This is a genomic window from Pseudomonas sp. ENNP23 (assembly GCF_001728945.1).
Taxonomy (GTDB): Bacteria; Pseudomonadota; Gammaproteobacteria; order Pseudomonadales; family Pseudomonadaceae; genus Metapseudomonas; species Metapseudomonas otitidis.
This window is the reverse complement of sequence record NZ_LYSP01000002.1, coordinates 113,171-169,544: the sequence shown is the minus strand read 5'-3', so window position 1 is coordinate 169,544 and position 56,374 is coordinate 113,171. Positions and strand designations below refer to the sequence as shown.

48 protein-coding genes and 1 tRNA gene (1 of these 49 only partly in view) are annotated in these 56,374 nt (G+C 67.8%); 23 read left to right on the top strand and 26 right to left on the bottom strand.

All coding sequences use genetic code 11. The annotated features are described in order from the left end of the window. The first annotated feature begins 79 nt into the window (after positions 1-79). Genes moaC through moaE form a run of 3 tightly spaced genes read left to right on the top strand, consistent with a single transcriptional unit; the run spans position 80 to position 1,264 of the window. The gene (gene moaC / locus A9G05_RS01970; RefSeq protein ID WP_044411737.1) at positions 80-550 is read left to right on the top strand and encodes a cyclic pyranopterin monophosphate synthase MoaC; all 471 of its coding nucleotides are present in this window, start codon (positions 80-82) and stop codon (positions 548-550) included. A gap of 2 nt (positions 551-552) precedes the next feature. Continuing rightward, positions 553-801, top strand: a complete 249-nt coding sequence (locus tag A9G05_RS01965) for a MoaD/ThiS family protein (RefSeq protein ID WP_069559379.1) — start codon at positions 553-555, stop codon at positions 799-801. 1 nt (position 802) lies between these two features. Then, entirely contained in the window at positions 803-1,264 is a 462-nt protein-coding gene (moaE, locus tag A9G05_RS01960) for a molybdopterin synthase catalytic subunit MoaE (RefSeq protein ID WP_069559378.1), read from the top strand. A gap of 3 nt (positions 1,265-1,267) precedes the next feature. On the opposite strand, the gene A9G05_RS27580 is transcribed toward moaE, so the two are convergent. Further along, on the bottom strand, positions 1,268-1,432 hold the full coding sequence (locus tag A9G05_RS27580) for a hypothetical protein (RefSeq protein ID WP_165664358.1): 165 nt from the start codon (positions 1,430-1,432) through the stop codon (positions 1,268-1,270). A 299-nt stretch (positions 1,433-1,731) separates the two neighbouring features. On the opposite strand from A9G05_RS27580, the gene A9G05_RS01955 reads away from it, so the two are divergent. Further along, positions 1,732-2,508: an ABC transporter substrate-binding protein gene (locus A9G05_RS01955; RefSeq protein WP_069559377.1), complete on the top strand. Its 777-nt coding sequence runs from the start codon at positions 1,732-1,734 to the stop codon at positions 2,506-2,508. Between the two features lie 105 nt (positions 2,509-2,613). Here A9G05_RS01955 and A9G05_RS01950 read toward each other — a convergent pair whose 3' ends face one another. From A9G05_RS01950 to A9G05_RS01915, 8 genes are all read right to left on the bottom strand, one after another. Further along, positions 2,614-3,255 carry a transcriptional regulator gene (locus A9G05_RS01950; protein WP_044411726.1) on the bottom strand — a complete coding sequence of 214 codons (642 nt, stop codon included), beginning with the start codon at positions 3,253-3,255 and terminating at the stop codon, positions 2,614-2,616. Between the two features lie 76 nt (positions 3,256-3,331). Next, positions 3,332-4,456, bottom strand: a complete 1,125-nt coding sequence (locus tag A9G05_RS01945; protein ID WP_069559376.1) for an FAD-binding oxidoreductase — start codon at positions 4,454-4,456, stop codon at positions 3,332-3,334. Beyond that, positions 4,453-5,409: an ornithine cyclodeaminase family protein gene (locus A9G05_RS01940; protein ID WP_069559375.1), complete on the bottom strand. Its 957-nt coding sequence runs from the start codon at positions 5,407-5,409 to the stop codon at positions 4,453-4,455. Before A9G05_RS01940 ends, A9G05_RS01945 begins: the two co-directional genes overlap by 4 nt. 172 nt (positions 5,410-5,581) lie before the next feature. Then, positions 5,582-7,093, bottom strand: a complete 1,512-nt coding sequence (gene rhlB, locus A9G05_RS01935; RefSeq protein ID WP_069559426.1) for an ATP-dependent RNA helicase RhlB — start codon at positions 7,091-7,093, stop codon at positions 5,582-5,584. A 95-nt stretch (positions 7,094-7,188) separates the two neighbouring features. Beyond that, entirely contained in the window at positions 7,189-8,352 is a 1,164-nt protein-coding gene (locus tag A9G05_RS01930; RefSeq protein ID WP_069559374.1) for a dipeptidase, read from the bottom strand. A 68-nt stretch (positions 8,353-8,420) separates the two neighbouring features. Beyond that, entirely contained in the window at positions 8,421-9,359 is a 939-nt protein-coding gene (locus tag A9G05_RS01925; RefSeq protein ID WP_069559373.1) for a GGDEF domain-containing protein, read from the bottom strand. A 232-nt stretch (positions 9,360-9,591) separates the two neighbouring features. Then, positions 9,592-11,499, bottom strand: a complete 1,908-nt coding sequence (locus A9G05_RS01920; protein WP_069559372.1) for an acyl-CoA synthetase — start codon at positions 11,497-11,499, stop codon at positions 9,592-9,594. A gap of 26 nt (positions 11,500-11,525) precedes the next feature. Then, the gene (locus A9G05_RS01915) at positions 11,526-12,185 is read right to left on the bottom strand and encodes an alpha/beta hydrolase (protein WP_069559371.1); all 660 of its coding nucleotides are present in this window, start codon (positions 12,183-12,185) and stop codon (positions 11,526-11,528) included. A gap of 464 nt (positions 12,186-12,649) precedes the next feature. Between A9G05_RS01915 and A9G05_RS01910 the strand changes: the two genes are divergently transcribed. The 4 genes from A9G05_RS01910 (at position 12,650) to A9G05_RS01895 (ending at position 16,806) form a co-directional block, all read left to right on the top strand. Then, complete coding sequence (locus A9G05_RS01910) at positions 12,650-13,678, top strand: amino acid ABC transporter substrate-binding protein (RefSeq protein ID WP_069559370.1); 1,029 nt, start codon at positions 12,650-12,652, stop codon at positions 13,676-13,678. Between the two features lie 63 nt (positions 13,679-13,741). Continuing rightward, positions 13,742-14,926: an amino acid ABC transporter permease gene (locus A9G05_RS01905; protein ID WP_069559369.1), complete on the top strand. Its 1,185-nt coding sequence runs from the start codon at positions 13,742-13,744 to the stop codon at positions 14,924-14,926. Positions 14,927-14,936: 10 nt separating this feature from the next. Beyond that, the gene (locus A9G05_RS01900) at positions 14,937-16,031 is read left to right on the top strand and encodes an amino acid ABC transporter permease (RefSeq protein WP_069559368.1); all 1,095 of its coding nucleotides are present in this window, start codon (positions 14,937-14,939) and stop codon (positions 16,029-16,031) included. Between the two features lie 13 nt (positions 16,032-16,044). Continuing rightward, positions 16,045-16,806, top strand: coding sequence for an amino acid ABC transporter ATP-binding protein (locus A9G05_RS01895; RefSeq protein WP_069559367.1), 762 nt, complete (start codon positions 16,045-16,047; stop codon positions 16,804-16,806). Positions 16,807-17,754: 948 nt separating this feature from the next. On the opposite strand, the gene A9G05_RS01890 is transcribed toward A9G05_RS01895, so the two are convergent. Continuing rightward, entirely contained in the window at positions 17,755-18,708 is a 954-nt protein-coding gene (locus A9G05_RS01890) for a GlxA family transcriptional regulator (protein WP_069559366.1), read from the bottom strand. Positions 18,709-18,832: 124 nt separating this feature from the next. On the opposite strand from A9G05_RS01890, the gene A9G05_RS01885 reads away from it, so the two are divergent. The 4 genes from A9G05_RS01885 (at position 18,833) to A9G05_RS01870 (ending at position 21,369) form a co-directional block, all read left to right on the top strand. Next, entirely contained in the window at positions 18,833-19,303 is a 471-nt protein-coding gene (locus A9G05_RS01885) for a nuclear transport factor 2 family protein (RefSeq protein WP_069559365.1), read from the top strand. Positions 19,304-19,382: 79 nt separating this feature from the next. Then, the gene (locus A9G05_RS01880) at positions 19,383-20,081 is read left to right on the top strand and encodes a glutathione S-transferase family protein (protein ID WP_069559364.1); all 699 of its coding nucleotides are present in this window, start codon (positions 19,383-19,385) and stop codon (positions 20,079-20,081) included. Beyond that, complete coding sequence (locus A9G05_RS01875; RefSeq protein ID WP_069559363.1) at positions 20,078-20,386, top strand: GIY-YIG nuclease family protein; 309 nt, start codon at positions 20,078-20,080, stop codon at positions 20,384-20,386. Before A9G05_RS01880 ends, A9G05_RS01875 begins: the two co-directional genes overlap by 4 nt. Positions 20,387-20,436: 50 nt before the next feature. Continuing rightward, the gene (locus tag A9G05_RS01870; RefSeq protein ID WP_069559362.1) at positions 20,437-21,369 is read left to right on the top strand and encodes a glutathione S-transferase family protein; all 933 of its coding nucleotides are present in this window, start codon (positions 20,437-20,439) and stop codon (positions 21,367-21,369) included. Positions 21,370-21,853: 484 nt separating this feature from the next. Here the strand turns inward: A9G05_RS01870 and yejK are convergent, their stop codons facing one another. Together yejK and A9G05_RS01860 are read right to left on the bottom strand one after the other, a co-directional pair. Next, positions 21,854-22,858 carry a nucleoid-associated protein YejK gene (yejK, locus tag A9G05_RS01865; RefSeq protein ID WP_069559361.1) on the bottom strand — a complete coding sequence of 335 codons (1,005 nt, stop codon included), beginning with the start codon at positions 22,856-22,858 and terminating at the stop codon, positions 21,854-21,856. 173 nt (positions 22,859-23,031) lie between these two features. Then, positions 23,032-23,415 carry a hypothetical protein gene (locus A9G05_RS01860; RefSeq protein WP_069559360.1) on the bottom strand — a complete coding sequence of 128 codons (384 nt, stop codon included), beginning with the start codon at positions 23,413-23,415 and terminating at the stop codon, positions 23,032-23,034. 216 nt (positions 23,416-23,631) lie between these two features. Between A9G05_RS01860 and A9G05_RS01855 the strand changes: the two genes are divergently transcribed. After that, complete coding sequence (locus tag A9G05_RS01855; protein ID WP_069559359.1) at positions 23,632-28,596, top strand: C39 family peptidase; 4,965 nt, start codon at positions 23,632-23,634, stop codon at positions 28,594-28,596. 48 nt (positions 28,597-28,644) lie between these two features. Here A9G05_RS01855 and A9G05_RS01850 read toward each other — a convergent pair whose 3' ends face one another. Beyond that, positions 28,645-29,985 carry a TAXI family TRAP transporter solute-binding subunit gene (locus A9G05_RS01850; protein WP_069559358.1) on the bottom strand — a complete coding sequence of 447 codons (1,341 nt, stop codon included), beginning with the start codon at positions 29,983-29,985 and terminating at the stop codon, positions 28,645-28,647. 138 nt (positions 29,986-30,123) lie between these two features. Here A9G05_RS01850 and sbcD point away from each other — a divergent pair, with 138 nt between their 5' ends. Next, positions 30,124-31,344: an exonuclease subunit SbcD gene (gene sbcD, locus A9G05_RS01845; RefSeq protein ID WP_069559357.1), complete on the top strand. Its 1,221-nt coding sequence runs from the start codon at positions 30,124-30,126 to the stop codon at positions 31,342-31,344. A 4-nt stretch (positions 31,345-31,348) separates the two neighbouring features. Here the strand turns inward: sbcD and A9G05_RS01840 are convergent, their stop codons facing one another. Continuing rightward, a complete protein-coding gene (locus A9G05_RS01840; RefSeq protein WP_069559356.1) occupies positions 31,349-32,845 on the bottom strand; it encodes a PLP-dependent aminotransferase family protein in 1,497 nt (498 codons plus the stop codon). A gap of 152 nt (positions 32,846-32,997) precedes the next feature. On the opposite strand from A9G05_RS01840, the gene A9G05_RS01835 reads away from it, so the two are divergent. Beyond that, a complete protein-coding gene (locus tag A9G05_RS01835; protein WP_069559355.1) occupies positions 32,998-36,420 on the top strand; it encodes an AAA family ATPase in 3,423 nt (1,140 codons plus the stop codon). Between the two features lie 441 nt (positions 36,421-36,861). On the opposite strand, the gene rlmF is transcribed toward A9G05_RS01835, so the two are convergent. Further along, complete coding sequence (gene rlmF / locus A9G05_RS01830) at positions 36,862-37,881, bottom strand: 23S rRNA (adenine(1618)-N(6))-methyltransferase RlmF (RefSeq protein WP_371850548.1); 1,020 nt, start codon at positions 37,879-37,881, stop codon at positions 36,862-36,864. Between the two features lie 174 nt (positions 37,882-38,055). Between rlmF and A9G05_RS01825 the strand changes: the two genes are divergently transcribed. Continuing rightward, complete coding sequence (locus A9G05_RS01825) at positions 38,056-38,517, top strand: bacteriohemerythrin (RefSeq protein ID WP_069559353.1); 462 nt, start codon at positions 38,056-38,058, stop codon at positions 38,515-38,517. A gap of 12 nt (positions 38,518-38,529) precedes the next feature. Here the strand turns inward: A9G05_RS01825 and A9G05_RS01820 are convergent, their stop codons facing one another. The 8 genes from A9G05_RS01820 to A9G05_RS01785 form a co-directional block, all read right to left on the bottom strand. Beyond that, complete coding sequence (locus A9G05_RS01820) at positions 38,530-40,359, bottom strand: SLC13 family permease (protein ID WP_069559352.1); 1,830 nt, start codon at positions 40,357-40,359, stop codon at positions 38,530-38,532. A gap of 35 nt (positions 40,360-40,394) precedes the next feature. Further along, the gene (locus tag A9G05_RS01815; RefSeq protein WP_069559351.1) at positions 40,395-40,691 is read right to left on the bottom strand and encodes a helix-turn-helix domain-containing protein; all 297 of its coding nucleotides are present in this window, start codon (positions 40,689-40,691) and stop codon (positions 40,395-40,397) included. A gap of 51 nt (positions 40,692-40,742) precedes the next feature. Then, positions 40,743-41,207 (bottom strand): hypothetical protein, encoded by a 465-nt coding sequence (locus A9G05_RS01810; RefSeq protein WP_069559350.1) that lies wholly within the window; start codon positions 41,205-41,207, stop codon positions 40,743-40,745. A gap of 14 nt (positions 41,208-41,221) precedes the next feature. Next, positions 41,222-42,571 (bottom strand): sodium:proton antiporter NhaD, encoded by a 1,350-nt coding sequence (nhaD, locus tag A9G05_RS01805; protein WP_069559349.1) that lies wholly within the window; start codon positions 42,569-42,571, stop codon positions 41,222-41,224. Between the two features lie 79 nt (positions 42,572-42,650). After that, positions 42,651-45,500 carry a valine--tRNA ligase gene (locus A9G05_RS01800; protein ID WP_069559348.1) on the bottom strand — a complete coding sequence of 950 codons (2,850 nt, stop codon included), beginning with the start codon at positions 45,498-45,500 and terminating at the stop codon, positions 42,651-42,653. A 90-nt stretch (positions 45,501-45,590) separates the two neighbouring features. Continuing rightward, positions 45,591-46,085: a DNA polymerase III subunit chi gene (locus A9G05_RS01795; RefSeq protein ID WP_069559347.1), complete on the bottom strand. Its 495-nt coding sequence runs from the start codon at positions 46,083-46,085 to the stop codon at positions 45,591-45,593. A gap of 8 nt (positions 46,086-46,093) precedes the next feature. Then, entirely contained in the window at positions 46,094-46,513 is a 420-nt protein-coding gene (locus A9G05_RS01790) for a DNA polymerase III subunit chi (protein ID WP_069559346.1), read from the bottom strand. A 57-nt stretch (positions 46,514-46,570) separates the two neighbouring features. Further along, complete coding sequence (locus tag A9G05_RS01785) at positions 46,571-48,055, bottom strand: leucyl aminopeptidase (protein ID WP_069559345.1); 1,485 nt, start codon at positions 48,053-48,055, stop codon at positions 46,571-46,573. A 141-nt stretch (positions 48,056-48,196) separates the two neighbouring features. Here A9G05_RS01785 and lptF point away from each other — a divergent pair, with 141 nt between their 5' ends. Together lptF and lptG are read left to right on the top strand one after the other, a co-directional pair. Next, on the top strand, positions 48,197-49,315 hold the full coding sequence (gene lptF / locus A9G05_RS01780; protein WP_069559344.1) for an LPS export ABC transporter permease LptF: 1,119 nt from the start codon (positions 48,197-48,199) through the stop codon (positions 49,313-49,315). Further along, positions 49,308-50,369 (top strand): LPS export ABC transporter permease LptG, encoded by a 1,062-nt coding sequence (gene lptG / locus A9G05_RS01775; protein WP_069559343.1) that lies wholly within the window; start codon positions 49,308-49,310, stop codon positions 50,367-50,369. Before lptF ends, lptG begins: the two co-directional genes overlap by 8 nt. A 49-nt stretch (positions 50,370-50,418) precedes the next feature. Here the strand turns inward: lptG and A9G05_RS01770 are convergent, their stop codons facing one another. The 3 genes from A9G05_RS01770 to A9G05_RS01760 all read right to left on the bottom strand — a co-directional run bounded on the left by A9G05_RS01770 (position 50,419) and on the right by A9G05_RS01760 (position 51,647). After that, entirely contained in the window at positions 50,419-50,916 is a 498-nt protein-coding gene (locus tag A9G05_RS01770; protein ID WP_069559342.1) for an RDD family protein, read from the bottom strand. A 105-nt stretch (positions 50,917-51,021) separates the two neighbouring features. After that, complete coding sequence (locus tag A9G05_RS01765) at positions 51,022-51,234, bottom strand: cold-shock protein (protein ID WP_069559341.1); 213 nt, start codon at positions 51,232-51,234, stop codon at positions 51,022-51,024. Between the two features lie 327 nt (positions 51,235-51,561). Next, positions 51,562-51,647, bottom strand: a tRNA-Leu gene (locus A9G05_RS01760). Positions 51,648-51,753: 106 nt separating this feature from the next. Between A9G05_RS01760 and queA the strand changes: the two genes are divergently transcribed. The 5 genes in view from queA to secF are tightly spaced (at most 60 nt apart) and all read left to right on the top strand, a layout consistent with a single transcriptional unit that may run on beyond the window. Beyond that, positions 51,754-52,803: a tRNA preQ1(34) S-adenosylmethionine ribosyltransferase-isomerase QueA gene (gene queA, locus A9G05_RS01755; protein ID WP_069559340.1), complete on the top strand. Its 1,050-nt coding sequence runs from the start codon at positions 51,754-51,756 to the stop codon at positions 52,801-52,803. Positions 52,804-52,817: 14 nt separating this feature from the next. Next, on the top strand, positions 52,818-53,936 hold the full coding sequence (gene tgt / locus A9G05_RS01750) for a tRNA guanosine(34) transglycosylase Tgt (RefSeq protein ID WP_171902696.1): 1,119 nt from the start codon (positions 52,818-52,820) through the stop codon (positions 53,934-53,936). Between the two features lie 53 nt (positions 53,937-53,989). Continuing rightward, positions 53,990-54,328: a preprotein translocase subunit YajC gene (gene yajC / locus A9G05_RS01745; protein WP_069559338.1), complete on the top strand. Its 339-nt coding sequence runs from the start codon at positions 53,990-53,992 to the stop codon at positions 54,326-54,328. Between the two features lie 60 nt (positions 54,329-54,388). Beyond that, on the top strand, positions 54,389-56,251 hold the full coding sequence (gene secD / locus A9G05_RS01740; protein WP_069559337.1) for a protein translocase subunit SecD: 1,863 nt from the start codon (positions 54,389-54,391) through the stop codon (positions 56,249-56,251). A gap of 7 nt (positions 56,252-56,258) precedes the next feature. Next, positions 56,259-56,374, top strand: partial view of a protein translocase subunit SecF gene (secF, locus tag A9G05_RS01735; protein WP_069559336.1) — the beginning only. The gene runs 799 nt beyond the window's last position; 116 of the gene's 915 nt are visible here — the first part of the coding sequence; the start codon lies at positions 56,259-56,261; its stop codon lies beyond the right edge, outside the window.

Below are 56,374 nucleotides of genomic sequence, written 5' to 3'. Positions count from 1 at the left end.
GCGCGACCGCCGCCGGCTCTTCTGTATACAATTCGCCTCCTGCGGCCCGCTCCCACCGGGTCGCCCGAGGAGACTTGCAGTGCTGACCCATCTCGATTCCCAAGGCCGCGCCAACATGGTCGACGTCACCGAAAAAGCGGTGACCGCCCGTGAGGCGACGGCCGAAGCGCGGGTGCGCATGCGCCCGGAAACCCTGGCGATGATCCAGGCCGGCGGCCATCCCAAGGGCGACGTGTTCGCCGTGGCGCGCATCGCCGGCATCCAGGCGGCGAAGAAGACGTCCGACCTCATCCCCCTCTGCCACCCGCTGATGCTCACCAGCGTCAAGGTGGAGCTGGCTGCCGAAGGCGACGACGTGGTGCACATCGTCGCCCGCTGCAAGCTGGCCGGGCAGACCGGCGTGGAGATGGAGGCCCTCACCGCCGCCAGCGTTGCCGCGCTGACCCTCTACGACATGTGCAAGGCCGTGGACCGGGGCATGACCATCGAGTCCGTGCGGCTGCTGGAAAAGCTCGGTGGCAAGAGCGGCCACTACCAGGCGGAGGCATGACCATGATCCGTGTGCAGTACTTCGCCCGTTACCGCGAGGCTCTCGGCCTGGACGGCGAGCAACTGGCCTGGGACCCGGCCTTCGCCCGCCTCGACGACCTGCGCCAGCACCTCGTGGCACGCGGCGGCGTGTGGGCGGTGCTCGACGAGCAGAACCTCATGTGCGCCCGCAACCAGGAGCTGTGCAGCCTCGACGAGGCGCTGGCCGAAGGCGACGAAGTGGCCTTCTTCCCCACCGTGACCGGAGGCTGACATGGCCATTCGCGTGCAGAGCGCTGCCTTCGACCCGGGTGTTGAACTCAATGCCCTGCACGCCGCCAACGTCGGCGTCGGTGCGGTGGTGGGGTTCGTCGGCTACGTGCGGGACTTCAACGACGGTCAGGACGTGGCCGGGATGTTCCTCGAGCACTACCCGGGCATGACCGAGAAGGCGCTGCAGAAGATCGCCGACGAGGCCTCGGCCCGCTGGCCGCTGCTCAACATCGACATCCTCCACCGCATCGGCCGGCTGGAGCCGGGCGAGCCCATCGTCTTCGTCGGCACCGCCAGCGCCCACCGCCAGGCCGCGTTCGATGCGTGCAACTTCGTCATGGACTTCCTCAAGACCCGCGCGCCGTTCTGGAAGAAGGAGGACACCCCCGACGGCCCCCGCTGGGTCGAGGGCCGCTGCAGCGACCAGGCCGCCGCGAAGCGCTGGGATACCCCCGAGAGCTGAGGCTCAGCCCAGCTCGATGTACATCTTGAAGACGATGGGCATGAACATGGACGCCGTGCCCAGCCCCGTCAGCCACACCCCCCACTCCTTCTCCCGGTTGCTGAAGCCGATGCCCAGCAACAGGAAGCCCGCCACCAGCAGCGCGATCATCAGGTGTACGTGGTCCATGGCCTGCCTCTCCCGTTGGGTTGCCTGTAGGCAGCCTAGACGCCCCGTCGGGTCATGGCATGACCTGGGTCAGCCGTGCCGGCCATTGAGCGGCCGATTGACGATATGTACATAAAAGTCCAGAGTGGACTGAAATTCCAATAACAAGGTGTCGCTGTGCCGCGCGATCCCCTTTTCCTTCTCCACGCCGGGTACCTGCGCCAGCCGCAGGGGCCGGTCACTGCCCTCCTTCAACGCCCACCACGAAACGGCTCGCCCCTGAACGGCCGGGCCCACACATGCACAGCGGGAGTCGCACCATGAAGAAACTCGTCCTCCTTGGCAGCCTTGCCCTCGGCCTCCTGGCCTCCACCGTGTTCGCGGCCGACAAGCCGTTGCGCATCGGCATCGAGGCGGCCTACCCGCCCTTTGCTTACAAAACGCCCGACGGGCAGATCGCCGGCTTCGACTACGACATCGGCAACGCCCTGTGCGCGGAGATGAAGGTGCAATGCCAGTGGGTGGAGCAGGAGTTCGACGGGCTGATCCCCTCGCTGAAGGTGAAGAAGGTGGACGCCATCCTCTCGTCCATGACCATCACCGAGGAACGCCGCAAGTCGGTCGACTTCACCGGCAAGTACTACTACAGCCCCGCACGGCTGGCGATGAAGGCCGGTAGCAGCGTCGACGACGGCTTCGCCAGCCTGGCGGGCAAGACCGTCGGCACCCAGCGCTCCACCACCACCGACCGCTTCGCCACCGAGGTGCTGGAGCCCAAGGGCGTGAAGGTGGTGCGCTACAGCACCCAGAACGAGATCTACCTGGACCTGCTCTCCGGACGCCTGGACGCGGTGCTGGCCGACGTGTTCCCGCTCAACGAGGGGTTCCTCAAGACCGAGAACGGCAAGGGCTACGCCCTCGTCGGCCCGGTGCTGAACGACCCTCGCTACTTCGGCGAAGGCGCCGGCATCGCCGTGCGCAAGGGCGACACCGCACTGCGCGACAAGCTGGACGCCGCCATCAAGGCCCTGCGCGCCAACGGCACCTACCAGACGATCCAGGCGAAGTACTTCGATTTCGATATCTACGGGGATTGATCGGAAGCGAGGGATGCAGCAGACGTAGCCCGGACTTCAGTCCGGGTTTCGCGTGTATGTCCCGGGCTGAAGCCCGGGCTACGGGGCCGGCGCAACGAATGGACCCTACCTATCCGTTTCGGGTTCTTCCTTGAGTTCGCGCAGGTGCTTGTAGACCGTGGCGCGGCCCATGTTGAGGACGTTGGCCACATAGTTGGCGGCGCTCTTGCCCTTGAAGGCGCCCTCGGCATGCAGGGCCAGGACCAGCTCGCGCTTGTGCTCGCGGGTCAGCAGGTTGAGGCCGAGCTGGCGCTGGCGCATCCAGCTGTGGAGGAAGGTGTTGATGCGCTCCTGCCAGTCGTCGCGGAACAGCGCGTCCGGCTGCGGGATCAGCTTGCCGGGGGCGAGGAACAGGTCCAGCGCCGCCTTGGCCGACTCGAACAGGGAGATGTTCAGGTTGATGCACAGCACCGCCACCGGCTTGCCCTCGGCATCGCGCAGCACGGTGCTCACCGAGCGGATCTTCTGGCCGTCCCAGTTGAGCTTCTCGTAGGGGCCGATGTTCCGCTCCTCGACCCCTTCTTCGAGCATGTCTTCCAGGGCCGAATCGTCGCCCACCGAGCGCTTGGACAGGTTGTGGGCGATGTAGTCGATTGCCTGCGTGCGCAGGTCGTGCACGACCACTTCGGCGTGGGGGAAGAACAGCGTGGCGATGGCGTCGGCGATGGCCCGGTAGTTGTCCAGATCGGGGGCAGGGCTTGGCGTCATGCGGGGCTCCAGGGACGGGAAACGGCGCCGGCCCGGTGGCCGGCGCGGGGGAGTGTGGCCCAAAGCGCCGGGGCCGTCATCCCAGGCGGGCGGGGGCCAGCATCGCCTCGCTGAGACCGAAGCGGGCGAGGTGCTCGGGCAACGGCTGGCGGCGGATCAGCGCGGCGCTGGCCTCGCCCATGGCGGCGGAGGTCTGGATGCCGTAGCCACCCTGGCCGGCCACCCAGTAGAAGCCCGGCAGGCGGGGGTCGTAGCCAGAGACCAGGTCGCCGTCGGCGAAGAACGAGCGCAGGCCGGCCCAGGTGCGGGCGGGGCGGCGGATGTTCAGCAGGGTGTGCTCCTCGATCTGGTAGATGCCCAGGGCGATGTCCAGCTCTTCGGGCTGCACGTCCTGGGGCTCCACCGGGTCGGCGTTGGCCGGGGAGCCCAGCAGCATCCCTGCATCGGGCTTGAAGTAGAAGGATTCGTCGAGGCTCACCAGCGCCGGCCAGGCGTGGCAGTCCATGCCTTCCGGCGGGGCGAAGATGAACGCCGCCCGGCGCTTGGGCTGCAGGCCCAGGGGGCGGGCCCCGGCCAGCTCGGCGACGCGGTCGCACCAGGCGCCGGCGGCGTTCACCACCACGGGGGCGCTGAAGCGGCCGGCACGGCTGTCCACCTGCCAGGTGTCGCCATGGCGTTCGAGGGTGGCGACTTCGGCCCCGGTCAGTACCTCGCCGCCGTTGCGGCGGATGCCGCGCAGGTAGCCCTGGTGCAGGCCGTCGGTGTCGATGTCGGCGGCGCTGGGGTCGAGCATGGCGCCGTGGACCTTCTCCCGCCGCAGCACCGGTACCAGGCGGCAGGCTTCGTCGGCGTCCAGCAGGCGCACGTCGGGCACCTGTTCCCGGGCGCTGTCGAACTGGCGCTGGAGTTCGTCACGGTCTCCGGTGAAGTCCACCACCATCTCGCCCCGTGGGGTGAGGATCGGGTGTTCGCAGAAGCCTTCCGGCGGCGCATCGAAGAAGGCCCGGCTGGCTGCCGTGAGGGCACGCACCTGGGGTGTGCCGTAGGCCACGGTGTAGAGCGCGGCGGAGCGCCCGGTGGCGTGGTAGCCGGCGTGCTCTTCGCGCTCCAGCAGCACGACCCGGCCATGGCGCGACAGCCAGTAGCCGGTGGAGGCGCCGGCGATGCCGCCGCCGATGATGATGAAGTCCGCCTGGGTCATGCCGTTTCCTCGTTGCTGAGCCGGTACAGGGCGTGGGCCAGGGCGACGTCTTCCAGACCCAGGCCGATGGAGCGGAAGAATACCGGACGCTGGTAGTCCGGGCGGGGCGCGCGACCGGCCAGCAGCTCGGGCAGGTCGCCACGCAGGGCATCGACGGACCAACCGTGGTGTTCGGCCGCCAGTTGCATCTCCCCAGCGCTGGCGGGGGTGGTGGCGCGGTAGTCGCAGTACACGTCCATCGCGCCCAGGGCCTCGGGCGACACCTCGTGGGCGCGCGGGGCATTGGTGCTGATGGAGGTGACCAGCGGCGCATGGCCGAGGCTGTGCGGGTCCAGCACCGGCCCGGCGGAGGAGGTACAGAGCAGGATCACCCCGGCACCGGCCACGGCGTCGTCCTGCCGGGTGCAGAGGGTCACGCGCGGGTCCAGCGTGCGCAGGGCGTCGGCACGCTCCCCCTCGGCCTGCAGGCGGGGGGAGTGCACGCGGATGCGCTGCCAGGGCCGCAGGGCCAGGCAATGGCGGATGTGCGCGCGGGCCACGGCGCCGCTGCCGATCACGGCCAGCTCGGTGGCATCGGCCGGGGCCAGGGCATCCACCGCCAGCGCCGTGGTGGCGGCGGTGCGCTCGGTGGTGAGGGTGGCGGCGTCACAGAGCAGCAGCGGTTGGCCGTCCTGCATGGACATCAGCAGGGTCCAGGCGGTGACCACCGCACCCTGTGGCTTGGGCAGGTAGGGCGAGGTCTTGACCCCGTAGACCTGCTCGCGGGCCAGTACGCCGAGGTAGTTGATGAAGTCACCGCCTCCGGGGAACGGCACCAGTTGCTGGGGCGGCTGCACGGCCTCTCCGGCGGCGAGGTCGAGGAACATGCCGCGCAGGGCGGCCTGGACGTCGATCAGGGGCAGCAGGCGTTCGGCTTCGTGGGCGGGGATGACCCGGGGCAGGGCGCTGGACATGGTGGGACTCCGCTGTAAACAATTTGTCTATAGTGGAATTTATTGTATTGATCGGCAAGGGCCGGACGATGGAGGGCGAGGAAATGGTGAGGTTTTTACATCGGGCTGCAGGGGCTGAAATGAAAAAGGCGAAGCCCGGGGGCTTCGCCTTTTTCCGTCGCCTGGCGGCGGATCAGTGCTTGTTGCGCGGCACCGGCTTGAGCAGCTCGGCGGGCGGGGTTTCGCAGTTGATCTTGCGGCCCAACAGCTCTTCGATCGGCGGCAGGGCGAAGGCGTCGTCCTCACCGGCGAAGCTGATGGAGGTGCCGCTGGTGCCGGCGCGACCGGTACGGCCGATGCGGTGCACGTAGTCGTCCGGGTCTTCCGGCAGGGTGAAGTTGATCACGTGGCTGATGGCGTCGACGTGGATGCCGCGGCCGGCGACGTCGGTGGCGACGAGGACGCGGATCTTGCCTTCGCGGAAGCCTTCCAGGGTCTTGATGCGCTTGTGCTGGGGCACGTCGCCGGACATCTGGGCGGCACTGATGCCGTCCTTGGTCAGGCGCTCCTCGATGCGGCGCACCTCGTCCTTGCGGTTGGCGAAGACCATCACCCGCTCCCAGTTGTTCTGGGCGACCAGGTTGTAGAGCAGCTTGTACTTGTCGCTGCCGGCGACGGCATAGACGTGCTGCTCGACGGTGTCGCTGGCGACGTTCTCCGGCTCGATCTCGACGATGGCGGGGTCGACGGTCCACTGCTTGGCCAGGTTCATCACGTCTTCGGTGAAGGTGGCGGAGAACAGCAGGGTCTGGCGCTCGCCCTTGGGCGGGGTCTGGCGGATGATCTGGCGGACCTGGGGGATGAAGCCCATGTCGAGCATGCGGTCGGCTTCGTCCAGCACCATCACCTCGACCATGTCCAGGTGCACGTCGCCGCGCTGGTTGAAGTCCAGCAGGCGGCCGGGGGTGGCCACGAGGATGTCGCAGAAGCGCGACTCCAACTGCTTGAGCTGCTTGTCGAAGTCCATGCCGCCGACGAAGCTCATCACGTTCAGGCCGGTGTACTTGGTCAGGGCCTGGGCGTCCTTGGCGATCTGCACCACCAGCTCGCGGGTCGGCGCGATGATCAGCGCACGGGGCTCGCCCATGTAGCGCTCTTTCGGCGGCGGGGTCTGCAGCAGCTGGGTGATGATCGAGATCAGGAAGGCGGCGGTCTTGCCGGTGCCGGTCTGGGCGCGGCCGATGGCGTCCTGGCCCTTGAGGGTGAAGCCCAGTACGCCGGCCTGGATCGGGGTGCAGTAGGGGAAGCCGAGGTCGTGGATGGCGTGCATCAGGCTCGGGGCGAGCTTGAAGTCGTGGAAGCGGGTCTTGCCTTCCATCGGCTCGACCACGAAGTCTTCCAGCTTCCAGGTGTCCACCGGCTTGGGCGCGCGCTCACGGCGCGGCTTCTCGCTGCGTGGCTTCTCGCCGCGGGGCTTGTCGGTCTTGGGCTTGTCGGCGCGGGGGGCGTCGGCGGTCTTCTCGGCGCGCGGTTTGCGCTCGCCACGGGGGGCGTTGTCGCGGGCCGGCTTCTCGGCGCGTGGCGCCTGTTGCGCCGGTACGGGGCTGTTTTCACCTTCGCGGGTGGGGGTGGCCGGTGCGCTGGGTGCGCTCCCGGCAAAGGGCGCTTCGCCCTTGCCGAATATCTTTTTGAGTGCTTTGAGCACGGTCATCTCGTCGATTGGTTAAGGAGTGAACGGGCGCCAGTGTAAAGCAAGAAGCCATCGCGGCGAAGGCCCCGGACTTTCCGGGGCCTGCAGCCTCACTCGGTGGGCAGGCTTGCCAGCAGCAGGCGGCGCACGTTGCCGCCCATGATGGCGGCGATCTCGTCCTGGCTGAAGCCGGCCTTCTGCAGGCCTTCGGTCAGCAGGGCCAGGCCGCTGGTGTCGAACGGGGTGTGCACGGTGCCGTTGAAGTCCGAGCCCAGGGCGACGTGCCGGACGCCCGCCCGGTCGGCAGTGTAGCGGATGGCCTTGACGATGGCGTCCACCGAGGTGTCGCAGACGGCGGCGTCCCAGTAGCCGATGCCGATCACCCCGCCGGTGGCGGCGATCCGTTTGATGTGCTCGTCGCTGAGGTTGCGCGGTCCCTTGCAGGTGCCCTCGACACCGGTGTGGGAGACCAGCACCGGACGCTCGGCGATCTTCAGCACGTCATCGATCAGGGCGCGGGAGGCGTGGGCCAGGTCCACCACCATGTGCTTCTCTTCGAGGCGGGCGATGACCCGGCGGCCGAAGCGGGTCAGGCCGCCCTTTTCCATGCCGTGGGCGGAGCCGCCGACCTCGTTGTCGAAGAAGTGGGTCAGCCCGGTGATGCGAAAGCCCGCGTCATACAGCCGGTCGACGTTCTCCAGCTTGCCTTCCAGCGGGTGCAGGCCTTCGGTGGCGAGGATCGCGGCGACCCGCTGCGGGTCCTTCTGCCAGGCGGCGAGGAAGCCTTCCAGATCGCCCCGGGTGCGCACCAGCACCAGCTTGCCGTCGCTGCGGCGGGCGGCGTCCTCCAGTTTCTCGCCCTGGTACAGCGCGCGCTCCAGCAGGCTGTGCCAGGTGCGTGCCGGCCAGCGCTGGGCCATGGCCAGCAGCGTGATGTTGTCGCTGTCGCTGTCGTTCTTCTCGTAGTTGATGCCGCGCGGCGTCTTGGTGACGGTGGAGAACACCTGCAGGCCGACGTGGCCTTCCAGCAGGCGCGGCAGGTCGCTGTGGCCGTAGTCGTGGCGCTCCAGCAGGTCGCGCTGCCAGAGCAGGGCGTCGTCGTGCAGGTCGGCGACGAACAGGGTCTTGTGCAGGTCGGTGGCACCGGCGCCGGCCTGGTAGGGGCCGGGCTGGGCCACGGTGTTCATCCGCCGGTCCAGCAGGTTGGGCAGGGTGAAGAACACGGCCAGACCGAGCACGGCCAAGACGGCCAGCGCGATGAGGACTTTGCGCATGGGAGCATCCCGCTTCTGTTGTTGTGGAGGCGCACTCTAGCAAGCCGTCGGGGCCGATGCAGCGGGGCTCAGCCGCTAAGGCAGTTTCGTCCCCGCATCTTGGCGTCATAGAGGGCCTGGTCGGCCCGGGCGATCAACGACTTGAGGTCGTCGCGCGGGGCCATTTCGGTGAGCCCGATGGAGACGGTGACGCCGGGCAGGACGCCGACCGGTGAATAAAAGGAAGCGATCTGCTCCAGGCTGGCGCGCAGGCGCTCGCCGATGCGGCGGGCCTCGTCCAGGGCGATGTCCGGCAGGAGGATGACGAACTCCTCGCCGCCGAAGCGCGACATGCTGTCCTTCGGCCGCAGCTGGTTGCGCAGGGTATGGGCCACCAGGCACAGCGCATAGTCGCCGGCCAGGTGGCCGTGGCGGTCGTTGTAGGCCTTGAAGTGGTCCACATCCAGCATCAGCAGGCACAGCGGCTGGCCATTGAAGGCGCAGCGGGTGCTCTCGCGGGCGTAAACGTGTTCCAGCCAGCGCCGGTTGTAGAGGCCGGTGAGGGTGTCGACGTTGGCGTTCTGCTCGGTGTCGAGGATGACCCGGTTGCCACCGCGCACCCGCTCGCAGAGCAGCTCCAGCAGGTTCTGCATCATCTGCGGGGATTGCTGGAACAGCTTCAGCAGCGCCTCCCGGTGCAGGCGCAGCACGGTGCTGGGCTCGGCGGCCACCACATAGGCAGACGGGTGCTCGTGGTCGATGAAGCTGATTTCCCCGGCGCAGTCACCGACGCCCAGGGTGGACATGGGCTGGTTGTCCAGCGAACCGAGGTAGACCTGCAGGGCGCCGCGCACCACCAGGTAGAGGTACTGGTTGCGGTCGAAGGGGGAGAGCAGCACTTCGCCCTGTTCCAGGTCGTAGGCGGTGAATTCGCGCAGGACCTGACGGAGGCTGTGGACGGCGACGTTCTGGAACAGCCGCTGGTCCTTCAACTGCTGCACATCGGCCTGCCAATGGGCGTTCTTCATGGATCACCTCCATCACGGAGGCCAACGGAAGGAGACATTGCAGAACGGTCCGTGTCATCGCGGGAATTGCATGACCCGACATTATTGCTGGGCCGAAGCGCTTTCAACGCACGCCGGAAGTCGGGCCGACCGGTGGCCGGCGAAAATCCGAAAGGCGTCACAAACCGGCCATTCCATCGGCCGGTTGCGGGATGGGGAAGCCCCCGTCCGGGTGGTCCGGGGGCGCTGGATTTCAGTCCGCGAGGTACAGCGCGTAGCGCACGGCAAAGCCGGCCAGGCCCTGTTCCAGAGCGGCGCGTCGGGCATCGTCCAGGCCCGGTACATGAATGTGCGCCAGTTGGCCGTGGCGGTCATCGCTGCGCACCTCGACCCGTATACCGGGGGCGATTTCAGCCAGGCGTTCTTCGAGCACGCGCCGGATGGCGTCGTGGCGCAGGGCCGGCTTGAAGGTCTTGCCCACCGCCGTGACCGGCAGCGCGTCGATGATCCACACATCCTTGGGTATCGCGGCGCGCTCCGGCACATGGGCGGCGGCGTGGGCCAGCAGTTCGTCCTCGCTGGCCTGCTGCCCGGGCTTGAGCTGCACGTAGGCCACCGGCAGTTCGCCGGCCTTCTCGTCGGGCTTGCCGACGGCGGCGGCCATGGCCACGGCGGGGTGGCCGTGGAGGGCCTCCTCGATCATCTGCGGGTCGATGTTGTGGCCGCCGCGGATGATCAGGTCCTTGCTGCGGCCGGTCAGCCATATATAGCCGTCGGCATCCATGCGACCCAGGTCGCCGGTGTTGAACCAGTCGCCGTCGACCCAGATGCCGGCGTTCTTGCCGGCCTGCAGGTAGCCCTTGAACACCGTCACGCCGCGCAGGCAGACGTTGCCGATCTCGTTGGCAGCGGCATCGCGCAGGTAGTGGCCGTCCTCGTCCAGCACCTTGATGCTCACCTCGCAGTAGGGCATGCGCAGGCCGATGGAGCCGGGGCGGCGCTCACCGGCATTGGGGTTGCCGCAGCTGCCGCAGGTGCCTTCGGTGAGGCCGTAGCCTTCGATGAGCGTGAGGCCGGTCTTGGCCTCGAACTGGCGGATCAGCTCCACCGGCATCGGCGCGGCGCCACACAGGGCGTAGCGCAGGCTGGACAGGTCATGCCCCTCGCTGGGCACCTGCAGCAGGCCGGCGTAGATGGTGGGCACGCCGCTGAAGAAGCTCACCCGGTAGCGCTCGATGACCTTCCAGAAGTTCTGGATCAGCGTGGTGTTGCGGTAGCCCTGGGGCGTAGCCAGCAGCACCTGGGCGCCGACGAAGAAGGGCGCCAGGCCGGTGACCATCACGCCGTTGACGTGGAACAGCGGCAGGCCGCAGAGCGTCACGTCCTGCGGGCCGAGGTGGATGGTGTAGGCGAGGATCATCGCCATCGCCACCTCGTTGCGGTGGCTGTGCGGCGCCAGCTTCGGCGTACCGGTGGTGCCGCCGGTGTGGAAGTACGAGGCGATGTCGTCCGGGGCGATCACCCGGCCGCTTTCCAGGTGGTCGGCCGGGCAGTCGGCGATCAGCGTGTCGAAGTCCAGCACGCCCTCCGGCAGCGGGCCGCGCTGGGCCTTGAGGGCACTGCGCTGGGGTTCCGGCAGGTAGTTGGCCAGGTCCACGGTGACGATGGCCTTGAGCGAGCCGAGGTGCTCGCGCAGGCCGGCCACCTTGTCCCACAGGTCGGTGCCGGGGAAGGGCGCCAGGGTCACCAGCACCTCGGAGTCGGCCGCGCGGACCAGCTCGGCGATGTGCTCGGGCTCCAGCAGCGGGTTGATGGCATTGACGATGCCCGCCGCCTCGCCGCCCCACAGGGTGAAGTGGGTGTGGGGCAGGTTCGGCAGCAGGAACGACACCGCCTTGCCCGGGTGCACGCCCAGGCGGTGGAAGGCGTTGGCGGTACGGGTGACCTGGGCCAGCAGCTCGGCATAGGTGAGCTGCCAGGGCGCTTCCTCGGCGCTCCCCTGGAGCAGGAAGCTCATCGCGGTGGCGTCGGGGCTGCGCTCGGCGCTCTGGCGGATCAGCTCGTAGGTGCTGGCGGGCATGCCGCGCTCTTCGAGCGGGGTGCGCTCGATCGCTTCGATGTCGCGCAGGGTGACGATGGGCGTGATGGGCGTCTGGGTCATGGCCGGATTCTTGTAGGTTGTTCGGGTCAGCGGACGAGGCGCTCGGCCAGCCAGGCGCCGATGTCGCGCACTTCCTCGGGCAGTACTTCGTGGCCCATGGGGTAGTCGTGCCAGGTCACCGGCACGCCGGCGGCGGCGAGCTTGTCGTGGGCGGCACGGCCCATGGCCGGGGGCACCACGTCGTCGAAGGTGCCATGCAGGCAGAGGGCCGGCAGTTGGAGTTTTGTATCCGCCAGCTCCAGCGCATCAGGGAAGGTGGGCGCATAGGTGGACAGCGCCATCACTCCGCCCAGCGGACCGTTCCAGCGCAGGAAGGCGGTGTGCAGCACCACTGCGCCGCCCTGGGAGAAGCCGGCGAGGATGATCCGCGCGGGGTCGACGCCCGCATCGCGCTGGCCTTCGATCAGGTCGATCACCATCTGCGCCGAGGCTTCCAACTGGTCCTGGTCGATGGCCCGCGCCGGGGTCATGGCGAGGATGTCGTACCAGGACGGCATGGCCCAGCCGCCGTTGATGGTCACGGCGCGGGTCGGCGCCTGAGGCAGGATGAAGCGGGTGCCGGTGTGTTGCTGCTGCAGGGCCTCGGCCACCGGCTGGAAGTCGTAACGGTCCGCCCCCAGGCCGTGCAACCAGATGACGCACGAATCGACGGAGTGTGTAGGTTCCAGGATCAGGGATTCACGCATGTGGGGCTCCGATTTGGGGCGTGTGCACCAGTGTGGTGCTGGCGCATTGCGAGGTTGTGGTCTATCTGTGAAGAACATGTCGCACCGTCAAAACTTTTCCTATTGACCTATCGGAAGAGTCTTTCGGGAAGAATGCTGGTACGGGCCTTGCTAAGGCCGTAGCAGACTGCTGGCACCGGCCGTGAGGTAACACTCCGGGCGGCGGCCCAACGGGTTGGGGAACGGCTCGCCGTGCCCTTGCAAGCGTCCGCTGGCTGCGGGGTTCCGCGAAGCCTGTGGACGAAAATCCGTCTCCAGCCCATTCGACCAATGGGCGGGGAAGGCACGGGACGAGTGGAGCGGTGCATCCCGGCTTTCCTTGGGTCCGATTCCCCGGTTGGCCGCCCAGGCGGTTGAACCTGCCTCACGAGGGTACGGCGGTAGGACCGAGACTCCAACACAAATAAAAGCAACTGGAGGTTTTGATGAAGATGGTGAAATCCACCCTGGCTGTGCTGACCGCAGCTACTGTGCTCGGCGCCAGTGGTTTCGTGCAGGCCGGCGCCACCCTGGACGCAGTGAAGAAGAAAGGCTACGTGCAGTGCGGCATCAGTGACGGCCTCCCGGGCTTCTCCTACGCCGATTCCAAGGGCGAGTACAAGGGCATCGACGTGGACGTCTGCCGTGCCGTTGCCGCTGCAGTCTTCGGCGACGCCAGCAAGGTCAAGTACAGCCCCCTGACCGCCAAGGAGCGCTTCACCGCGCTGCAATCCGGCGAAGTGGACATCCTCTCCCGCAACACCACCTGGACCAGCTCCCGCGACGCGGCGATGGGCCTGAACTTCACCGGCGTGACCTACTACGACGGCCAGGGCTTCCTGGTGAACAAGAAGCTGGGCGTTTCCAGCGCCAAGGAACTGGACGGCGCCACCGTGTGCATCCAGGCCGGCACCACCACCGAGCTGAACCTGTCCGACTACTTCCGCGCCAACAACCTGAAGTACACCCCCATCACCTACGACACCTCCGACGAGAGCGCCAAGTCCCTCGAATCCGGCCGTTGCGACGTGCTGACCTCCGACCAGTCCCAGCTCTATGCGCAGCGCATCAAGCTGGCCGCGCCGAACGAGTACGTGGTACTGCCGGAAGTCATCTCCAAGGAGCCCCTCGGCCCGGCCGTGCGCCAGGGTGACGAAGAGTGGTTCGACATCGTGCGCTGGACCCTGTTCGCTCAACTGAACGCCGAGGAACTGGGCATCGACTCGAAGAACGTCGTGGAAACCGCCAAGTCCACCAAGAACCCCGATATCGCCCGCCTGCTGGGCGCCGAGGGTGATTTCGGCAAGGACCTCAAGCTGCCGAAGGACTGGGCCGTGCAGATCGTCAAGCAGGTCGGCAACTACGGCGAAATCTTCGATCGCAACGTCGGCGCCGGCAGCGACCTGAAGATCGAACGCGGCCTCAACGCTCTGTGGAACAAGGGCGGTCTGCAGTACGCACCGCCGGTGCGCTGACCGACCACGCTGCCGCCTGCGGAGGCGGGCGGCAGCGTTCCGTTCCAATCGTCGAGGGCTGTCATGCACAACACTTCCCAAGCCCCGCGTGCCCGAGGGTCAGTACTGACCGATCCCAAGGTGCGCGCGTGGCTCTTCCAGATCATCGCCGTGGTCGCCGTCGTGGGCTTCGGCTGGTTCCTCTTCCATAACACCCAGGTCAACCTCGAGAAGCGCGGAATCCTTTCCGGCTTCGGCTTTCTCGACCAGAGCGCCGGCTTCGGCATCTCCCAGCACCTGATCGACTACCAGGAAAGCGACACCTACGGGCGCGTCTTCTTCATCGGCCTGCTCAACACCCTGCTGGTGACGGTGATCGGCATCATCCTCGCCACCATCCTCGGCTTCATCCTGGGCGTGGCCCGGCTGTCGCCCAACTGGCTGGTGCGCAAGCTGGCCACCGTGTACATCGAGACCTTCCGCAACATCCCGCCGCTGCTGCAGATCTTCTTCTGGTACTTCGCGGTGATGCTGCCCATGCCCGGGCCGAAGCAGAGCCTCAGCCTGGCCGACACCTTCTTCATCAACAACCGGGGCGTGTACATGCCCTCGCCCAGCATGGCCGACGGCTTCTGGCCTTTCGCCATTGCCGTGCTGCTGTGCCTGGTGGCCACCTATGCCCTGTGGCGCTGGGCCCGCAAGCGCCAGGACGAGACCGGCCAGCGCTTCCCCGTGCTGCTCAGCGGCATCGCCCTGCTGGTGCTGGTACCCGGCCTCAGTGCCCTGCTGATCGGCAGCCCCTTCCACTGGGAGGTGCCGCACCTGGCAGGCTTCAACTTCCGTGGCGGCTGGGTGGTGATCCCCGAACTGGTGGCGCTGATGATGGCGCTGTCCATCTACACCGCCGCCTTCATCGGCGAGACCGTGCGCGCCGGCATCCAGGCCGTCAGCCACGGCCAGACCGAAGCCGCCCACTCCCTGGGCCTGCGCCCCGGCCTGACCCTGCGCCTGGTCATCGTGCCCCAGGCCCTGCGGGTGATCATCCCGCCGCTCACCAGCCAGTACCTGAACCTGGCGAAGAACTCGTCCCTGGCGGCTGGCATCGGCTACCCCGACATGGTCTCGCTGTTCGCCGGCACCACGCTCAACCAGACCGGCCAGGCCATCGAGGTGATGGGCATCACCATGAGCGTCTACCTGGCCATCAGCATCAGCATTTCGCTGCTGATGAACGCGTACAACAAGCGCATCGCGCTGATCGAGCGGTGAGGGCACAGCCATGAACACCCATACCTTCAAGCCCGATCTGCCGCCGCCGAGCAACGTCGTGGGGCCGCTCGCCTGGCTGCGCCACAACCTGTTCGCCAGCCCGCTGCACGTCGTGCTCACCCTGCTGTCGCTGTACCTGCTGTGGCTGATCCTCCCGCCGTTGCTGAACTGGGCGGTGATCCACGCCACCTGGAGCGGCACCACCCGCACCGACTGCACCGGCGAGGGCGCCTGCTGGGTCTTCATCCAGCAACGCTTCGGCCAGTTCATGTACGGCTTCTACCCCAGCGAGCTGCGCTGGCGGGTGGACGTCACCGTGTGGCTGGCGATCATCGGCGCCGCGCCGCTGTTCCTGAAGAAGATGCCCCGCAAGGCCCTGTACGGCATCGGCTTCCTGGTGGTCTACCCGCTGCTGGCCTTCTGGCTGCTGCACGGCGGCCTGGGTCTGCAGGAAGTGCCTACCAGCCGCTGGGGCGGCCTGATGCTGACCCTGGTGATCGGCTACGTCGGCATCGCCGGTGCCCTGCCGCTGGGCATCCTGCTGGCCCTGGGGCGGCGCTCCCAACTGCCGGCGATCAAGGTCATCTGCGTGACCTTCATCGAGTTCTGGCGCGGCGTGCCGCTGATCACCGTGCTGTTCATGTCCTCGGTGATGCTGCCGCTGTTCCTGCCCGAGGGCATGAACCTCGACAAGCTGCTGCGCGCGCTGGTGATGGTGATCTTCTTCGAGGCGGCCTACGTCGCCGAAGTGGTCCGGGGCGGCCTGCAGGCCATTCCCAAGGGCCAGTACGAAGCCGCCGCCGCCCTCGGCCTGGGCTACTGGCGCAGCACCGCGCTGGTGATCCTGCCGCAGGCGCTCAAGCTGGTCATCCCCGGCATCGTCAACACCTTCATCGCCCTGTTCAAGGACACCAGCCTGGTGATCATCATCGGCCTGTTCGACCTGCTCAACAGCATCAAGCAGGCGACCACCGACCCCAAATGGCTGGGCATGTCCACCGAAGGCTACGTATTCGCCGCCCTGATCTACTGGATCTTCTGTTTCAGCATGTCGCGCTACTCCATGCGCCTCGAACACAAGCTGAACACCGGGCACAAGCGTTAGGAGAGAGATTCGAATGAGTGAAGCCATCCAGAAAGACGCTGCTGCGCCGATCATCCAGCTGCAGGGCGTGAACAAGTGGTACGGGCAGTTCCATGTGCTCAAGGACATCAACCTGAACGTCAAGCCGGGCGAGCGCATCGTGCTGTGCGGCCCCTCGGGCTCGGGCAAGTCCACCACCATCCGCTGCATCAACCGCCTGGAAGAGCATCAGCAGGGCCGCATCGTCGTCGACGGCACCGAGCTGACCAACGACCTGAAGCAGATCGAGACCATCCGCCGCGAAGTGGGCATGGTGTTCCAGCACTTCAACCTGTTCCCGCACCTCACCGTGCTGCAGAACTGCACCCTGGCACCCATGTGGGTGCGCAAGATGCCCAAGCGCCAGGCCGAAGAGATCGCCATGCACTACCTGGAGCGCGTGCGCATCCCCGAACAGGCCCACAAGTTCCCCGGCCAGCTCTCCGGCGGCCAGCAGCAGCGCGTGGCCATCGCCCGCGCCCTGTGCATGAAGCCGAAGATCATGCTGTTCGACGAACCCACCTCCGCCCTCGACCCCGAGATGGTGAAGGAAGTGCTCGACACCATGGTCGGCCTCGCCCAGGACGGCATGACCATGCTCTGCGTGACCCACGAGATGGGCTTCGCCCGCACCGTGGCGGACCGGGTGATCTTCATGGACAAGGGCGAGATCGTCGAACAGAACGAACCCAACGCCTTCTTCGACAACCCGCAGAACGAGCGCACCAAGCTGTTCCTCGGGCAGATCCTGCACTGATCGCCAGCACGACACGAAAAGGGGCCTCCGGGCCCCTTTTTCATTTTCTGGGCTGAAAGGCTTCGCGAGCAGAGCTCGCTCCCACAGACCGGCGTGTCGCCCGTCGGGTTGCAGGGTGGATGGCGCTTTTTCCATCCACCCGTGGCGTTCGCCGTGACCCGCATGGTGGACCGGTGAAGCGCGGTCCACCCTACGTCCCGACAAGGATCGCCTTTGCTGTGATGAGCAGTCGGAAGCCCTATCGAGCTCGCGTCGCCAAGGCAGATTGACAGGGAATGGCCTACGGTCCGGCTGGACACGAGTAGCCCGGACTTCAGTCCGGGAAAGCCGGCTACTCCGTTCCTGTGTTTAAAAGCTTCGCGAGCAGAGCTCGCTCCCACAGACCGGCGTGTCGCCAGTCGGGTTGCAGGGTGGATAGCGCTTTTTCCATCCACCCGTGGCGTTCGCCGTGACCCCGCATGGTGGACCGGTGAAGCGCGGTCCACCCTACGTCCTGACAAGGATCGCCTGTGCCGTGATGAGCAGTCGCAAGCCCTATCGAGCTCGCGTCGCCAAGGCAGATTGACAGGGAATCTCCTACGGTCCGGCTGGACACGAGTAGCCCGGACTTCAGTCCGGGAAAGCCGGCTATTCCATTTCTGGGCTGAAAGGCCTCGCGAGCAGAGCTCGCTCCCACAGACCGGCGTGTCGCCCGTCGGGTTGCAGGGTGGATGGCGCTTTTTCCATCCACCCGTGGCGTTCGCCGTGACCCGCATGGTGGACCGGTGAAGCGCGGTCCACCCTACGTCCTGACAAGGATCGCCTTTGCTGTGATGAGCAGTCGCAAGCCCTATCGAGCTCGTGTCGCCAGAGCGGATTGACAGGGAATGGCCTACGGTCCGGCTGGACACGAGTAGCCCGGACTTCAGTCCGGGAAAAACGGCCACTCCATACGGTGCATGACGCGGATCACGCCTGTTCCCGCAAGCGCCGCCGGAAGGCCCCCGGCGTTTCCCCGCACACCTGCTTGAACAGCTTGGCGAAGGTCGCCCGGTCGCCGTAGCCCACCTGTGCCGCCACCTGTTCCAGGGAGCGGCCCGGGTGGCGCAGGGCGAGTTGGGCGGCGCCGATGCGCAGGCGTTGCACGTACTCGTTCGGGGTCAGCCCGGTCACCGTGCGGAAGCGCCGCAGCAGGGTGCGGGTCGAGCAGTGGGCTCGCACCGCCAGGCCCGGCAGGTCGATGGGCTCGGCGTAGTGGGCCTGCAGCCAGGCCAGCAAGGCGCCCAGTTGCGGGTCGTCCAGGCCGGCCTCGGGCACCAGTGGGGCGAAGCGGTTCTGGCCGCCACGCTCGCGCTCCACCACCAGCGCGCTGGCCACCCGCTGGGCCAGCCACTCGCCGGCGTGCCGGGCGATCAGGTGCAGGCACAGGTCCAGCCCGGCCTGGGCGCCGCCGGAGCAGAAGCGCTCGCCATCCTCGGTGTACAGCGCATCCGCCTCCAGCCGCACCCCGGGGAAGCGTTGGCGAAAGGCGCCGGCCAGGGCCCAGTGGGTGGTGGCACGCCGGCCCTCCAGCAGCCCGGCGGCACCGAGCAGGAAGGCGCCGCTGCACAGGCTGGCCACCTGCTGCCGGGCGGGCCGCTGTGCCAGCCAGCGCAGCAGCTCCGGGTTGGCGGTGATGGCGCGTTCCACCGCGCTGCCAGTGGCCGGCAGCATCACCAGGCGCGCGCCTTCGGCCAGGCCCAGGTCGCCATCCACGCGGATGCTGGCCATGCCCAGGTCCACCGGCTGGCCATCGCGGCTCACCCGCAGCACCTCGAACAGCGCCTCGCCCGCCAGGCCATTGGCCAGGCGGAAGGCGTCGTCCGCCATGGCCAGGCTGGAGCAGACCGTCTGGGGGCAGACCAGCAGGGCGATTCGGATCATCACAAGGCTCGGTACGGGGGAGGGAAGGGTGGCGATTATTGCCACAAAGATGGCGATACAGCCAATCGCCGGCCAGCGGAAAGGCGTCGATACTCTCCTCACCCCACTTGCCGCGAGCCGCCCCATGAGCCACCCCAACGCCGCCCTCATCGAACGCTTCTACCGCGCATTCCAGGCCCTGGACGCCGAGACCATGGCCGCCTGCTACGCCGCCGACGTGCGCTTCGCCGACCCGGTGTTCACCGACCTGCGCGGCAGCGAGGCGGCGGACATGTGGCGCATGCTGACCCAGCGCGCCCAGGCCTTCTCCCTGACCTTCGACGGTGTCGAGGCCGATGACCACGAGGGCCGCGCGCGCTGGGTCGCCACCTACCTGTTCAGCCAGACCGGGCGCACCGTGGTCAACCGCATCGAGGCGCACTTCCGCTTCGAGAACGGCCTGATCGTCGAGCACCGCGACAGCTTCGACCTGTGGCGCTGGGCCCGCCAGGCCCTCGGCGCCAAGGGCCTGCTGCTGGGCTGGCTGCCGCTGGTGCAGGCGGCGATCCGCCGCCAGGCCGCCCACGGGCTGGCGGCCTGGCGCGCCAACCACTGAGCCGCCGGAGCCGGGGGGCGCGATGCCCCCCGGGCAACCTGCTAAGCTCGCCGGCGGATTGTTCACCGGTAACTCCTCCATGATCAGGCTCTACCAGTTCCCTGCCGGGTTCGATGTGCCCAACGTCAGCCCCTTCTGCCTCAAGCTGGAGACCTTCATGCGCCTGGCCGGCGTGCAGTACCAGGTGCGTGCGCTCCGCGACCCGCGCAAGGCCCCCAAGGGCAAGCTCCCCTACATCGACTTCGACGGCGAGCTGATCGCCGACAGCGCCATCATCCAGCGGGTGCTCACCGAACGCCTGCACCTGGAACTCGACCAGCACCTCGACGCCGAGGCTCGTGGCCGCGCGGTGGCCGTCGCCCGCCTGTGCGACGACCACCTCTATTGGCTGCTGGTGTACTTCCGCTGGCTGGAGCCGGAGGGCTGGCAGCAGACCCGTCAGGCCTTCTTCGGCCACCTCGGCCCGGCGCTGCTGACGCTGATCACCCCGCTGATCCAGCGCCGCGTCAGGGCCGACCTGAGCGCCCAGGGCTTCGCCCGCCACGAGCGGGAAGACCTGCTCACCTTCGCCCGGGAAGACCTGCAGGCCCTCACCGACCTGCTTGGCGACGCCCCGTTCTTTGGCGGCGACCGCCCCTGCAGCGCCGACGCCTCCGCCTACGGCGTGCTGGCCAACCTGGTGTTCTGCTCCCTGCAGACCCCGCTCAACCGCCTGACGCGGGAATACCCCGTGCTGGTGGACTACTGCCAGCGCCTGCGAGCCGTGGCCTGGGCATGAGTGCAGCGCCACCCCGGCCCTGGTTCGTCTACCTGGTGCGTGCGTTGAACGGTGCGTTGTACTGCGGCATCAGCGACCACCCGCTGCGCCGCTTCGAGCAGCACCAGAGCGGCAAGGGCGCGCGCTTCTTCCACTCCAGCCCGGCCCAGGCGCTGGTCTACGTCGAGGTCTGTGCCAGCAAGGGCGACGCGCTGCGCCGTGAGCGCGCCATCAAGGCCCTGAGCAAGCGCGCCAAGGAGGCGCTGGTGGCGGCCTGCATCAGCGAGGCTGATGGCCTGTCATGCCCGTTGGGCAATAGGCCGTAGCGCGCTGGCCGGTTAAGCTGCGGCTCCCACGCCACCCGATGGAGCGCGCCATGCACGAGCTGATCCTGCACCACTATCCCGCCTCGCCCTTCGCCGAAAAGGTCCGCCTGATGCTGGGCTTCAAGCAGTTGTCCTGGCGCTCGGTGCACATTCCCCGGGTGATGCCCAAGCCCGACCTGATGGCCCTGACCGGCGGCTACCGCAAGACGCCGGTGCTGCAGGTGGGTGCCGACATCTACTGCGACACCGCCCTGATCGCCCGTCGCCTGGAACAGGAGAAGGCCGTCCCGGCGCTGCTGCCCGATGCCCACGCCTTCAACATCGCCAGCTTCTGCCACTGGGTGGACGCGGTGATCTTCCAGCACGCCGTGGCCCTGGTATTCCAGCCCGAATCGGCCGCCGTGCGCTTCGCCGGTCTGCCGCCGGAGGCGATCAAGGCCTTCATGGCCGACCGCGCCGCGCTGTTCAGCGGCGGCACCAGCAGCCGCCTGCCACTGGAGGTGGCCCGGCACAACTGGCCCACCTTCATGGCCCGGGTCCAGGCGCAACTGGCCGCCGGCGGCGATTTCCTGTTCGGCGAGCCGAGCATGGCCGACTTCTCCCTGGCCCACTGCCTGTGGTTCCTCAAGGGCACCCCGGTCACCGCCCCGCTGGTGGATGACTACCCGGAGGTCGCCGCCTGGCTGGGCCGCGTGCTCGGCTTCGGCCATGGCGCCTCCAGCCAACTGAGCGCCGCCGAAGCCATCGAAATCGCCCGCGCCGCTGAACCGGCCCCGCTGCCGGCCGAGCCCTTCAGCGACGCCAATGGCCTGGTAGCCGGCCAGGCGGTCAGCATCGCCGCCACCGACTACGGCGTCGACCCGGTGGAAGGCGAGCTGCTGTTCGTCGGCCTGGAAAGCCTCATCCTGCGCCGCGAGGACGACCGCGCCGGGGTGGTCCATGTGCACTTCCCGCGGGTCGGTTTCCGCATTGAGGCGCGCTGACAACACCGAGCCTCCCGCGTCAGCGAACAACAAAAAGCCCGGCGATGTGCCGGGCTTTTTGTTGGGTCATTGAGTTTCTTCAGCGACTACTTTCCGGCGTTCTGTACCTTGAGCCCCTCTCTTATGGGACAGAGGCGCTAGCCAAGTGCGCACACAGAACTGGTGCCAGGTTCGCGAAGATAGGGCGGCGAAAATGCCCCTTCAGGAGGCCGAGTGGAATCGTCGTGAAAGGGGTTGAGCGACATGGATGTCGCGAGAGCGCTGCCGGGCCAGGGATGGCCCGTCAGCGCGTGCCCCTGGAACGACGATGTAGCGAGGGGACCCGACGGAGTCGGGCCGTATGCAGGGGCAAGCCCTTTTGACCCCTTTTGGGGGCGACTGCCAAAAGGGGCTCGCCCGGGAGGGCGAAACCAAAGACTTCAGCAGAACTCGGAAACCAACCGGGCGTTACAACACCAGCACACAGCCTTATTGGCGCCTAGACCTAGTCCTTGCGGCGCTTGAGCTGATCCTTCAACTGGGTCGGCACCTGCCGGATGATCAGCATGTCGCGGCCCTCGTCGTACTCGATCTTCGAACCCAGCAGGTGGGCCTCGAAGCTGATGGACAGGCCCTCGGCTCGGCCGGTGAAGCGCTGGAACTGGCTGAGGGTGCGCTTGTCCGGCGGGATCTCCGGGGACAGGCCGTAGTCCTTGTTGCGGATGTGCTCGAAGAACGCGCGCGGGCGGTCCTCGTCGATCAGCCCGGACAGCTCTTCCAGGGTGATGGCCTCGCCCAGCTTGGCCTGGGTGGTGGCGTAGTCCACCAGGGTCTTGGTCTTCTCGCGGGCCTGTTCCTCGGCCAGGTCCTCCTGCTCGACGAAGTCGCTGAAGGCCTTGAGCAGGGTGCGGGTCTCGCCCGGGGCGTCGACGCCTTCCTGGCAGCCGATGAAGTCGCGGAAGTAGTCCGAGACCTTCTTGCCGTTCTTGCCCTTGATGAAGGAGATGTACTGCCTGGACTGCGCGTTGTTGCGCCATTCCGAGAGGTTGATGCGTGCCGCCAGGTGCAACTGGCCCAGGTCCAGGTGGCGGGCCGGGGCCAGCTCCAGGGACTCGGTCACCGTCACCCCTTCGCTGTGGTGCAGCAGGGCGATGGCCAGGTAGTCGGTCATGCCCTGCTGGTAGTGGGCGAACAGCACGTGGCCGCCGGTGGAGAGGTTGGACTCGTCCATCAGCTTCTGCAGGTGCTCCGCCGCCTGGCGGGTGAAGGGCGCGAACTCGCCGCCTTCCAGGTAGGCCTTCAGCCAGCCGCTGAAGGGGTAGGCGCCGGACTCCTCGTGGAAGAAGCCCCAGGCCTTGCCCTGCTTGGCGTTGTAGCTGTCGTTGAGGTCGGCCAGCAGGTTCTCGATGGCCTTGGACTCGGCCAGCTCGCTGTCGCGCGTGTGCAGGGTGGAGGCGCTGCCGTCGGGCTTCTTGTCGATGAGGTGGACGATGCAATGGCGAATCGGCATGGACGTATCCGGGAACGGTGGACGGGGCGACCGCTGGGGTCGGCTGAGGGGCGGAAGTCTAACAGGCTCCCGGCGCAACGGCGCGGCGGGTGGTCGTTTCGCGGGAGGGGGTAACAAGGGGGCGGTAAACGAAAACGCCCGCACAGGCGGGCGTTCTCACTGGAGGGACGGGATCAATCGTCGCGGTTGCCGTCATTGTCCTGATCGGTATCGCTGCCGTTGAAGCGGACATCCCGGTAGCTGTCGTTATCCAGGTCGGTGTCGCTGCCGCCGAACTGCGCATCGCGGTAGCCGTCGTTGTCCTGGTCGTAATCGCTGCCACCGAACTCGGCATCACGGTAGCCATCGTTGTCCAGGTCGTAATCGCTGCCGCCGAACTGGGCATCGCGGTAGCCATCGTTGTCCAGGTCGTAATCGCTGCCACCGAACTGCGCATCGCGATAGCCATCGTTATCCAGGTCGTAGTCGATTGCCTGGGCCGTCACCGCCCCCAGCGCCACCACGGTCAAAAGCACGCCCACCACACGTTTGGTGAAGACACCCGCTTTTGTCGCCATCTCGTTTCTTCGCTCCTGAAGGAATCCGACGACTGCTACCCGGTTCACACCCCTGTGAACCGATGAGCCGTCGCGCAGTAGAACGCGGCTGCAGGCGCTGGTTCTGCCCGGGGCCGGGCATTATTCTTTTCCGCCTGTTTCGCGGATGAATCCGCTCTCACCTTGAGCGCGGCACCACCTCAGCGTGGCGGCCCCGCCTGACCAGGGATGGTTCCGATGACCGACATCGCCCTCGATCTACCCGCCCACCAGCGCGCCGAGCTGCTGCACGCCATCGAAGCGCTGGCCGACCGTGGCCTGTTCCTCCAGGCCCATGCCCTGGCCGGCCGCCTGGGGGACTACCGCCAATGGCGCGACCCCGCTGCCCTGGCCCTGGCCAGCCGCCTGGTCGGCCATATGGGCGCGCCGCGCCTGGCCGATGCCCTGGCCTGGCGCACCTACCGCCGCCACCCCGAATCCCCCGAGGCACGCCTGCGCCATGCGCGCTTCCTGCTCTCGCGTCGCGGGCAGTTCCGCGCCTGGCGCTTCGTCCAGGGGTTCGACGGCTGGCTGCCCGAGGCGCCCGAGCTGCGCGCCGAATGGCTGTCCTTCCTCGGTTACCTGCACGCGCTGCTGCGTGACTTCGACCGCAGCGCCGAATGCCACGCCGAAGCCGAGCGCCTGCTGCCCGGCGACCCGTGGTTGCCGGTGGAGCGCTCCTACAGCCTGGAGCAGGAGGACCGCTACGAAGAAGCCCTGGCCCTCTGCGAAGCCGTGCTCGCCGAACGCCCCGACTACCGCAGCGCCCAGCACCAGGCCGCACAGTTGGAACTGCAGCTCGGCCGCGAGGACGCCGCCCTGGCGCGCCTGCGGGCCGATTGCGCGCGCAGCGAGAGCGCCAGCCTGTGCGCCCAGCTCACCGACCTGCTGATCGAACGCGAGGCCCTCGACGAGGCCGACCACTGGCTGGCCCATGGCGAACAGTTGGCGCCGCTGATGGAGAAGGGCATGCGCGGCTGGTACGCCGCCCGCCGTTGCGACATCGCCTGCCTGCGTGGCGACCTGGCCGCCGGGCATCGCCTGGCCCTGGAGTCGGAGTCGCCGTTCTACCGCAAGGTCGCCGAGCACCTCGCCGAGCCCCAGGGCCGGCGCTGCCTGCTGCCGGTGCGCTTCGTCCGCCAGCACCACATGACCTGCGTACCGGCCACCCTCACCGCGCTGTCCGGCTACTGGGGCCGCCCCGTCGGCCACCTCGAAGTCGCCGAGGAGATCTGCTACGACGGCACCTCCCACCAGGCCGAGCGCGCCTGGGGCGAGCGCAACGGCTGGCTGGCCCGCGAGTTCACCGTGGACTGGGCCACCAGCCGCGCCCTGATCGACCGCGGCATCCCCTTCACCCTGACCCTGCAGTACACCGGCAGCGGCCACCTGCAGGCCGTGGTGGGCTACGACGAACCCCGTGGCACCCTGCTGATCCGCGACCCCGGCCAGGCCCACTTCGGCGAATCCCTCGCCGTCGGCCTGCTGGAGAGCCAGCGCCCCTCCGGCCCGCGCGGCATGCTCCTGCTGCCCCCCGAGGAAGCCCACCGGCTGGACGGGCTGGAACTGCCCGAAAGCGACGTGTGGGATCACTACTACCGACTGGTCAGCGCCCTGGAAGTGCACGACCGCGAAGAGGCCGAGGCCGCCCTCCAGGCCCTGCGCCAAGCTGCCCCCGAGCACCGCCTGGCCTACCAGGGCCAGCGCGCCCTCGGCTGGTATGACGGCCGCGAGAGCCAGGTGCTGGAGGCCACCGAGGCGCTGCTGCAGCGCTTTCCCGAAGACGCCAACCTGATCCTCTCCAAGGCCACCTCGCTGTCCCAGCTGGAAAGCCGCGAAGTCCACCTCGACTGGCTCGCCCAGCACTGCCAGGAACGCTGGTGCGACCCCGTGCTGCTGGTGCGCTACACCAGCGTGCTCGGCGAGGACGGCCGCGACGCCCCCGAGGCCCGCCGCCTGCTGGCCCGCGTCCTGCGCCAGGCACCGACCAACGCCCTGGCCTGGAACGAACTGGCCAGCCAGCTGTGGAGCGCCGGTGAGCGCGAGGCGGCCTGCGACTACTACCGCATCGCCGCCTGCCTGCACGACACCAACGAAGGCTTCAGCGTCCAGTACTTCCGCGCCCTGCGCTTCCTCGGCCGGCAGGAGGAGGGCCTGGCCTTCCTGCGTCGCCGGCAGGCACGCCTGGGCAGCCTGGACGCCGGTCCCAGCCTGACCCTCGCCGAATGCCTGGAGGAGCTGGATTTCTCCCGCGAGTGCCGCGAGGTCCTGGAGCAAGCCGTCGAACAGCGCCCGCGCGACCCCGCGCTGCTGCTCAACCTGGCCGACTTCTACGGGCGCATCGGCGAACTGGAGCTGAACCAGGCCCTGCTCGAACGCGCCGAACCGGTCAGCCGGCGCGGCAACTGGCTGCGCGCCGCCGTGCTGCACAGCCAGCGCGCCGGCGGTGACCTCGAACAGGCCCTGGCCTGGTGCCGCGAAGCCGCCGAACTGGACCCGCTGAACATGCGCGTGCACCGCCTGCAGGTTGACCTGCTGCTGCAGAGCGCCGGCGAAGAGGCGGTGGACGCCTATGTCGAAGCCCTGGTGGCGCGCTTCCCTCATCACCGGGGCATCGCCGACCTGGCCGTGGAGCGGGCCAAGCGGCGCTCCCTGGAAGACACCGAGACCGCCCTGCTGCGCCTGCTGGCCAGCCACCCCGAGCACGCCTGGGCGATCCGCGAACTGGCCGTGACCTTGGCCCGCCTCGGGCGCGACGACGAAGCCCTGGAGACCTGCGAGCGGGCCATCCAGGTGGAGCACGGCGCCACCAGCGCCCAGTCCACCCTCGGCTTCGTGCACCTGCAGGCCGGCCGTCGCGAAGCCGCCCGCGAGGCCTTCCGCCTGGCGCTGGCCCGCAGCATCGACAACGACTACGCCCTGAGCATGCTGCTGGACAGTTGCGCCAGCCGCGAGGAACTGGACGAAGCCCTGGCCTACATCCACGCCCAACTGGTGCAGCAGGTGAACTTCGGCGACGGCTGGCTCACCTACGCCTACCAGGCCCGCGCCCTGCTGGACGATGCCGCGCTGCTGGAGCAGCTCCAGGCCGCCCTGGAGCGCCAGCCGGACACCTGGCAGTTGTGGGTGGTCACCGCCCGCCAACTGGCCTTCCTCGAACGCACCGACGAAGCCGACGCCCTGCTGGCCCGCGCCCAGGAACGCTTCAGCCAGATGCCGCGCCTGGGTCTGGAGCGCGCCCTGCTGCTGCGCGACCAGGGCCGCTACGCCGAGTGCCGCGAGACCCTGCGCGACAGCCTGCGGATCAACCCGCTGTGGACCCAGAGCGTGCGCCTCTACGTGGAGACCCTGGTGGAGGAGGGCACCGGCCTCGACGAGGCCGAAGCCATGCTGCGCGGCGTGCTCCAGCGCACCCCCGACAACACCGACCTGCGCGCCTGGCTCGGTTACGTGCTGGGCGAGCGTGGCGAGATGGCCGCTGGTGCCGACGAAGCCGAGCGCGTCCTGCTCGATGAGCCCGGCAACGGCTGGGCCTGGAACCAACTGCGCCGCTACAGCGCGGCGCTGGACCAGCCCGAGCGGCCCCTGGCCCTGGCCCGCAGCCTGGTGGAGCGGCGCGCCGGCGACAGCGACGCCTGGCTGGCCCTGGCCGAGCAGGAAAGCGCTGACGAAGCCCGCGAACAGGCCCTGCGCCGCGCCCTGCAGCTCAACCCCCGGCACCGGGGCGCCAACGACCTGCTGGCCCGCCTGCTGCTGGAAGGCGGCCGCCAGGACGAGCTGGATGCCTTGCTCCAGGCGCCCTGCTGGGGCGGCGCGCCACCTGTGGAACTGGCGCTCTACGGCCCCCGCGTGCGCCTGCGCAACGACGACCGCGAGGGCGCCCAGGCCGAACTCGACGCGCTGTTGCGGGTGCACCCGGATGCCTACGACGGCTGGCGCGAGCTGGCCGACCTGCACGACAACGGCGGCAACGCCCAGGCCTACCTGGCCGCCGCCGACCAGATGGTCCGCCTGGAACCGCGCAAGGCCGTCTCCCATGGCTTCCGTGGCCATGCCCTGCTGATGGCCGAACGCAAGGCCGACGCACTGCCGGCCTTCCTCAAGGCCTTCGAGCTGGACCGCGACTACAGCTTCGCCGGGCTGCATGCCTTCGACCTGCTGGCCGAGAACGGCCGGCACGCCGAGTCGGCCGACGTGGTGCGCCGCCTGCTGGCCGGCGAGGCCAGCCCCTCCGCGCTGGTGCGCGGCGTGCGGGCGGCCGGGATGGTCAACGACCGCGAACTCAAGCGCCAGGCCCTGGAGCGGGTTTGCACCACCGCCGCGGGGCTGGACGCCTGGGACGGTGTCGTCGAGGTGCTCGGCGCTCCGGCGGACGACCGCCTCTGGCGCGAAGTGATCGAACAGTTCGCCCCGAGCGGCGAGCTGCACCGCATCGCCTACCGCCACTGGTTCGCCATGGAGGATGCCCGCTGGATGCCCGGCTCCCTGTGGCGGGCCTTCCAGCGCGTGCTGCCCCAGGATGAACGTCACGCCGCCCGCCACGGCATGTTCGACCTGTTGGCCGAGCGCAAGAACGCCAGCGGGCTGCTCACGCGCACCCTGGAAGCGTGCGCCCCGGCCATCCGCGAGAACCCCGTGACCTGGGGCATGGCCAGCTACGCGCTGAGCAGCCAGGAACGCTACTCGGCGATGCTCCACTGGATGGGCGACTGGCGCGAGCGCGACGACCTGCCCGCCTGGGCGCTGGACAACCTGTCCCTGGCGCTGCGTGCCCTCAGGCGCGATGCCGAGGCGGCGGAGGTGTCGCGCCTGTCCCTGCAGCGTGACCCCAACAACCACGACGCCATGGCCTGGCTGGTGGGCGACGCCGCCCTGGCCGGTGACCGTGAAGCGGTGACTGAGTGGCTGGCCAGGCTGGAAGGGGCAGAGTTGAGAGCCTTCTATCTGTGCCTGAAGCGGCTGGCCGAAGGCACCGCCAAGGCCTGGGAACAGGGCGACGCCCGCGCCGCCCGAGCCCTTTTCGGGGAGGCCGGCGGGTACGCCCGTCATGTCGGCAGTCATCCCTTCTATCGGCGCCTGCGCCATGGCCTGGCACGGCGCCTGGCCTTCGGCCCGCTGACTCCGCGCTGGGCGGCACTGTGGCGTTGGTTGCAGTTGGCGTAGGTCGTTGAATCGGGTGTTGCGGGCCGGGGTAACCCGGCCCGCTTGCGTTCAGTCCCGCATGCCCGGTGCGTCGGCCTGGCGCTGGGCGCGCAGGGCCTTGAGGCGTTCGATGACGTAGCGCAGGTGCATGTGCAGGTCGTACAGCTCGTGGGTGTAGGAGAGCGGTACGTCGACCCGGCCCAGTTGTGCCTCCAGGGCATCCAGCCTGCGGATTTCCTCGTCCAGCGCTTCGGGGGCGGTGCCGCGTTCGAGCTTGCGGTCGATCTCCCGCAGGTGCTTGTACCAGCGGTAGATGCGCGCGCGGACGCGCCAGCGGTACACCGGGCCCACGGCCTTGAACAGCGGGAATATCACCACCAGCAGCGGGATCAGCAGGATGATGTAGCGGTCCGCCAGGGAGGCGATGCGGAAGGGCAGGTAGCGCTGCAGGATCGGCAAGCCGTTGCGGTAGTAGTAGCTGGCCTCGTCCAGTGCGGCGAGGGTCATCGGCTGCTCCTTCGGGTAGGTGCCGGACGGGTCCAGCAGGCTGCCGTTCTGCATCACCTCGCGGGCGGCTTCGAGGATCAGCGGCGTCAGCGAAGGGTGGAAGCCTTCGCCGGCCACCAGGGTGGCCACCGGGCCGAGGGTGAGCATGTCCTGGCGGGGCACGTTGTTGGCCAGGTTGAGCAGCCCTTCGCCCACGTCCAGGCGGGTCAGGTAGGGCAGCCGCGCGCGGTAGGCGGCGCTGCGGCGGAAGCTCACCAGGTCCACCCCCGGGCTGGCGGCCAGGCGCTGCACCACGGCGTTCTCCGCCGGGCCGACGAAGAAGGCCGCATCCAGTTCGCCATTCAGCAACTGCTCGGCGGCGCGGCTGCCGCTGTAGGCCTGCCAGCTGGCCGGGTAGCTGTCCGTGGGGATGGCGTTGGCGGCGAACAGCGCATCGGCGATGGCGCGGGTGCCGCTGCCGGGCTTGCCGATGGCCACCCGCAGCTGCTGCAGGTCGGCCATGCTATCGATGTCCACGTCGGCGCGGCGGAACAGCCACAGCGGCTCCTGGTACATCACGCCGAGGCCGTGCAGGCGCTGGCGCACCTCCACGGGCAGGGTCAGTTCCTGGCCGCTCTGCACCAGGGCCATCTCCACTTCGCCCTTGCGCAGCTTGTCCAGGTTGTCCAGCGAGCCGTCGCTGGGCACCAGCTCCAGGTCGAAGCCCTGGCGCGCCAGTTCCTCCTTGAGGCGCTGGCCGAACACCGCGTAGCCACCATTGGCACCGCCGGTGGCCAGGCGCGCGTGCATGGGCGGCGGCGGGGCAACGAAGTAGAACAGCGCGCCCACCAGCGCAGCCAGCACCGGCACCGTCCACAGGTTGGCCAGCAGCATGATCTTCAGGTCTTTCAACAGCCTCGGCATGGGGACTCCGTTGCGGGTATGACGGCTACAGGATAGTGCGTGCCGCTGCGCTGGGCAGCACGAGCCGCTTGCGGTGGTTGCCAGCGCCGGTGGCCGATGACAAGGTGGCCGCCTTCATCGTCTTCAGCGTGGTTTCCGATGCGCATCCTGCACACCTCCGACTGGCACTTGGGCCAGCATTTCATGGGCAAGACCCGCCAGGCCGAGCACCAGGCGTTCTGCCAGTGGCTGCTGGAGCAGGTGCGGGTGCATGAGGTGGACGCGGTGCTGGTGGCCGGCGATGTGTTCGACACCGGCGCGCCGCCCAGCTATGCCCGCGAGCAGTACTACCGCTTCATCGTCGACCTGCGCGCCAGCGGGGCGCGGCTGGTGGTGCTGGGAGGCAACCATGACTCGGTGGCGATGCTCGGCGAGAGCCGCGAGCTGCTGGCCCAGCTGGACACCTGGGTGGTGCCGGCAGTGGTGGCTGACCCGGACGAACAGGTGCGGGTGCTGCCCCGGCGCGATGGCCAGCCCGGTGCAGTGCTCTGCGCGGTGCCCTTCGTGCGCCCCCGCGATGTGCTGCTGAGCCAGGCCGGGCAGAGTGCCGAGGACAAGCAGCTGGGCCTGCAGCAGGCCATCCAGGCCCACTACCAGGCGCTGTTCGAGCGCGCCCTGCAGTGCCGCGCCGCCTCGGGCGGCGACCTGCCGATCATCGCCACCGGCCACCTCACCACGGTGGGCGCCAGTGCCAGCGAGTCGGTGCGGGAAATCTACGTCGGCGCGCTGGAGGCCTTCCCCACCAGCGCCTTCCCGGCGGCCGACTACATCGCCCTGGGGCACATCCACCGGCCGCAGAAGGTCGGCGGCCTGGCGCACATCCGCTACAGCGGCTCGCCCATCCCCCTGGCCTTCGACGAGGCGCGCCAGCAGAAGGAGGTGCTGCTGGTGGAGCTGGACGGCAGCGGCCTGCGCGAGGTGCAGGCGCTCCCGGTGCCGTGCTTCCAGCCGCTGCTGAGCCTGCGCGGCAGCCTCGCCGAACTGCCTGAACGCCTGGCCGAGGCCGCCCGCGAGGGCACCCCGGAGCGCCCGGCCTGGCTGGAGGTGGTGGTGACCACGGACGACTACCTCAATGACCTCCAGGCCCGCCTGGCACAGTTGTGCGACGGGCTGCCGGTGGAGGTGCTGCGCATCCGCCGCGAACGCGGTGCCGCACGCCCCGGCCTGCAGGGCGAGGCGCGGGAAACCCTCGACGAGCTGAGCGTGGAAGAGGTGTTCCAGCGCCGCCTGGGGCTGGAAGCCCTGGAAGAGGCCGAGGCCGCGCGGCTGACCGACCTCTACCGCCAGGTGCTGGAGCAGGTGCGCGACGACACGGCCTGAGCCGTCACGCCCCCAGCGCGTCGGCCAGGCGCCGCACCGCCCCTTCGATCTCGTGGTCGCTGAGGGCCGAATAGCCCAGCAGCCAGCCCTGGCGTTTCTCCGCCCCCAGGTACAACCGACTGAGCCCCGGCAGCAGCAGCCCGGCACGGGCCGCGAGCGCCTGGGTACGCGCCTCCGTCCAGCCCTCGGCGAGCAGGCAGGGCAGTTGCAGGCCGCCTGGCGGGCGCAGGGGCTGGACCACGCTTGGCAGGTGGCGCTCCAGGGCATCCACCAGCACCTCCTGGCGCTGGGCGTAGAGCTTGCGCATGGCGCGCACGTGGGCGTTGTAGTGGCCGTCCTCCATGAAGCGCGCCAGGGTCAGCTGCAGCACCTGCGGGCTGTGGCCGTCGATGATGCTGCGGGCGTGGGTGAAGGCGGGCACCAGCGCCGCGGGCAGCACCATGTAGCCCAGGCGCAGGCCGGGGTACAGGGCCTTGCTGAGGGTGCCCAGGTAGAGGGTGCGCTGCTGGTCGTCCAGGCCCTGGACGCAGGCGGTGGGCAGGCCGTCGTAGTGGAACTCGCTGTCGTAGTCGTCCTCGATGATCCAGCCCCGGCGCTCGGCGGCCCAGCCGATCAGCTCCAGGCGCCGCTGCAACGGCAGGGTGGCGCCGGTGGGGTACTGGTGCGACGGCGTCACGTACACGCAACTGGCGCCGCTGCGGTCGGCCCACAGTGCCTCGGTGCTCAGGCCCTTGGCGTCCACCGGGACCGGCAACACCCGTGTCCCGGCGGCCTCGAAGGCGCGGCGGGCGCCGATGTAGCCCGGGTCTTCCAGCAGGATCGGGCGGCCCTCGTCCACCAGGAGTTGGGCACAGAGGAACAGGCCCTGGCGGGTGCTGCTCAGCACCAGCACCTGGTCCGGGCTGCAGCGGGCGCCGCGTTCGAGGTTCAGGTAGGTGGCGATGGCCGTGCGCAGCGCCTCGCAGCCTTGCGGGTCGCCGTGCAGCAGGGCGGCCGGGTCCTTCTGCGCCTGGCGTTGCAGGCGCGTCCAGGTGGCGAGGGGGAAGGAGCGGGTCTCCGGCAGGCCGGTGGCGAAGGCGCGCACCTGCCGGTGGTCCTGGATGCCGCCGCTGGCGAGGATGGCCTCGCCGCGGCGGCTCAGCCCGCTGGTCGGGGTGGCGAGGGTGGCGAGGGTGGCGGCAGGGCGGGACGCCCGGCGCTGGGCGGGGGCGCCGCGCAGACGCTGGCCGAGGCTGTCGGAGACGAAGCTCCCCGAGCCCTGCTGGCGGGCGATGTAGCCGTCGCGCTGGAGCTGCACGTAGGCGTTCTCCACCGTGTCGCGGGCCACCCCCAGGGCAGTGGCCAGGCTGCGCGTGGCCGGCAGGCGCAGGCCGGGGGCCAGGGTGCCGTCGAGGATCAGCCCCTGCAGCACCCGCTGGATGCGCTGGTGCAGGTCCAGGGGCTGCAGCTCGGCCTGGGCGATACGCATCTTCAGGGTGTCCAGCTCGAAACGTGTCGCCATGGCGTGGCCTGTGGATGGTCTGGCAGGAAGTCGGCGAGTGTACGGCTTTGGCAGGCCAATGGGGCAGGGCCGCTGCGCGGGTGCGGATGCGGGTCGGCACGGGCGCGCGGGGATGACAGAATGCCGGCTTCCCGGATGAGCACGACCCCCGCATGAAAATCCTCAGCCTGCGCCTGAAGAACCTCAACTCGCTCAAGGGCGAGTGGAAGATCGACTTCACCGCCGAGCCCTTCGCCGGCAACGGCCTGTTCGCCATCACCGGCCCCACCGGTGCCGGCAAGACCACCCTGCTGGACGCCATCTGCCTGGCGCTCTACCACCGCACGCCGCGCATGAGCAGCGTCTCCGCCTCGGCCAACGAACTGATGACGCGGCACACCGCCGACTGCCTGGCCGAGGTGGAGTTCGAGGTGAAGGGCGTGGGCTACCGCGCCTTCTGGAGCCAGCGCCGGGCCCGCGACAAGGTGGACGGCGGGCTGCAGCCGCCCAAGGTGGAGCTGGCGCGCATCGCCGATGGGGAGATCCTCACCGACAAGATCAACGACAAGCTCAAGCAGACTGAAAGCCTCACCGGGCTCGATTTCGAGCGCTTCACCAAGTCCATGCTGCTGGCCCAGGGTGGGTTCGCCGCCTTCCTTGAAGCCAGTGCCAACCAGCGCGCCGAGTTGCTGGAGGAGCTGACCGGCACCGAGGTGTACGGGCTGATCTCCCAGCGGGTGTTCGAGTCTACCCGCGAAGCCAAGGCAGCCCTGGAGCAGACCCGCGCCCGCGCCGAGGGCGTCGAACTGCTCGACGACGCGCAGCGCCAGGGCCTGCAGGACGAACTCGCCGCCCTCGACCCCCGCGAAGCTGCCCTCAGCCAGCTGCAGGACGCCCTGCAACGGCAGCGCCAATGGCGCGAGGCGGTGGCCAACGCCGAGGCCCGCCTGCACGCCGCCCAGGCCCAGGGCGAGACCGCCCGGCAGGCCCGGGACGCCGCCGAGCCGGAGCTGCAGCAACTGGCGGCCAGCGAGCCGGCCGAGCGCCTGCGCAGTGCCCACCGTGACTGGCAGCGTGCCGAGCAGGCCGCTGCCGAAGCCGTGGCGGCCCTGGCACAGGTGCGTGAACAGAAGGCCGAGGCCGCCCGCGAGGTGGCCGACGGCCTGTGGAGGGCGCGCGGCTACAGCCAGCAGCAGGCGACAGCCTTGGCTGCCCGATGCGAGGCCCTGGCCGGGCAGAGGCGGCAGGTGGAGGCGCAACTGGCGGCCAACCCGCAGCACGGCCTGCTGGGCGAGCGCCTGGGTGCCTGGCGCGAGCAGTTCGGTGCGCGCCGCAACCTGGCCCAGGCCATCGCCCAGTCGCTGGCCCGCCAGCAGCAGGACCAGCAGGACGCGGAGCGCATGGCGCAGCGCATCGCCGGCCTCCAGGCCACGCTGGCTGACAGCGACCAGCACCTGGAGCGGGCCCGCGCCGACGACGCGCAATCCCAGGCTGCCCTGGCCACCGTGCTGGCCGGTGAGTCCGAAGCCGCGTTGCGTGATCGCTGGCAGCGCCTCAGCGACCAGGGCCACCAGCTCACCCGCTTGCAGCAGTTGGCGGACACACGCACGCGCCTGGTGCACCAACTGGCCGAGGCACAGGCCGGCATCGACGCCGACAGCCACGCCCAGGCGGAAAAGGCGGCGGCGCGGGATGCCCTGCGCCTGCAGTTCACCGACCTCAAGCAACAGATCCAGGACAAGGAAAAGCTGCTGGAACAGGAGCAGCGCATCCTCAAGCTGGAGGCCCACCGCGCTGCCCTGCAGCCGGGGGAGGCCTGCCCGCTGTGCGGCTCCTGCGAACACCCGGCCGTCGAGGCCTATGGCGCGCTGGACACCTCGGAGACCCAGCGTGCCCTGCAAGCCAAGCGCGCCGAGCAGGACCAGGTGCGCGAGCGCGGCGAGGCACTGCGCGACGAACTGGCCGCCCTGGAGGCGCAACTGCGCCAGCGCCAGCAGGATGCCCAGCGCCTGCAGGATGAATTGCAACAGCTGCAGGCCCAGTGGCAGCAGCTGTGCACGGCACTGGGCCGGCCACTGGCCGATGCCCAGGCGGTGGAGGCGGCCCAGGCGCAGCAACAGGCGGACCTGGCCGCCCTGCAGCGCAGCCTGGGTGAGCTGGACAGCCTCAAGCAGGCCCTGGAAAACGCCCGTACCCGGCATGTGCAGGCGCAGCGGCAGCAACAGGTGGCCGCCCAGAACCTCGCCCTGGCCGTGCAGGAGCAGGACGCCCTGCGCCGCCGCGAAGCGGAGAACACCGAGCACCTGGGCCAGCTCCAGGCGCAGCAGGTTCGCCAGGAAGCGGAGCTGCGTGCGGCCCTGGAAGCACTTGGCTACGCCCTGCCCGAGGATGGCGAAGGCTGGTTGAGCGAGCGTGAGGCCGAAGCCCGGACCTGGCGCGAGGCCCAGGCCCTGCAACAACGCCTGGAGCGGGATGAGCAGGCGCTGGGAGTGGAGCTGCAGGCGGCCGAAAGCGTCGCCAGCCGCTGGCAGCAGCGCTGGCGCGAACTCGGCCAGGCCGATGGCGAGGCTCTGGCCCCTGTGGACAACCCTGTCGCCGCCCTGGAGCAGGCCGAGCAGCGGCTGGCGCTGGCCCAGGAGCGCAGCCAGGCCCTGGTCGGGCGCGAACACACCCTGGTCGAGCAAGGCGAGGCCGCCCGTGTTTCCCTCGACGCCCAGCGCAGCGCCTGGGAACAGGCCCTGGCCCACAGCCCCTTCGCTGACGAGGCGCAGTACCGGGCGGCCCTGCTGGACGAAGACACCCGCAACCGGCTGCTGGCCCTCCAGGCCCGCCTGGACAAGGCCGCCACCGAAGCCCGGGCCCTGGAAGCCTCGGCCCGGGAGGCCCTGGATGCGCTGCTGGTGGCGCCGCAAACCGAGCAGACCCTGGCCCAGCTCGACGAACAGTTGCAGGCCGTGCAGGCGGAGCGCCGTGGCCTCGCCCAGCGCCAGGGCGGGGTCCGTGGGTTGCTGGTCGCCGATGCCCAGCGTCGCGAAGGGCAGCAGGCGCTGTTCGCCGAGATCGAGCGGCAGACCGCCGCCTACGACCTCTGGCAGCGCCTCAACAGCCTCATCGGCGCCGCCGACGGCGCCAAGTACCGGCGCTTCGCCCAGGGCCTGACCCTGGATCACCTGGTGCACCTGGCCAACCGCCAGCTGCAGCGCCTGCATGGGCGCTACCAGCTGGCACGCAAGGCCGAGGGCGAACTGGAGCTGGAGGTCCTGGACACCTGGCAGGGCGACGTCGCCCGGGATTGCCGCACCCTCTCCGGCGGCGAGAGCTTCCTGGTCAGCCTCGCGCTGGCCCTGGCGCTCTCCGACCTGGTCAGCCACAAGACCAGCATCGACTCGCTGTTCCTCGACGAAGGCTTCGGCACCCTCGACGGCGAGACCCTGGAAATCGCCCTCGACGCCCTGGATGCCCTCAACGCCAGCGGCAAGATGATCGGCGTCATCAGCCACGTCGAAGCCCTCAAGGAACGCATCCCCGTGCAACTCAAGGTGCACAAGGGCGTCGGCATGGGCTACAGCCGGCTGGAGCCACGTTTCGCCGTGTAGCTGGGCGGGGTTGTCCGTAGGGTGGGCTTCAGCCCACGCGGAGCTTTCATTGGTGGACTGAAGCCCACCCTACGGCTAGAGCAGGCCGTTGCGCGGAACGTTCGTGGTCGAGCCCTGTAGCCCGGGCTTCAGCCCGGGGAGGTGTGCATGGGTTCCCGGACTGAAGTCCGGGCTACGGTGCCCCAGCCGTGTGTAGGGTGGACCGCGCTTTACCGGTCCACCGTCGATGTGGCCGGTAACGCCGCTGGTGGACGTGAAAAGCGACGTCCACCCTACGGGCAGCAGGCTTTTACGCGGGCTGTTCGTGGTCGAACCCTGTAGCCCGGGCTTCAGCCCGGGAAAACCGGAGCCCCAGCCGTGTGTAGGGTGGACCGCGCTTTACCGGTCCACCGTCGATGTGGCCGGTAACGCCGCTGGTGGACGTGAAAAGCGACGTCCACCCTATGGCCAGCGTGCCTTGCGCCAGGCGCGGCGCTGGGTCTTCTCCAGGTAGGTCCAGGCGACGAAGCGGCTCTGCTTCTGGCCCTGGGCCATGTGCACCACGCGGATGTCGGTGGCGCCGAGGGCCTTGAGGCGCTCCTGCAGGGGGGCGACGTTGCCGACCTTGGAGACCAGGGTGCTGAACCAGAACACCTGCTGGGCGAAGGCGGCGCTCTCGTCGGCCAGGCGGGCGATGAAGGCGGCTTCGCCCCCTTCGCAATGCAGCTCGTTGGATTGGCCGCCGAAGTTCAGCACCGGCAGTTGGCGGCTCGGGTCCTGCTTGCCGAGGTTCTTCCACTTGCGGGTGCTGCCGCTGCGGGCTTCGTCCAGGGAGGCGTGGAAGGGCGGGTTGCAGAGGGTGAAGTCGAAGCGTTCGTCCGCCTGCACCAGGCCCTGGAAGATGTGCCGGGGATCGGCCTGGCGACGCAGTTCGATGGCGTCGCCGAAGCGCGGGTTGGCGGCGAGGATGGCGGCAGCGGAATCCAATGACTGCGGGTCGATGTCGGCGCCGACGAAGCGCCAGCCGTAGTCGTGGTGGCCGATCAGCGGGTAGACGCAGTTGGCCCCGACGCCGATGTCCAGCCCGCGCAGGCCGGGGCCTTGGGGGATGACACCGTCGTGGGCGGCGCCGAGCAGGTCGGCCAGGTGGTGCAGGTAGTCGGCACGCCCGGGGATCGGCGGGCACAGGTAGCCGGCGGGGATGTCCCACTGGCGGATGCCGTAGAACTGCTTGAGCAGGGCCCGGTTGAACACCTTCACCGCGTCGGGGTTGGCGAAGTCGATGCTCGGCTTGCCGTAGGGGTTGGTGATGACGAAGGCGCCCAGCTCGGGGCTGCCGGCGATCAGCGCGGGAAAGTCGTAGCGGCCCTGGTGACGATTGCGCGGGTGCAGGGCGCCCTTGCCGGCCTGGGCTTCAGGCGTGCGGGGGCGTTTGTGCGGCTGGGGCATGGGGCGGCTGTCGGCTGGGGTTGGGCGCGGGATTTTCCCACGGCTGGGGGCTGAAGTCAGCGGTCGGATGCGCAGCCGGTGCCTTGTGGGAAGCACCTGTTCTGTCGTGCAACGCCCTGGCGAGGGGAACTCTGTTGATGCGTGTCATGGGGCGAGGAGGGCGGCCCGCTTAGGTTGTCGGGCAGACCGTGAGATCAGGAGGACACCATGGCTTTTCTTCAATGGCGTGACGAGCTGGACAGTGGCATCGGCGTGATCGATGACCAGCACCGGCGCATCGTCGACATGATCAACCAGCTCCACGAGGCGCAGCTCCGGGCGGATGCCGGGGTCGTCGCCACGGTGATCGAGGAGCTGGTGGACTACACCCTGTCCCACTTCGCCTTCGAGGAATCGATGATGGAGGAGGCCGGCTACGCCTTCACCCGTGCCCACAAGCGTGTGCACGAACTGTTCATCCGCCGGGTGGGGGAGTATCGCGAGCGCTTCGCACGGGGCGAGGACGTGGCCGATGAGCTGAAGTCCCTGCTGGGCCGCTGGCTGTTCAACCACATCCTCAACGACGACCGCGACTACGTGGGCGCGGTGCGCGAGAACCTCACCCGCCTGGCGGCCGAGTCCAACTGGCTGCGCCGCGCCACCAAGCGCTTCTTCCTGCGCACGGCCTGACGGGCTGCCCGCTCAGAGCGGGAATAGCCAGGGCACCAGCACCACGCTGACGAGCATCACCAAGAGGGTGAAGGGCACGCCGATCTTCACGAAGTCACCGAAGCGGTAGTGTCCGGGGCCGACCACCAGGGTGTTCACCGGGGAGGAGATCGGCGTCATGAAGGCGGCCGAGGCGGCGAGGGCGACGATCAGCGCGAAGGGCAGCGGTGAGGCACCCAGTTGCTGTGCGGTGGCGATGGCCACCGGGCCCATGAGCACGGCGGTGGCAGTGTTGGAGATGAACAGGCCGATCAGCGCGGTGACGGCGAACAGGCTGGCCAGCATGGCGTAGGGCCCGGCGTTGCCGAGCAGGGCGACCAGCCCCTGTACGGCGAAGTCGATGCCGCCGGTGCGTTGCAGGGCGGTGGCGAAGGGCAGCATGCCGACGATCAGCACCAGGGTCGGCCAGTGGATGGCGCGGTAGGCGCTGTCCAGGTCGATGCAGCGGAAGGCGCCCATCAGCAGGCAACCGATCAGGGCAGCGAGCACGTTGGGCACCAGTCCGGACACCATCAGCGCGATCATCACCCCCAGGCTGAGCAGGGCGTAGGGCGCCTTGCGCGCGGTGGGGGCGACCTCGTCCACCTCGGCCGGCAGGCTGAGCACCAGGAAGTCGCGGCTCAGCCCCTGCAGGCGGTGGATGGCCCGCCATTCGCCGGCCACCAGCAGGGTGTCGGAGGCCTTGAGCTTCTCGTCCACCAGCACCCCTTCCAGGGCCTTGCCGCTCCGGCGCAGGCCGACCACGTTGAGTTTGTGCCGGGTGCGGAAGCCCAGTTCCTGGATGGTCTTGCCCGGCAGTTGGGATTCCGGCGGCATCGCCACTTCGGCCAGGCCGAGCTGGTGGGCGTGCAGGCTGAAGTAGGAGTCGGCCAGGGGCATGGGTTCCAGCCCCAGTTGCTGGTAGGCGCCGAGCAGGCCGATGGCGGGGCTGGCCAGGTCCACCAGCAGCACGTCGCCGGGCGCCAGCTGGGTGTCGCCGGTGGCCATCAACAGCAGGGTGCGGAAGCGCCGCTGGCGTTCCACTGCGATGACGTTGATGCCGTACTGGCTGCGCAGTTCCAGTTCGTTGAGGGCCTGGCAGGCCAGGGGCGAGTCGGCGCGCACCCGCAGGCGTCGCTCGCGCTCGTCCAGGCGGTAGGCGCGGGCGAGGTCGGCAAGGGTCAGGCGTGGGGCATTGGCGTTGCCGTCTTCGCCCCGTGGGGTGAGCCAGCGGCGTACCAGCAGCATGTAGCCGATGCCGAGGACCAGTACGGCGAGCCCCACCGGGGTCATGCTGAAGAAGCCGAAGCCCTCCAGACCGGCGCGCTTGAGTTCGGCGTGGACCACCAGGTTGGGGGCGGTGGCCACCAGGGTGAGCATGCCGCTGATGAGCCCGGCGAAGGCCAGCGGCATCATCAGCCGGCCCGGCGGAATGCGCAGGCGCGAGGCGACGCCGAGGGCGACCGGGATGAAGATGGCGACCACGCCAGTGGAACTCATCACCGAGCCGAGCCCGGCAGCGGCCAGCATCAGCAGGACCAGCAGGCGCGTTTCGCTGCTGCCGGCCCTGGCCACCAACCAGTCCCCCAGGCGGTAGGCGATGCCGGTGCGCACCAGACCGTCGCCGATGATGAACAGGGCGGCGATCAGCACCACGTTGGGGTCGCTGAAGCCGGACAGGGCTTCGCTGGTGTCGAGCACGCCGGTGAGGGGCAGGGCGACGAGCACCAGCAGGGCGACCACGTCCATGCGCGGGCGGTTGAGGGCGAAGAGGGTGACGGCGCCGGCCAGCAGGCCGAGGACCATCAGCAGGTCGTTGTTCACGCGGGGCTTCCTGTTTCTGACGCGGCGGCAGCTTGTCAGGGATAGCCGAGCACCGCCTTGATCGGGCTCAGGTTGGCGTCGATCCAGGACGGGTCGATGGGGCCCCAGTCGTGGATGCGGTAGTGGCCGCTGTTGTTGCGCGCGCCTTCGGCCTGGTCGAAGCGGCAGTCGATGTCCAGTTCGGCGAGGGCGGCGAGGGTGTCCTGGGCGGTGCGGCGGGGCATGCCGGTGGCCTCCATCAGCGCGGGGACGCTGGTGGCGGTGCCGCTGTCGATCAGCCAGGCGACGTAGAGGCGGCGGTAGAAGCTGGTGCGGGTCTTGCTGGTTTCCATGGCAGGTCCTTGTCGAGGCAGGCGAGGGGCGTCGGGCCAGGGGCTGGGGCGCTAATCCGTGGCGGTGGCTCGGTGCCGGAGTACCCGGTGGCGTTGATTGAAGAAGAAACGGGTAAGGGTGCGAACCAGCGTAGCGGCCAGGCGCGGCTCGAAGGTCAAACGGTCGCAGAGCCGCACGCCGCCTTCGACGGCGTGCAGGGTGCGTTCGTGGCGCCACAGGCGCATGCCGGTCATGGGGGAGGCTTCGACGAAGCCGTGGCTGGGTTCGAGGGATTCCAGCGTGAGGTGGGAATGGCCCATGGGCAGGCAGCCGAGCAGCCAGAGGCGGCTGGTGAACAGGGGGCGTCCAGGTACGAGGGTGAGGTCGTCGAGGGAGCGGATGCCGGGCGGGACGCTCATGCGCAGCCAGGGGCGCATTTCCGCGCGTAGCAGGTCGACGTCGGTGATCCAGCGCCAGGCGGTCTCTGCCGTGATGGGCAGGGTGGATTCGAATTGCAGCTGGATCGGGCTGGACATCCGTGTCGTTCCCTTCAGAGCTGGGCGAGGCCGATGTAGGTGGCGGCGCCGGCGAGGTAGCCGAGCAGGGCCAGGAGGCTGATGCGCTTGAGGTACCAGATGAAGTCGATGCGCTCCATGCCCATGGCGGCGACGCCGGCGGCGGAGCCGATGATGAGGCAACTGCCGCCGGTGCCGGCGCAGAAGGCGAGCAGTTCCCAGAAGGTGCCGTCGACGACGAATTGGCCGAGCCAGCCGGCCTGGTCGCCGGCGGCGGCGACGGCTTCGGGGGTGGCCAGCGGGTACATCTTCATGGCGCCGGCCACCAGAGGCACGTTGTCGACCACGGAGGACAGCAGGCCGATGGCGATGTTGATGGCGTAGACGTTGCCGAGGCTGTCCTTGAGGGCGGCGGCGACCTGGTTGAGGTGGCCGGCGGTGGCGAGGCTGGAGACGGCCAGGAGGATGCCGAGGAAGAACAGGATGCTGGGGGTGTCGACGCGCCGCAGGACGCCGATCACCGAGAGCGGGTGCTTGTCTTCGTCATGCTTGCCGCGGTGCAGCCATTCGGTGACGACCCAGAGGACGCCAAGGCCGAGGAGGATGCCCATGTACGGCGGCAGGTGGGTGATGCCTTTGAACACCGGGACGAAGAGCAGGGCGCCGAGGCCGAGGGCGAACACCAGGTTGCGCTCGAAGGGGGTGGTGGGGTCGTGCTCGGCGGCATCGGCTTCGTCGTCGGGGCGCTGGAATTCGCCGCGGAGGATGAAGCTGAGGACGGCGAGGGGCACCAGCAGGCACACCAGGCTGGGGATGAACAGGCTGACGATGATGCCGCTGGCACTGATCTGGTGGCCGATCCAGAGCATGGTGGTGGTGACGTCGCCGATGGGGGACCAGGCGCCGCCGGCGTTGGCGGCGATCACCACGATGCCGGCGTAGAACCAGCGCTCGTGCTGGTGGCGGATCAGTTTGCGCAGCAGGGACACCATGACGATGGTGGTGGTGAGGTTGTCCAGCACGGCGGAGAGGAAGAAGGTGATGAAGCCGATCATCCACAGTAGGGTGACGCGCTTGTGGGTCTGGATGCGGTCGGTGATGACCTTGAAGCCTTCGTGGGCATCGACCAGTTCGACGATGGTCATGGCGCCGAGCAGGAAGAACAGGATCTCGGAGATTTCCCCCAGGTGGTGGCGCAGTTCGCCGCTGACGCCGTGTTCACCCTGGGCCAGGCCGGGGGCGATGCTGTCGATGCCGAGGACCAGGACGGTCCAGCAGAGTACGGCGGTGATCAGGGCGGAGGCAGCCTTGTCGACCTTGAGCGGGTGCTCCAGGGCGATGCACAGGTAACCGGCGATGAACAGCAGGGCCATCAGCGCGTACATGGGGAAGTCCTTTCTGCAGTGAACGGGAAAGCGGGTAATGAAAAGCCCGCCGATCTGTCGATGGGCGGGCTCTTGTGCATCACAGGCTGGCGATGCGCCCGCGCTGCTCGGTGAGGTTGGTCAGGGCCTGTTGGGCCTCGGCCAGCTTGGCGCGCTCCTTTTCGAGCACCTCGGCCGGGGCCTTGGCGACGAAGCCTTCGTTGGCGAGCTTGCCGCCGACGCGCTTGACCTCGCCGTCCAGGCGCTGGATTTCCTTGTCCAGGCGCGCCAGTTCGGCGTCCTTGTCGATCAGGCCGGCCATGGGCACCAGCACCTGCATGTCACCCACCAGGGCGGTGGCGGACATGGGGGCTTCTTCGTCGTTGGCCAGGACGCGGACGGATTCGAGCTTGGCCAGCTTGTTCAGCAGGGGCTCGAAGTCGGCCAGGCGGCGCAGGTCTTCGGCATTGGTGTTGGCGACGATGATGTCGATGCGCTTGGCCATGGAGATCTTCATTTCGCCACGGATCTGGCGCACGCCGAGCATCAGGGTCTTGACCCATTCGATGTCGCCTTCGGCGGCGGCGTCGATGCGGCTTTCGTTGGCCACCGGCCAGGGTTGCAGCATGAGGGTGTCGCCGCTGACGCCGGCCTGGCCCTTGATGCGCTGCCAGATCTCTTCGGTGATGAAGGGCATGAACGGGTGGGCCAGGCGCAGGATGACCTCCAGTACGCGCACCAGGGTACGGCGGGTGCCGCGCTGGCGCTCGATGGGGGCGTTCTCGTCCCAGAGCACGGGCTTGACCAGTTCGAGGTACCAGGCGCAGTACTCGTCCCAGACGAACTCGTAGAGGGCCTGGGCGGCCAGGTCGAAGCGGAAGGCGTCGAGCTGGCGGGTGACTTCGGCTTCGGTGCGCTGCAGCTGGCTGATGATCCAGCGGTCGACGGAGGAGAGGTCGACGGCTTCGCCGTTGATGCCGGTGTCCTGGCCGTCGGTGTTCTCGATGACGAAGTTGGCGGCGTTCCACAGCTTGTTGCAGAAGTTGCGGTAGCCCTCGACGCGGCCCATGTCGAACTTGATGTCACGGCCGGTTGAGGCAAGCGAGCAGAAGGTGAAGCGCAGGGCGTCGGTGCCGAAGCTGTTGATGCCGTCGGGGAACTCGATGCGGGTCTGCTTGGCGATCTTCTCGGCGAGCTTGGGCTGCATCATGCCGCTGGTGCGTTTCTCCAGCAGGGCGTCGAGGGTGATGCCGTCGACGATGTCCAGCGGGTCGAGGACGTTGCCCTTGGACTTGGACATCTTCTGGCCCTGGCCGTCGCGCACCAGGCCGTGGACGTAGACGGTCTTGAACGGAACCTGCGGGGTGCCGTCCTCGTTCTTCACCAGGTGCATGGTCAGCATGATCATGCGGGCGACCCAGAAGAAGATGATGTCGAAGCCGGTGACCAGGACGTCGGTGGGGTGGAAGGTCTTGAGGAATTCGGTCTGTTCCGGCCAGCCGAGGGTGGAGAAGGTCCACAGGCCGGAGCTGAACCAGGTGTCGAGGACGTCTTCGTCCTGGCGCAGCGGCTGGTCGCCGAGGTTGTACTTGGCGCGGACTTCGGCCTCGTCGCGGCCGACGTAGACGTTGCCGGCTTCGTCGTACCAGGCGGGGATACGGTGGCCCCACCAGAGCTGACGGCTGATGCACCAGTCCTGGATGTCGCGCATCCAGGAGAAGTACATGTTCTCGTACTGCTTGGGCACGAACTGGATGCGGCCATCTTCCACGGCGGCGATGGCCGGTTCGGCCAGGGGCTTGGTGGAGACGTACCACTGGTCGGTCAGCCAGGGTTCGATGACGGTGCCGGAACGGTCGCCCTTGGGCACCTTGAGGGCGTGGTCTTCGATCTTCTCCAGCAGGCCGAGCTGTTCGAAGGCGGCGACGACCTGCTTGCGTGCTTCGAAGCGGTCGAGGCCGGCGAACTGGGCCGGGAGGGTGGCGTCGAGGCTGTCGTTGACGCTGCCGTCGAGGTTGAACACCTGGGCGGTGGCGAGCACGGCGGCGTTCTTGTCGAAGATGTTGATCAGCGGCAGGTCGTGGCGCTTGCCGACTTCGTAGTCGTTGAAGTCGTGGGCGGGGGTGATCTTGACGCAGCCGGTGCCGAACTCGGGGTCGCAGTACTCGTCGGCGACGATGGGGATGCGGCGGCCGACCAGGGGCAGTTCGACGAAGCTGCCGATCAGGGCCTTGTAGCGTTCGTCTTCCGGGTGCACGGCGACGGCGCTGTCACCCAGCATGGTTTCCGGGCGGGTGGTGGCGACGATCAGGTAGCCGTTGCCTTCGGCGGTCTTCTTGCCGTCGGCCAGGGGGTAGCGCAGGTTCCACAGGTGGCCTTTCTCGTCGTGGTTCTCCACTTCGAGGTCGGAGATGGCGGTGTGGAACTTGGTGTCCCAGTTGACCAGGCGCTTGCCGCGGTAGATCAGGCCGTCTTCGTGCAGGCGGACGAAGGCTTCCTTGACCGCTTCGGAGAGGCCGTCGTCCATGGTGAAGCGCTCGCGCGACCAGTCGACGGAGGAGCCGAGGCGGCGGATCTGGCGGGTGATGGTGCCGCCGGACTGTTCCTTCCATTCCCAGACCTTGTCGAGGAACTGCTCGCGGCCGAGGTCATGGCGGCTGATGCCCTGGGCGGCCAGTTGGCGCTCCACCACCATCTGGGTGGCGATGCCGGCGTGGTCGGTGCCGGGCTGCCACAGGGTGTTGCGGCCCTGCATGCGGCGGAAGCGGATCAGCGCATCCATGATCGCGTTGTTGAAGCCGTGGCCCATGTGCAGGCTGCCGGTGACGTTCGGCGGCGGGATCATGATGGTGTAGGGCTCGCCGGAACCTTGCGGGGCGAAGTAGTTGTTCTTCTCCCAGGTCTGGTACCAGGAAGTTTCGATGGCGTGGGGCTGGTAGGTCTTGTCCATGTGTGCGGCGGGACCGTGTCGGCAACTGATCGGAAAGCCGCCGAGTATAACGGGCAAAACCCAGGCGGCCAAAGGCCGCTACGCAGGCGGTCAGCTGCGTCGCGGCAGTTGGGGGAGCAGGCGGGTGAGGCGGGCGTTGAGGCGGCGCTTGAGCTCGGCTTCGATCTGCGGGACGAAGTCGTCGATGACGTCCTGCAGGATCAGTTGGGCGGCGGCGCGCAGCTCGCTGTCCAGGCGATCGAGCTGGGTTTGCGTGGCGGCTTCGACGCCGGCGCGCACGGAGGGCTGGGCGGCACTGGGCGCTGCAGGCGCCGGGGCGACGGGCGGTACGGGAGCGGCGGCCTTCACGGGCGCGGGTGCCGGGCGCGGGGTGGTGGGTGTCGCCGGCTGGGCGGCTTGGGGCGCCGGGCTGAGGCTGAACGGCGGCGGTTCGACGATCTCGGACAGCAGGGGGATGCTGGCAGGGTCTACCGATTCGGTGAGCAGGGGCGGCTCGCTGCTGGTGTGTTCATCGAGCAGGGCGCGGATGGACTCGAGGTCGTCCAGCAGGTGGGCCGGGCGGGGAGGCTGGCTGGGGTTGTCCATGGTGCGGCTCAGAGTTCGACTCGTTTGGGATCATAGCCCCGCTGCCGGTAGGTGCGGAAATTCTCCCGGCAGGCGGCAAGCAGGGCTGGCTCCTGGTTGACGATCTCGATGACCCGGCTGAAGTGGCCGAGGTGGGGCGAGAGGGTCGGGTCGAGGTTGATCAGCAGGCCCTGGCTGGCGCCGGGCTGCTGGTCCCGGCCGATGACCACCGGGGCGTGCGGGTCTTCCCCGTGTTGGGCGTGGGGGATGAAGGTCTCGGCGCGGAACTGCCAGAGCAGTTCGTCCAGGGCCTGGCCCTGGGCGTCGTCTGCGCAGCGGACGAACACCGGCATGCCGTGGCGCCAGGCCTTGCCGGCCAGCTGACAGGCGGCGCGCAGGCGGTCTGCCGGGGTACTGGTGGACAGGACGTAGAACTCGACGCGGGTCATTTCGGTGTTCCTGGAAAGAGGCCCGGCGCCTGGGGCGCCGGGAGGTGTCGCAGTGGATCAGAGACGGTCGAGCAGGTACTGGGTGAGCAGCGGGACCGGGCGGCCGGTGGCGCCCTTGTCCTTGCCGCCGCTGACCCAGGCGGTGCCGGCGATGTCCAGGTGGGCCCAGTGGAACTTCTTGGCGAAGCGCGACAGGAAGCAGCCGGCGGTGATGGTGCCGGCCTTGGGCCCGCCGATGTTGGCGATGTCGGCGAAGGGGCTGTCCAGTTGCTCCTGGTATTCCTCGAACAGCGGCAGTTGCCAGGCGCGGTCGTCGGCGTACTCGCCGGCCTTGAGGATCTGCTTCACCAGGGCGTCGTTGTTGCCCATCAGGCCGGAGGTGTTGGCGCCCAGGGCGACGATGCAGGCGCCGGTGAGGGTGGCGATGTCGATCACGGCCTGGGGCTTGAAGCGCTCGGCGTAGGTGAGGGTGTCGCACAGCACCAGGCGGCCTTCGGCGTCGGTGTTGAGGATCTCGACGGTCTGGCCGCTCATGGTGGTGACGATGTCGCCGGGGCGGGTGGCGCCGCCGCTGGGCATGTTCTCGGCGCAGGCCAGCAGGCCGACGAGGTTGATCGGCAGTTGCAGCTCCAGCACGGCACGGAAGGTGCCGAAGACGCTGGCGGCGCCGCACATGTCGTACTTCATCTCGTCCATGCCGGCGGCGGGCTTGATGCTGATGCCGCCGGTGTCGAAGGTGATGCCCTTGCCGACCAGGGCAAAGGGTTTGTCGTCCTTTTTGCCGCCCTGGTAGTTGAGCACGATCATCCGCGGTGGCTGCTCGCTGCCCTGTGCGACGGCGAGGAAGGCGCCGGCGCCGAGCTCCTTGAGCTTCTTCTCGTCCAGCACCTCGACCTTGAGGTTCTTGTGGGCCTTGGCCAGGGCCTTGGCTTCCTCGGCGAGAAAGCTGGGGTGACAGAGGTTCGGCGGCAGGTTGCCCAGGTCGCGGGTGTAGGCCATGCCGGTGGCGATGGCGCGGGCGTGCAGGCTGCCGCGCTCGACGTCGGCTTGCTCGGCCTTCTCGGCCAGCAGGGTGATCTTCTTCAGGGCGGGGGCATCGGCCTTGGTGCTCTTGAAGCGGTCGAAGCGGTAGCTGCCGTCGGCCAGGGTCTCCACCAGCAGGCGGGCCTTGCCGTAGGCGTCGCGGCCCTTGACCTTGAGTTCACCGAGGGTGAGCACGGCATCGCTGCCACCCAGGCCCTTGAGCACACTGCCGACGGCAGCGGTCACCTTGCGGAACTGACGGTCGGTCAGCTCGCGCTCCTTGCCGACGCCGACCAGCAGTACGCGGTCGGCCTTCAGGTTGGGCAAGCTGTGCAGCAGCAGGGTCTGACCGACCTTGCCGGCCAGGTCGCCGCGCTTGAGCAGGGTGGCGATGGCGCCGCCAGTGGCGGTGTCCAGCGCGCTGGCTGCGGTGCCGAGCTTGCGGCCTTCGCCAACGGCGACCACCAGTGTGGCGGTCTTCAGGGTTTCCGGGCGTGCGCTTTTGACGAGGAATTCCATGTGATGTCCCCAAGACAAAGAGTCGGGATTGCAGGATATAATGCCGGCCATTTTCCGTGGCGTGCCCGTTCGGGCGTGCCGGCCACAAAGCGGCTAGTTTGAGCGTAGCCGCCTGAGCCTGACAACCCTGGAGTGTCTGGTTTGATCGTCTTCCGTTACCTGTCCCGCGAAGTCCTGGTGACCCTCAGCGCGGTGAGCGCCGTGTTGCTGGTGATCATCATGAGCGGTCGATTCATCAAGTACCTGGCCCAGGCGGCGCAGGGTGCCCTGGACCCTGGCGTGCTGTTCCTGATCATGGGCTACCGCATACCGGGCTTCCTCCAGCTGATCCTGCCGCTCGGCCTGTTCCTCGGCTTCCTGCTGGCCTACGGCCGGCTCTACCTGGACAGCGAGATGACGGTGCTGTCTGCCACCGGCATGAGCCAGCAGCGCCTGGTGGCGTATAGCCTGGCGCCGGCTGCACTGGTCGCGCTGATGGTGGCCTGGCTTAGCCTGGGCCTGGCGCCTCAGGGTGTGACTGCAGTGGGGCGCATCCTCAATCAGCAGGACGCGCTGACCGAGTTCGACACATTGGTGCCGGGCCGTTTCCAGACCCTCAAAAGCGGTGATCGGGTGACCTATACCGAGAGCCTGTCGGCGGACCGCGGCGAGCTGGGCGGGGTGTTCATCTCCGAGAAGCGCCTGTCCCAGGATAGCAAGGAGCAGGGCATCGGCGTGCTGGTGGCCGAGAGCGGGCGCCAAGTCATCCACGAGGACGGCAGCCGCTACCTGATCCTGGAGAACGGTTACCGCTACGACGGCAACCCGGGCAAGGCCGATTACCGCGCCATCAAGTACGAGACCTACGGCATCCTCCTGCCGAAGCCGGAGATCAGTGCCGAGATCGGTGAGCGCGAGGCGATCCCGACCCGCGACCTGCTGGGTAGCGACAACCCGCGTTACCAGGCCGAGCTGCAGTGGCGTCTGTCCATTCCGATGCTGGTGTTCGTGGTGACCCTGCTGGCAGTGCCGTTGTCGCGGGTGAATCCGCGCCAGGGGCGCTTCCTCAAGCTGCTGCCGGCGATCCTCCTTTATATGGCTTACCTGTCGATGCTGATTGCCGCCCGTGGCCAGCTCGACAAGGGCAAGATCCCGATGGCCCTTGGCTTGTGGTGGGTGCATGGCATCTTCCTGGGCGTGGGGCTGCTGTTGCTTTACTGGGAACCGCTCCGTCTGAAATGGGCCGCCCGTCGTTCTGCTCGTGAGGTGGCCCATGGCTAAGCTGGACAGGTACATCGGTACCAGTGTGTTCTTCGGCATCCTGGCGGTGCTGGGTGTGATCATCAGCCTGGCGCTGCTGTTCGCCTTCATCGATGAGCTGGGCGACATCAAGGGCAACTACACCCTGATGGACGCCATCTGCTATGTGCTGCTCACTGCGCCGCGCCGTGCCTACGAGATGCTGCCCATGGCGGCGCTCATCGGCAGTCTGATCGGCCTCGGTACCCTGGCCAGCAGCAGTGAGTTGACCATCATGCGGGCGGCTGGCGTTTCCATCGGTCGCATCGTCTGGGCGGTGATGAAGCCGCTGCTGGTGTTGATGCTGGCGGGCATCCTGCTGGGTGAATACGTGGCGCCCTGGAGCGAAAATCTGGCCCAGGCCAACCGTGCCCTGGCCCAGGGCGGTGGCGAGGCCCAGACCTCCAAGCGGGGGCTGTGGCATCGCCAGGGCAATGAGTTCGTGCACATCAATGCTGTGCAGCCCAATGGTGTGCTCTATGGCGTGACCCGCTACGAATTCGACGGCGAGCGGCGCATGCAGGCTGCGAGCTTCGCCCGGCGTGCGCTGTACCAGGGTGATCACTGGCAGTTGGAGGACGTGACCACCACTCACTTCCGCGGTGATCACACTGAGGTGGTGGATGCGAGCAACGAGCGCTGGGACATCCAGCTCAATCCGCAGTTGCTCAGTACCGTGGTGATGGAGCCCGAGGCGCTCTCCATCAGTGGCCTGTGGAGTTACGTGCACTACCTGACCGCACAGGGCCTCAACAGCAGCCGCTATTGGCTGGCCTTCTGGACCAAGCTGTTGCAGCCGCTGGTGACGGGGGCGCTGGTGCTGATGGCGATTTCCTTCATCTTCGGGCCGCTGCGCTCGGTGACCCTGGGGCAGCGCATCTTCACCGGTGTGGTCATCGGTTTCGTGGTGCGTATCAGTCAGGACCTGCTGGGGCCATCGAGCCTGGTGTTCGGATTCCCGCCATTCCTTGCGGTGCTGATCCCTGCGGGCATCTGTGCGTTGGCTGGTATCTGGCTGTTGCGCCGGGCTGGCTGATCGGGTCGCTCATGAAAAAGCCGGCTTGGAGCCGGCTTTTTCATGTTCGCTACTTCTTGTGAGCGCTCTTGGGGAGTTGCACCACGATGCTCTCCGAGTAGCGGTCGTGCCAGGTACGCTTCTCCTTGTCCCAGAGCATCCACAGGAAGCCGAGGCCGAAGCAGAGCCAGGAGCCCATGGCGACCACGAAGCGCAGCAGGGCTTGCCAGAGGCTGACCGCCGAGCCATCGCGATTCTGGATGCGTACGCCCCACACCTGCATGCCAAGGGTCTGGCCGTTGTGGGTCCAGAACTTGGCGAAGAATGCGAACAGGCTGAAGAACAGCACTGTGGACAGGACCGGGTCGTGGGCCAGCAGGCCTTGCTCGGCCATTTCCCGCAGGCGCTCGCCGCCGTAAATCGAGCGCAGGATGGCCTGTTGGTAAAAGAGGGTGACCACCATCAGCAGGGCAACGCTGAGCAGGAAGTCATAGAAGATGGCGGCGAAGCGGCGAACGGCCCCGGCTGTGGGGAAATCGCCTTCCGGGCGCAGGATGTGTTTCGGCATGGAGGGCCCTTGTCACATGTGAAGACGCCGCATTCTAAGGGCAGGCACCGAAACGCGGACATAAAAAAACCCCTGATGAGGCATCAGGGGTTTTCTTGCAGCGACTTAGGCCAGGATCTGGACTTTGTCAGCTTGCATGCCTTTCTGGCCTTGGATGGCTTCGAAGGTGACCTTCTGGCCTTCCTTCAGGCTGCGGAAGCCGCTGCCTTCGATGGCGCGGAAGTGTACGAACAGATCCGGACCGCTCTCGGGGGTGATGAAGCCAAAGCCCTTCTCGTCGTTGAACCACTTAACGGTGCCGGTTTGACGATTCGACATGTCTCAATTTCCTTGGAACTGGAGTTGATTTTCAGCCTCTGCCCGACATTGGGCTGAGGGCTAGGAACTGGTTGCAAAGAGTAAGAGAAGTCGAGCGGGATGTAGCGGATCTGTCGGATCTACTGCATCAGGTCACGATTCAACAGCGACCCATGCAAACACAGTGCTACACACTCTACGCTAACTGTCCGGGGCTGCCAATCCCCCGTGCAGGCGAGTTTCGACGCGGCATGTGCGCAAGCGACGACATGTCGTTCGGGGAACGCTGAACAGCGCAGATAAGGACGAATTGATACGAGGGGAGGTGGTCTTGCGACCTAAGGATCGTGGTGCCCCGGGAGAGACTCGAACTCTCACTCTGTCGCCAGAAACGGATTTTGAATCCGCCGCGTCTACCATTCCGCCACCGGGGCACGATGGCGGCGCAGTATAGGGAGGGCGCCTGGGGCGGTCAATCCGCCTGCGTGGTCAGATTTGCCTAATTCCGCTACTATTCGCGCCCCTCTGAGACGATCCACCATGCGCGTTGCCGATTTCAATTTCGACCTTCCTGAACACCTGATCGCCCGCCACCCGCTGAGCGAGCGGTGCGCCAGTCGCTTGCTCGTGCTCGATGGCACCAGCGGCGAAATCGCCCACCGTGGCTTTTCCGATCTGCTCGGCTACCTTCGCCCTGGCGATCTGATGGTGTTCAACGACACCCGGGTGATCCCGGCGCGCCTGTTCGGGCAGAAGGCTTCGGGCGGGAAGCTGGAGATCCTGGTGGAGCGTGTGCTGGACAGTCACCGCGTGCTGGCTCACGTACGTTCGAGCAAGTCGCCCAAGCCGGGCTCGACGATCTTCATCGACGGCGGCGCCGAAGCCACCATGCTGGCTCGCCATGATGCGCTGTTCGAGCTGGGCTTCGCCGAAGAGGTGCTGCCGCTGCTTGAGCGGGTCGGGCACATGCCGTTGCCTCCCTATATAGATCGCCCTGACGAGGACGCCGACCGCGAGCGCTACCAGACGGTGTACGCGCAGCACGCCGGTGCCGTCGCGGCGCCCACTGCGGGCCTGCATTTCGACCAAGCCCTGCTGGACGCCATCGCCGCCAAGGGGGTCGAGCGCGCCTTCGTCACCCTGCATGTGGGGGCCGGTACCTTCCAGCCGGTACGGGTGGAGCGCATCGAGGACCACCACATGCACAGCGAATGGCTTGAGGTGAAGCAGGACGTGGTGGATGCCGTTGCCGCCTGCCGGGCGCGCGGCGGGCGCGTGATCGCCGTCGGCACCACCAGCGTGCGTTCGCTGGAAAGCGCCGCGCGCGATGGTCAGCTCAAGCCCTTCAGTGGCGACACCGACATATTTCTGTACCCCGGGCGGCCCTTCCATGTGGTGGATGCCCTGGTCACCAACTTCCACCTGCCCGAATCCACCCTGCTGATGCTGGTCTCGGCCTTCGCCGGCTACCCGGAGACCATGGCCGCCTACGGGGCGGCGGTGGAGCAGGGCTATCGCTTCTTCAGTTACGGTGATGCCATGTTCATCACCCGCAACCCCGCTCCGCGCGGGCCCGAGGACCTCGCATGACGCGCACCTGCCGCATGAGTTTCGAACTGCTCGCCACCGAGGGCAAGGCCCGCCGCGGGCGCCTGACTTTTCCCCGTGGCGTGGTCGAGACGCCCGCCTTCATGCCCGTAGGCACCTACGGCACGGTGAAGGGGATGCTGCCGCGTGATATCGAAGGCATCGGGGCGCAGATCATCCTCGGCAACACCTTCCACCTCTGGTTGCGCCCGGGTACCGAAGTGATTAAGCGCCATGGTGATCTGCATGACTTCATGCAGTGGCAGGGGCCGATCCTCACCGACTCCGGCGGCTTCCAGGTATTCAGCCTGGGGGCGATGCGCAAGATCAAGGAAGAGGGCGTGACCTTCGCCTCGCCGGTGGATGGCGCCAAGGTGTTCATGGGGCCTGAGGAGTCCATGCAGGTCCAGCGTGACCTGGGCTCCGACATCGTGATGATCTTCGACGAATGCACCCCGTACCCGGCGGGCTTCGACACCGCGAAGCGTTCCATGGAGCTGTCGCTGCGCTGGGCCAAGCGTTCCAAGGCTGCCCATGGCGAAAACACCGCCGCGCTGTTCGGCATCGTCCAGGGCGGCATGCACGAAGAGCTGCGCCTGCGTTCCCTCGAAGGCCTGCTGGAAATCGGCTTCGACGGCCTGGCCATCGGCGGCCTGTCGGTGGGCGAACCCAAGGAAGAGATGATCCGCGTGCTCGACTTCCTCCCGCCGCACCTGCCGGCGGACAAGCCGCGCTACCTGATGGGCGTGGGCAAGCCCGAGGATCTGGTGGAAGGCGTACGCCGTGGCGTCGATATGTTCGACTGCGTGATGCCTACCCGCAACGCGCGCAATGGCCACCTGTTCATCGACACCGGCGTGCTGAAAATCCGCAATGCTGTTCACCGTCACGATGACTCGCCGCTCGAGCCCGGCTGCGACTGTTACACCTGCAAACACTTCTCAAGGGCTTATCTCCACCATCTGGATAAATGCGGCGAAATGCTCGGCAGCATGTTGAATACAATCCACAACTTGCGGCATTACCAGCGCCTGATGGCTGGTTTGCGCGAGGCTATTCAACAGGGTAAATTGGCCGACTTCGTCGATGCCTTCTATGCCCGGCGCGGACTACCGACACCGCCCCTGGACTGCTAACGCCGCATTTCCCAAGGCCGAACACTTTCAAACTTCCGCAACAGGAGTGCTACATGAGCTTTCTGATCCCCGCCGCCTACGCCGACGCAGCCGCTCCGGCCGCCGCAGGTCCTGCCGGCACCGGCTTCGAGTGGGTTTTCCTGATCGGTTTCCTGGTCATCTTCTACCTGATGATCTGGCGCCCCCAATCCAAGCGCGCCAAGGAGCACAAGAACCTGCTCTCCGGCCTGCAGAAAGGTGACGAAGTGGTCACCTCCGGCGGCATCGCCGGCAAGGTGGTCAAGGTTTCCGATGACTTCGTGGTCATCGAGGTCTCCGACACCGTCGAGCTGAAGATCCAGAAGGTCGCTATCGCCGCGACTCTGCCGAAAGGCACGCTGAAAGCCATCTAACGATTCATCTTCACCATTCACGGGGCGCCTTGGGCGCCCCGCGTCATAACGGGCGGTGTCATGCTCAACAAATATCCCCTGTGGAAGTACCTGCTGATCCTGGCGGTCCTCACCGTCGGCCTCATCTATTCCGCACCCAACCTCTACCCCGATGATCCGGCGATCCAGATTTCCGGCACCAGCACCGCGCTGAAGATCCAGCAGCCCGATGTGGACCGCGCGCTGGCGGCGCTGAAGGAAGCAGGCATCGAGGTCAAGAGTTCCAGCATCAGTGAGCGTGGTGGCCTGTTCCGCCTGACCAAGCTGGCCGACCAGCTTCCGGCGAAGGATGCCATCCGCCGTGCGCTGGGCGACGACTACGTGGTCGCCCTCAACCTGGCCCCTACCACGCCCCAGTGGCTGCGCAGCCTGGGTGCCACACCGATGAAGCTTGGCCTCGACCTCTCCGGTGGTGTGCACTTCCTGCTGGAAGTGGATATGGAAAAGGCCCTGACCTCACGCCTGAAGATCTACGAAGGCGAAGTCCGCACCCTGCTGCGCAAAGAGCGCGTGCGTTACCGCAGCTTGCCGGGCGTCGACAATGGCTTCCAGTTGGGCTTCAGCGACCAGGACAGCCTGGACAAGGCCCAGTCCCTGATCCGCAAGACCTTCAACGACTTCGACCTGAAGACCGGCGAGCGCGGCGACCAGCAGGTTCTGACCCTCACCCTGACTCAGGCCAAGATCACCGAGATCCGCGAATACTCCCTCAAGCAGAACCTCACCACCGTTCGCAACCGTGTGAACGAGCTGGGCGTCGCCGAGCCGCTGGTCCAGCGCCAGGGTGCCAACCGTATTGTGGTGGAGCTGCCCGGCGTGCAGGACACCGCCGAAGCCAAGCGTATTCTCGGCAAGACCGCCAACCTCGAATTCCGCCTGGCGGCTGCGGCCGATGCCAACAAGGCCAGCACCGAGTCCTTCGAGTTCCGCGAGCCGGGGCGTCCGCCCGTGCCGCTGGAGCGCAGCCTGATCATCACCGGTGACCAGGTGACCGATGCCCAGGCGAGCTACGACGAGAATGGCCGCCCGCAGGTGAACATCCGTCTCGACGGCCATGGCGGCGAACTGATGAACCGCGCCACCCGCAACAATGTGGGCCGCAGCATGGCGGTGATCTTCATCGAGCAGCGCCCGCAGAGCCGCTACGTGAAGCAGATGGTCGACGGCGTCGAGAAGGAAGTCGAAGTCCAGAGCTTCAAGGAAGAGAAGCAGATCATCAGCCTGGCGACCATTCAGTCGCCGCTGGGTAGCCAGTTCCGTATCACTGGCCTGAACGGCCAGGGCGAGTCCTCCGAGCTGGCCCTGCTGCTGCGTGCCGGCGGTCTGGCTGCGCCAATGTACTTCGCTGAAGAACGCACCATTGGCCCGAGCCTGGGTGCCGAGAACATCGTCAAGGGCATCGAGTCCACCGAGTGGGCGATGATCTTCGTGTCGCTGTTCATCATTGCCATCTACCGCTTCTTCGGTGTGCTGGCCACCGTGGCCCTGGCATTCAACCTGGTGCTGCTGGTCGGTCTGATGTCGGTGATCGGTGCCACCCTGACTCTGCCGGGCATCGCCGGTATCGTCCTGACCCTGGGCATGGCGGTGGACGCCAACGTGCTGATCTTCTCGCGGATACGTGAGGAGCTGGCCAACGGAATGAGTGTGCAGCGTGCGATCCAGGAAGGCTTCGATCGTGCCTACACCGCGATCATCGACTCCAACCTGACCACCCTGCTGGTGGGCGGCATCCTCTTCGCCCTCGGTACCGGGCCGATCAAGGGCTTCGCCGTCACCATGTCGCTGGGTATCGTCACTTCGATGTTCACCGCGATCATGTTCACCCGAGGCCAGGTCAACCTGATCTTCGGTGGCCGCAACTTCAAGAAACTGTGGATCTGAGGCAGCCATGATCAAGTCAACCATTCGCTTCATGGCGATCCGCAACCTCGCGTTCGCCATCACCGTCGTCATCAGCCTGATCGGCATCGGCAGCCTGTTCATGAAGGGGCTGAACTTCGGCCT

Coding starts and splice junctions, on each gene's coding strand:
- A9G05_RS01965 (WP_069559379.1), top strand. CDS start 553: ATGATCCGTGTGCAGTACTTCGCCCGTTACCGCGAGGCTCTCGGCCTG.
- moaE (WP_069559378.1), top strand. CDS start 803: ATGGCCATTCGCGTGCAGAGCGCTGCCTTCGACCCGGGTGTTGAACTC.
- A9G05_RS27580 (WP_165664358.1), bottom strand. CDS start 1,432: ATGGACCACGTACACCTGATGATCGCGCTGCTGGTGGCGGGCTTCCTG.
- A9G05_RS01955 (WP_069559377.1), top strand. CDS start 1,732: ATGAAGAAACTCGTCCTCCTTGGCAGCCTTGCCCTCGGCCTCCTGGCC.
- A9G05_RS01950 (WP_044411726.1), bottom strand. CDS start 3,255: ATGACGCCAAGCCCTGCCCCCGATCTGGACAACTACCGGGCCATCGCC.
- A9G05_RS01945 (WP_069559376.1), bottom strand. CDS start 4,456: ATGACCCAGGCGGACTTCATCATCATCGGCGGCGGCATCGCCGGCGCC.
- A9G05_RS01940 (WP_069559375.1), bottom strand. CDS start 5,409: ATGTCCAGCGCCCTGCCCCGGGTCATCCCCGCCCACGAAGCCGAACGC.
- A9G05_RS01930 (WP_069559374.1), bottom strand. CDS start 8,352: ATGCGCAAAGTCCTCATCGCGCTGGCCGTCTTGGCCGTGCTCGGTCTG.
- A9G05_RS01925 (WP_069559373.1), bottom strand. CDS start 9,359: ATGAAGAACGCCCATTGGCAGGCCGATGTGCAGCAGTTGAAGGACCAG.
- A9G05_RS01920 (WP_069559372.1), bottom strand. CDS start 11,499: ATGACCCAGACGCCCATCACGCCCATCGTCACCCTGCGCGACATCGAA.
- A9G05_RS01915 (WP_069559371.1), bottom strand. CDS start 12,185: ATGCGTGAATCCCTGATCCTGGAACCTACACACTCCGTCGATTCGTGC.
- A9G05_RS01910 (WP_069559370.1), top strand. CDS start 12,650: ATGAAGATGGTGAAATCCACCCTGGCTGTGCTGACCGCAGCTACTGTG.
- A9G05_RS01905 (WP_069559369.1), top strand. CDS start 13,742: ATGCACAACACTTCCCAAGCCCCGCGTGCCCGAGGGTCAGTACTGACC.
- A9G05_RS01900 (WP_069559368.1), top strand. CDS start 14,937: ATGAACACCCATACCTTCAAGCCCGATCTGCCGCCGCCGAGCAACGTC.
- A9G05_RS01895 (WP_069559367.1), top strand. CDS start 16,045: ATGAGTGAAGCCATCCAGAAAGACGCTGCTGCGCCGATCATCCAGCTG.
- A9G05_RS01890 (WP_069559366.1), bottom strand. CDS start 18,708: ATGATCCGAATCGCCCTGCTGGTCTGCCCCCAGACGGTCTGCTCCAGC.
- A9G05_RS01885 (WP_069559365.1), top strand. CDS start 18,833: ATGAGCCACCCCAACGCCGCCCTCATCGAACGCTTCTACCGCGCATTC.
- A9G05_RS01880 (WP_069559364.1), top strand. CDS start 19,383: ATGATCAGGCTCTACCAGTTCCCTGCCGGGTTCGATGTGCCCAACGTC.
- A9G05_RS01875 (WP_069559363.1), top strand. CDS start 20,078: ATGAGTGCAGCGCCACCCCGGCCCTGGTTCGTCTACCTGGTGCGTGCG.
- A9G05_RS01870 (WP_069559362.1), top strand. CDS start 20,437: ATGCACGAGCTGATCCTGCACCACTATCCCGCCTCGCCCTTCGCCGAA.
- yejK (WP_069559361.1), bottom strand. CDS start 22,858: ATGCCGATTCGCCATTGCATCGTCCACCTCATCGACAAGAAGCCCGAC.
- A9G05_RS01860 (WP_069559360.1), bottom strand. CDS start 23,415: ATGGCGACAAAAGCGGGTGTCTTCACCAAACGTGTGGTGGGCGTGCTT.
- A9G05_RS01855 (WP_069559359.1), top strand. CDS start 23,632: ATGACCGACATCGCCCTCGATCTACCCGCCCACCAGCGCGCCGAGCTG.
- A9G05_RS01850 (WP_069559358.1), bottom strand. CDS start 29,985: ATGCCGAGGCTGTTGAAAGACCTGAAGATCATGCTGCTGGCCAACCTG.
- sbcD (WP_069559357.1), top strand. CDS start 30,124: ATGCGCATCCTGCACACCTCCGACTGGCACTTGGGCCAGCATTTCATG.
- A9G05_RS01840 (WP_069559356.1), bottom strand. CDS start 32,845: ATGGCGACACGTTTCGAGCTGGACACCCTGAAGATGCGTATCGCCCAG.
- A9G05_RS01835 (WP_069559355.1), top strand. CDS start 32,998: ATGAAAATCCTCAGCCTGCGCCTGAAGAACCTCAACTCGCTCAAGGGC.
- A9G05_RS01825 (WP_069559353.1), top strand. CDS start 38,056: ATGGCTTTTCTTCAATGGCGTGACGAGCTGGACAGTGGCATCGGCGTG.
- A9G05_RS01815 (WP_069559351.1), bottom strand. CDS start 40,691: ATGGAAACCAGCAAGACCCGCACCAGCTTCTACCGCCGCCTCTACGTC.
- A9G05_RS01810 (WP_069559350.1), bottom strand. CDS start 41,207: ATGTCCAGCCCGATCCAGCTGCAATTCGAATCCACCCTGCCCATCACG.
- nhaD (WP_069559349.1), bottom strand. CDS start 42,571: ATGTACGCGCTGATGGCCCTGCTGTTCATCGCCGGTTACCTGTGCATC.
- A9G05_RS01800 (WP_069559348.1), bottom strand. CDS start 45,500: ATGGACAAGACCTACCAGCCCCACGCCATCGAAACTTCCTGGTACCAG.
- A9G05_RS01795 (WP_069559347.1), bottom strand. CDS start 46,085: ATGGACAACCCCAGCCAGCCTCCCCGCCCGGCCCACCTGCTGGACGAC.
- A9G05_RS01790 (WP_069559346.1), bottom strand. CDS start 46,513: ATGACCCGCGTCGAGTTCTACGTCCTGTCCACCAGTACCCCGGCAGAC.
- A9G05_RS01785 (WP_069559345.1), bottom strand. CDS start 48,055: ATGGAATTCCTCGTCAAAAGCGCACGCCCGGAAACCCTGAAGACCGCC.
- lptG (WP_069559343.1), top strand. CDS start 49,308: ATGGCTAAGCTGGACAGGTACATCGGTACCAGTGTGTTCTTCGGCATC.
- A9G05_RS01770 (WP_069559342.1), bottom strand. CDS start 50,916: ATGCCGAAACACATCCTGCGCCCGGAAGGCGATTTCCCCACAGCCGGG.
- A9G05_RS01765 (WP_069559341.1), bottom strand. CDS start 51,234: ATGTCGAATCGTCAAACCGGCACCGTTAAGTGGTTCAACGACGAGAAG.
- queA (WP_069559340.1), top strand. CDS start 51,754: ATGCGCGTTGCCGATTTCAATTTCGACCTTCCTGAACACCTGATCGCC.
- tgt (WP_171902696.1), top strand. CDS start 52,818: ATGAGTTTCGAACTGCTCGCCACCGAGGGCAAGGCCCGCCGCGGGCGC.
- yajC (WP_069559338.1), top strand. CDS start 53,990: ATGAGCTTTCTGATCCCCGCCGCCTACGCCGACGCAGCCGCTCCGGCC.
- secD (WP_069559337.1), top strand. CDS start 54,389: ATGCTCAACAAATATCCCCTGTGGAAGTACCTGCTGATCCTGGCGGTC.